Annotated in this window: 58 protein-coding genes and 2 riboswitches (2 of these 60 running past the window's edge); of the genes, 16 read left to right on the forward strand and 42 right to left on the reverse strand. The window is 70.9% G+C overall.

The features are described from left to right. From AB0I12_RS15605 to AB0I12_RS15630, 6 genes are all read right to left on the reverse strand, one after another. Window positions 1–514 carry the 5' portion of an FHA domain-containing protein gene (locus AB0I12_RS15605; protein ID WP_359929589.1) on the reverse strand. It extends 38 nt beyond the left edge of the window, so only the first 514 of its 552 coding nucleotides appear in the window; the start codon lies at window positions 512–514; the stop codon falls past the left edge of the window. A gap of 131 nt (window positions 515–645) precedes the next feature. After that, window positions 646–1029: a glycine cleavage system protein GcvH gene (gene gcvH / locus AB0I12_RS15610; protein WP_355690388.1), complete on the reverse strand. Its 384-nt coding sequence runs from the start codon at window positions 1027–1029 to the stop codon at window positions 646–648. Window positions 1030–1068: 39 nt separating this feature from the next. Further along, entirely contained in the window at window positions 1069–1824 is a 756-nt protein-coding gene (locus tag AB0I12_RS15615; protein WP_359929590.1) for a DUF881 domain-containing protein, read from the reverse strand. 97 nt (window positions 1825–1921) lie between these two features. Beyond that, entirely contained in the window at window positions 1922–2254 is a 333-nt protein-coding gene (locus AB0I12_RS15620) for a small basic family protein (RefSeq protein WP_012920789.1), read from the reverse strand. Continuing rightward, a complete protein-coding gene (locus AB0I12_RS15625; RefSeq protein ID WP_359929592.1) occupies window positions 2251–3093 on the reverse strand; it encodes a DUF881 domain-containing protein in 843 nt (280 codons plus the stop codon). The genes AB0I12_RS15620 and AB0I12_RS15625 overlap by 4 nt, the downstream gene beginning before the upstream one ends. Next, the gene (locus AB0I12_RS15630) at window positions 3090–3686 is read right to left on the reverse strand and encodes a CDP-alcohol phosphatidyltransferase family protein (protein WP_359929594.1); all 597 of its coding nucleotides are present in this window, start codon (window positions 3684–3686) and stop codon (window positions 3090–3092) included. Before AB0I12_RS15630 ends, AB0I12_RS15625 begins: the two co-directional genes overlap by 4 nt. Window positions 3687–3879: 193 nt before the next feature. Here AB0I12_RS15630 and AB0I12_RS15635 point away from each other — a divergent pair, with 193 nt between their 5' ends. Next, window positions 3880–4248 (forward strand): YciI family protein, encoded by a 369-nt coding sequence (locus AB0I12_RS15635; RefSeq protein WP_359929595.1) that lies wholly within the window; start codon window positions 3880–3882, stop codon window positions 4246–4248. Beyond that, on the forward strand, window positions 4248–5441 hold the full coding sequence (locus AB0I12_RS15640) for a sigma-70 family RNA polymerase sigma factor (protein WP_359929597.1): 1194 nt from the start codon (window positions 4248–4250) through the stop codon (window positions 5439–5441). Before AB0I12_RS15635 ends, AB0I12_RS15640 begins: the two co-directional genes overlap by 1 nt. Here the strand turns inward: AB0I12_RS15640 and AB0I12_RS15645 are convergent. After that, a complete protein-coding gene (locus AB0I12_RS15645) occupies window positions 5374–6180 on the reverse strand; it encodes a class I SAM-dependent methyltransferase (protein WP_359929599.1) in 807 nt (268 codons plus the stop codon). The genes AB0I12_RS15640 and AB0I12_RS15645 overlap by 68 nt on opposite strands. A gap of 150 nt (window positions 6181–6330) precedes the next feature. Here AB0I12_RS15645 and AB0I12_RS15650 point away from each other — a divergent pair, with 150 nt between their 5' ends. Next, a complete protein-coding gene (locus AB0I12_RS15650) occupies window positions 6331–8550 on the forward strand; it encodes a glycoside hydrolase domain-containing protein (protein ID WP_359929601.1) in 2220 nt (739 codons plus the stop codon). Further along, window positions 8547–9857: a glycosyltransferase gene (locus tag AB0I12_RS15655; RefSeq protein ID WP_359929603.1), complete on the forward strand. Its 1311-nt coding sequence runs from the start codon at window positions 8547–8549 to the stop codon at window positions 9855–9857. Before AB0I12_RS15650 ends, AB0I12_RS15655 begins: the two co-directional genes overlap by 4 nt. Before the next feature lie 3 nt (window positions 9858–9860). On the opposite strand, the gene AB0I12_RS15660 is transcribed toward AB0I12_RS15655, so the two are convergent. Next, on the reverse strand, window positions 9861–10247 hold the full coding sequence (locus AB0I12_RS15660; RefSeq protein WP_359929604.1) for a VOC family protein: 387 nt from the start codon (window positions 10245–10247) through the stop codon (window positions 9861–9863). 59 nt (window positions 10248–10306) lie between these two features. Between AB0I12_RS15660 and AB0I12_RS15665 the strand changes: the two genes are divergently transcribed. Next, window positions 10307–10918: a GNAT family N-acetyltransferase gene (locus AB0I12_RS15665; protein WP_359929606.1), complete on the forward strand. Its 612-nt coding sequence runs from the start codon at window positions 10307–10309 to the stop codon at window positions 10916–10918. A gap of 1 nt (window position 10919) precedes the next feature. Here the strand turns inward: AB0I12_RS15665 and AB0I12_RS15670 are convergent, their stop codons facing one another. Continuing rightward, on the reverse strand, window positions 10920–12506 hold the full coding sequence (locus AB0I12_RS15670) for a DNA polymerase Y family protein (RefSeq protein WP_359929608.1): 1587 nt from the start codon (window positions 12504–12506) through the stop codon (window positions 10920–10922). 23 nt (window positions 12507–12529) lie between these two features. Next, window positions 12530–13372, reverse strand: coding sequence for a hypothetical protein (locus tag AB0I12_RS15675; RefSeq protein ID WP_359929610.1), 843 nt, complete (start codon window positions 13370–13372; stop codon window positions 12530–12532). A gap of 76 nt (window positions 13373–13448) precedes the next feature. Between AB0I12_RS15675 and AB0I12_RS15680 the strand changes: the two genes are divergently transcribed. From AB0I12_RS15680 to AB0I12_RS15690, 3 genes are read left to right on the forward strand one after another with little or no spacing between them, the layout of a single operon-like run. Beyond that, complete coding sequence (locus AB0I12_RS15680; protein WP_359929611.1) at window positions 13449–13970, forward strand: hypothetical protein; 522 nt, start codon at window positions 13449–13451, stop codon at window positions 13968–13970. 4 nt (window positions 13971–13974) lie between these two features. Next, window positions 13975–14439 carry a PPOX class F420-dependent oxidoreductase gene (locus AB0I12_RS15685; RefSeq protein WP_359929613.1) on the forward strand — a complete coding sequence of 155 codons (465 nt, stop codon included), beginning with the start codon at window positions 13975–13977 and terminating at the stop codon, window positions 14437–14439. Beyond that, window positions 14439–15176 carry a PIG-L family deacetylase gene (locus tag AB0I12_RS15690; protein ID WP_359929615.1) on the forward strand — a complete coding sequence of 246 codons (738 nt, stop codon included), beginning with the start codon at window positions 14439–14441 and terminating at the stop codon, window positions 15174–15176. Before AB0I12_RS15685 ends, AB0I12_RS15690 begins: the two co-directional genes overlap by 1 nt. On the opposite strand, the gene AB0I12_RS15695 is transcribed toward AB0I12_RS15690, so the two are convergent. The 14 genes from AB0I12_RS15695 to tnpB all read right to left on the reverse strand — a co-directional run bounded on the left by AB0I12_RS15695 (window position 15142) and on the right by tnpB (window position 27985). Continuing rightward, entirely contained in the window at window positions 15142–15831 is a 690-nt protein-coding gene (locus AB0I12_RS15695; RefSeq protein ID WP_355690357.1) for a GntR family transcriptional regulator, read from the reverse strand. The two genes, AB0I12_RS15690 and AB0I12_RS15695, sit on opposite strands and share 35 nt — an antisense overlap. Window positions 15832–15954: 123 nt before the next feature. Continuing rightward, on the reverse strand, window positions 15955–16866 hold the full coding sequence (locus tag AB0I12_RS15700; protein ID WP_359929617.1) for a zinc-binding alcohol dehydrogenase family protein: 912 nt from the start codon (window positions 16864–16866) through the stop codon (window positions 15955–15957). Between the two features lie 85 nt (window positions 16867–16951). After that, entirely contained in the window at window positions 16952–17851 is a 900-nt protein-coding gene (locus AB0I12_RS15705; protein WP_359929618.1) for an amidohydrolase family protein, read from the reverse strand. Window position 17852: 1 nt separating this feature from the next. After that, complete coding sequence (locus AB0I12_RS15710) at window positions 17853–18242, reverse strand: cupin domain-containing protein (protein WP_359929620.1); 390 nt, start codon at window positions 18240–18242, stop codon at window positions 17853–17855. Beyond that, window positions 18239–19798, reverse strand: coding sequence for an FAD-dependent monooxygenase (locus tag AB0I12_RS15715; RefSeq protein WP_359929622.1), 1560 nt, complete (start codon window positions 19796–19798; stop codon window positions 18239–18241). Before AB0I12_RS15715 ends, AB0I12_RS15710 begins: the two co-directional genes overlap by 4 nt. Before the next feature lie 16 nt (window positions 19799–19814). Continuing rightward, window positions 19815–20537 (reverse strand): SDR family oxidoreductase, encoded by a 723-nt coding sequence (locus AB0I12_RS15720; protein WP_359929623.1) that lies wholly within the window; start codon window positions 20535–20537, stop codon window positions 19815–19817. Further along, window positions 20534–21244: a GntR family transcriptional regulator gene (locus AB0I12_RS15725; RefSeq protein WP_355690346.1), complete on the reverse strand. Its 711-nt coding sequence runs from the start codon at window positions 21242–21244 to the stop codon at window positions 20534–20536. The genes AB0I12_RS15720 and AB0I12_RS15725 overlap by 4 nt, the downstream gene beginning before the upstream one ends. Beyond that, entirely contained in the window at window positions 21241–22074 is an 834-nt protein-coding gene (locus AB0I12_RS15730) for a fumarylacetoacetate hydrolase family protein (protein WP_359929625.1), read from the reverse strand. The genes AB0I12_RS15725 and AB0I12_RS15730 overlap by 4 nt, the downstream gene beginning before the upstream one ends. Before the next feature lie 40 nt (window positions 22075–22114). Further along, complete coding sequence (locus tag AB0I12_RS15735; RefSeq protein ID WP_359929627.1) at window positions 22115–22510, reverse strand: RidA family protein; 396 nt, start codon at window positions 22508–22510, stop codon at window positions 22115–22117. Beyond that, window positions 22510–23598, reverse strand: a complete 1089-nt coding sequence (locus AB0I12_RS15740) for an Ldh family oxidoreductase (protein ID WP_359929629.1) — start codon at window positions 23596–23598, stop codon at window positions 22510–22512. Before AB0I12_RS15740 ends, AB0I12_RS15735 begins: the two co-directional genes overlap by 1 nt. Then, on the reverse strand, window positions 23595–24389 hold the full coding sequence (locus tag AB0I12_RS15745) for an ABC transporter permease (RefSeq protein ID WP_359929630.1): 795 nt from the start codon (window positions 24387–24389) through the stop codon (window positions 23595–23597). Before AB0I12_RS15745 ends, AB0I12_RS15740 begins: the two co-directional genes overlap by 4 nt. Next, window positions 24386–25171: an ABC transporter ATP-binding protein gene (locus AB0I12_RS15750; RefSeq protein WP_359929631.1), complete on the reverse strand. Its 786-nt coding sequence runs from the start codon at window positions 25169–25171 to the stop codon at window positions 24386–24388. Before AB0I12_RS15750 ends, AB0I12_RS15745 begins: the two co-directional genes overlap by 4 nt. A 21-nt stretch (window positions 25172–25192) precedes the next feature. Then, window positions 25193–26218 carry an ABC transporter substrate-binding protein gene (locus tag AB0I12_RS15755; protein ID WP_359929633.1) on the reverse strand — a complete coding sequence of 342 codons (1026 nt, stop codon included), beginning with the start codon at window positions 26216–26218 and terminating at the stop codon, window positions 25193–25195. Window positions 26219–26530: 312 nt separating this feature from the next. Beyond that, the gene (gene tnpB, locus AB0I12_RS15760) at window positions 26531–27985 is read right to left on the reverse strand and encodes an IS607 family element RNA-guided endonuclease TnpB (protein WP_359929635.1); all 1455 of its coding nucleotides are present in this window, start codon (window positions 27983–27985) and stop codon (window positions 26531–26533) included. Window positions 27986–28092: 107 nt separating this feature from the next. On the opposite strand from tnpB, the gene AB0I12_RS15765 reads away from it, so the two are divergent. Continuing rightward, the gene (locus tag AB0I12_RS15765; protein ID WP_359929636.1) at window positions 28093–29376 is read left to right on the forward strand and encodes a histidine kinase; all 1284 of its coding nucleotides are present in this window, start codon (window positions 28093–28095) and stop codon (window positions 29374–29376) included. Window position 29377: 1 nt separating this feature from the next. After that, the gene (locus tag AB0I12_RS15770; protein ID WP_359929638.1) at window positions 29378–30028 is read left to right on the forward strand and encodes a response regulator transcription factor; all 651 of its coding nucleotides are present in this window, start codon (window positions 29378–29380) and stop codon (window positions 30026–30028) included. Window positions 30029–30032: 4 nt separating this feature from the next. On the opposite strand, the gene AB0I12_RS15775 is transcribed toward AB0I12_RS15770, so the two are convergent. Then, window positions 30033–30581: a MarR family winged helix-turn-helix transcriptional regulator gene (locus AB0I12_RS15775; protein WP_359929640.1), complete on the reverse strand. Its 549-nt coding sequence runs from the start codon at window positions 30579–30581 to the stop codon at window positions 30033–30035. Window positions 30582–30705: 124 nt separating this feature from the next. Here AB0I12_RS15775 and AB0I12_RS15780 point away from each other — a divergent pair, with 124 nt between their 5' ends. After that, entirely contained in the window at window positions 30706–31374 is a 669-nt protein-coding gene (locus AB0I12_RS15780) for an NAD(P)H-dependent oxidoreductase (RefSeq protein WP_359929642.1), read from the forward strand. A gap of 45 nt (window positions 31375–31419) precedes the next feature. Here AB0I12_RS15780 and AB0I12_RS15785 read toward each other — a convergent pair whose 3' ends face one another. From AB0I12_RS15785 to cobN, 11 genes are all read right to left on the reverse strand, one after another. Continuing rightward, window positions 31420–32250 carry a putative RNA methyltransferase gene (locus AB0I12_RS15785; RefSeq protein WP_359929644.1) on the reverse strand — a complete coding sequence of 277 codons (831 nt, stop codon included), beginning with the start codon at window positions 32248–32250 and terminating at the stop codon, window positions 31420–31422. A gap of 5 nt (window positions 32251–32255) precedes the next feature. After that, entirely contained in the window at window positions 32256–33164 is a 909-nt protein-coding gene (locus AB0I12_RS15790) for an ABC transporter permease (protein ID WP_359929646.1), read from the reverse strand. Further along, window positions 33151–34077: an ABC transporter ATP-binding protein gene (locus tag AB0I12_RS15795; RefSeq protein WP_359929648.1), complete on the reverse strand. Its 927-nt coding sequence runs from the start codon at window positions 34075–34077 to the stop codon at window positions 33151–33153. Before AB0I12_RS15795 ends, AB0I12_RS15790 begins: the two co-directional genes overlap by 14 nt. A 17-nt stretch (window positions 34078–34094) precedes the next feature. Further along, on the reverse strand, window positions 34095–35147 hold the full coding sequence (locus AB0I12_RS15800) for a hypothetical protein (protein ID WP_359929650.1): 1053 nt from the start codon (window positions 35145–35147) through the stop codon (window positions 34095–34097). A 168-nt stretch (window positions 35148–35315) separates the two neighbouring features. After that, window positions 35316–35912 carry a hypothetical protein gene (locus AB0I12_RS15805; RefSeq protein WP_359929651.1) on the reverse strand — a complete coding sequence of 199 codons (597 nt, stop codon included), beginning with the start codon at window positions 35910–35912 and terminating at the stop codon, window positions 35316–35318. Further along, window positions 35909–37267 (reverse strand): 5,6-dimethylbenzimidazole synthase, encoded by a 1359-nt coding sequence (gene bluB / locus AB0I12_RS15810; protein WP_359929653.1) that lies wholly within the window; start codon window positions 37265–37267, stop codon window positions 35909–35911. Before bluB ends, AB0I12_RS15805 begins: the two co-directional genes overlap by 4 nt. Beyond that, window positions 37264–38610 carry a cobyrinate a,c-diamide synthase gene (locus tag AB0I12_RS15815; RefSeq protein WP_359929654.1) on the reverse strand — a complete coding sequence of 449 codons (1347 nt, stop codon included), beginning with the start codon at window positions 38608–38610 and terminating at the stop codon, window positions 37264–37266. Before AB0I12_RS15815 ends, bluB begins: the two co-directional genes overlap by 4 nt. Continuing rightward, complete coding sequence (cobO, locus tag AB0I12_RS15820; RefSeq protein WP_359929656.1) at window positions 38604–39218, reverse strand: cob(I)yrinic acid a,c-diamide adenosyltransferase; 615 nt, start codon at window positions 39216–39218, stop codon at window positions 38604–38606. Before cobO ends, AB0I12_RS15815 begins: the two co-directional genes overlap by 7 nt. Window position 39219: 1 nt before the next feature. Next, window positions 39220–41289, reverse strand: a complete 2070-nt coding sequence (locus AB0I12_RS15825; RefSeq protein ID WP_359929658.1) for a magnesium chelatase subunit D family protein — start codon at window positions 41287–41289, stop codon at window positions 39220–39222. Window positions 41290–41371: 82 nt separating this feature from the next. Further along, window positions 41372–41451, reverse strand: a riboswitch (cobalamin riboswitch). Between the two features lie 82 nt (window positions 41452–41533). Beyond that, window positions 41534–42289: a 5'/3'-nucleotidase SurE gene (gene surE / locus AB0I12_RS15830; RefSeq protein WP_359929660.1), complete on the reverse strand. Its 756-nt coding sequence runs from the start codon at window positions 42287–42289 to the stop codon at window positions 41534–41536. Window positions 42290–42301: 12 nt separating this feature from the next. After that, window positions 42302–45997, reverse strand: coding sequence for a cobaltochelatase subunit CobN (cobN, locus tag AB0I12_RS15835; RefSeq protein WP_359929662.1), 3696 nt, complete (start codon window positions 45995–45997; stop codon window positions 42302–42304). A 31-nt stretch (window positions 45998–46028) separates the two neighbouring features. Beyond that, a riboswitch (cobalamin riboswitch) is annotated at window positions 46029–46155 on the reverse strand. Between the two features lie 58 nt (window positions 46156–46213). Between cobN and AB0I12_RS15840 the strand changes: the two genes are divergently transcribed. Continuing rightward, window positions 46214–46639 (forward strand): hypothetical protein, encoded by a 426-nt coding sequence (locus AB0I12_RS15840; RefSeq protein WP_359929664.1) that lies wholly within the window; start codon window positions 46214–46216, stop codon window positions 46637–46639. A 3-nt stretch (window positions 46640–46642) separates the two neighbouring features. Here AB0I12_RS15840 and AB0I12_RS15845 read toward each other — a convergent pair whose 3' ends face one another. The 3 genes from AB0I12_RS15845 to AB0I12_RS15855 are packed head-to-tail and all read right to left on the reverse strand — an operon-like array spanning window position 46643 to window position 49193. After that, entirely contained in the window at window positions 46643–47611 is a 969-nt protein-coding gene (locus AB0I12_RS15845; RefSeq protein WP_359929666.1) for a DUF3500 domain-containing protein, read from the reverse strand. Beyond that, window positions 47602–48282, reverse strand: a complete 681-nt coding sequence (locus AB0I12_RS15850; RefSeq protein ID WP_359929668.1) for a phosphoglycerate mutase family protein — start codon at window positions 48280–48282, stop codon at window positions 47602–47604. Before AB0I12_RS15850 ends, AB0I12_RS15845 begins: the two co-directional genes overlap by 10 nt. Then, on the reverse strand, window positions 48273–49193 hold the full coding sequence (locus AB0I12_RS15855; protein ID WP_359929670.1) for a cobalamin biosynthesis protein: 921 nt from the start codon (window positions 49191–49193) through the stop codon (window positions 48273–48275). The genes AB0I12_RS15850 and AB0I12_RS15855 overlap by 10 nt, the downstream gene beginning before the upstream one ends. A gap of 44 nt (window positions 49194–49237) precedes the next feature. On the opposite strand from AB0I12_RS15855, the gene AB0I12_RS15860 reads away from it, so the two are divergent. The 3 genes from AB0I12_RS15860 to AB0I12_RS15870 are packed head-to-tail and all read left to right on the forward strand — an operon-like array spanning window position 49238 to window position 51989. Then, the gene (locus tag AB0I12_RS15860; RefSeq protein WP_359929672.1) at window positions 49238–50065 is read left to right on the forward strand and encodes a serine hydrolase; all 828 of its coding nucleotides are present in this window, start codon (window positions 49238–49240) and stop codon (window positions 50063–50065) included. Next, window positions 50062–51126, forward strand: a complete 1065-nt coding sequence (locus AB0I12_RS15865) for a dipeptide epimerase (RefSeq protein ID WP_359929674.1) — start codon at window positions 50062–50064, stop codon at window positions 51124–51126. The genes AB0I12_RS15860 and AB0I12_RS15865 overlap by 4 nt, the downstream gene beginning before the upstream one ends. Beyond that, a complete protein-coding gene (locus tag AB0I12_RS15870) occupies window positions 51123–51989 on the forward strand; it encodes an NlpC/P60 family protein (protein WP_359929676.1) in 867 nt (288 codons plus the stop codon). Before AB0I12_RS15865 ends, AB0I12_RS15870 begins: the two co-directional genes overlap by 4 nt. 55 nt (window positions 51990–52044) lie before the next feature. Here AB0I12_RS15870 and AB0I12_RS15875 read toward each other — a convergent pair whose 3' ends face one another. Then, a complete protein-coding gene (locus tag AB0I12_RS15875) occupies window positions 52045–53184 on the reverse strand; it encodes a TerC family protein (RefSeq protein WP_359929677.1) in 1140 nt (379 codons plus the stop codon). A gap of 278 nt (window positions 53185–53462) precedes the next feature. Next, complete coding sequence (locus AB0I12_RS15880; protein ID WP_359929679.1) at window positions 53463–53819, reverse strand: MmcQ/YjbR family DNA-binding protein; 357 nt, start codon at window positions 53817–53819, stop codon at window positions 53463–53465. Window positions 53820–53912: 93 nt separating this feature from the next. On the opposite strand from AB0I12_RS15880, the gene AB0I12_RS15885 reads away from it, so the two are divergent. After that, the gene (locus AB0I12_RS15885; protein WP_359929681.1) at window positions 53913–54821 is read left to right on the forward strand and encodes a carbon-nitrogen hydrolase family protein; all 909 of its coding nucleotides are present in this window, start codon (window positions 53913–53915) and stop codon (window positions 54819–54821) included. Between the two features lie 45 nt (window positions 54822–54866). Here the strand turns inward: AB0I12_RS15885 and uvrB are convergent, their stop codons facing one another. Beyond that, a protein-coding gene (gene uvrB, locus AB0I12_RS15890; protein WP_359929683.1) for an excinuclease ABC subunit UvrB crosses the window boundary here: on the reverse strand, window positions 54867–55170 show its end. It continues 1799 nt past the right edge of the window; 304 of the gene's 2103 nt are visible here — the last part of the coding sequence; its start codon lies beyond the right edge, outside the window — the gene reads right to left on this strand; its stop codon occupies window positions 54867–54869.

A 55170-nucleotide genomic window follows, 5' to 3' on the forward strand; every position in this document is an offset into this window, starting at 1 on the left:
TGCCGATCTGGACCTCGTCGCCGTTGTTCAGCAGGACCTCGTCGATCCGGTCCCGGTTCACGTACGTGCCGTTCAGGCTGCCGACGTCGCGGACCTTCACGCCGTACGGGTCCCGGCGGAACTCGGCGTGCCGGCGCGACACCGTCACGTCGTCGAGGAAGATGTCGCTGTCCGGGTGCCGGCCCGCGGTCACCACGTCGACGTCGAGCAGGAACCGGCTGCCCGCGTTCGGGCCGCGCTGCACGATCAGCAGGGCGGAACCGGCCGGCAGTGCGCCGACCGCGGCCGCGTCGTCGACCGACAGCGGCTCACCGGTCTGCTGCTCCGGCTCCGGCTCGGCGCCGATCGGCGTGAGCATCGCGGTGTCGGTGACACCGGGTGTCGGCTGAGGTGCCGACTGGGGGGTCGCCGGGGCTGCCGCCGGGCGGTCCGCGCCAGGCAGCATCGCTCCGCACTGCGAGCAGAACCGGCTGCCCTCGGAGTTCTCGTGCCCGCACTGGTTGCAGAACGGCATGCTGTGATCCTCCCGATCGCCGGCGGTCCGGCGACGTCTTCGATAGACCCCGTATTGACAGTGTTGACAGTGTGGACAGCGGCCTCAACCCTCGACCAGCGGTTGAGGCCGGTAACGCTACCAGTCAGTTGTCAGCTCTGGTCGAGCTGCCCCTTGTAGGCCTCGGCGTCCATCAGCGCGGCCACCTCGGCGGCGTCCTCGACCTCGATGTCGAGCAGCCAGCCCTCGCCGTACGGGTCGCTGTTCACCAGGTCCGGCTGGTCGGCCAGCGCCTCGTTGACCGCGGTCACGGTGCCGTTCACCGGGGCGAACAGGTCGCTCACGCTCTTGGTCGACTCCAGCTCACCGCACGCGTCGCCGGCCCGCACCGCGCTGCCGACGTCGGGCAGCTGCACGTACACGATGTCACCGAGCTGGTCCTGCGCGAAGTCGGTGATGCCGACCCGCACGGGTCCTTCCTCGCCGGCCTTCAACCACTCGTGCTCGGCCGTGTACTTCAGGTCTTCGGGGTACACCTTCGTTCCTCTTTCACTCAAGTACAGCTACAGGGACAGCTACTTGGTCGGGCTGGGCGCCGGGCGAGCGTAACGATGCTCTTCCGGGACGTGCAAGGCGGTGATCGGGACGTTCCCGAGCTCGGTGACCTCGGCCGTTCCGCCCACCTGCGGGCCGGTCACCTCACTGACCAGACCGCCCGGGAAGTTGGCCGCCTCGGCCAGGTTGTGGGACTCCCCGATCGCCTCGATGACGTACGGCGAGTTCACCTTCTGGCCGTCGATCGAGATCCCCGGCGCGTCATCCACGAAGTCCGTGCTGGCCACCACCCGGACCGACCCGTTGACCTGGATCGCCTCCGCGCCGGCGTCGCGCAGCTCCTCGATCGCGTCCAGCAGGTTGCTCGAGGTCATCTTGCCCTGCGGGTCGTTCAGCGTGATCCGGACCCCGGGGCCCTGCGCGGGCAGCGTGCCGGCGAGGATGCCGAGGGTGCGGACCTGGGCCTCGGCCTGCTCGCGCGCGGTCTGCGCCTTGTCGGCGCTGGAGGACAGCGAGTTCTTCCGCTCCTCGAGGTCGGCGATCTCGCTCTCCAGCCGCCGGGTGTTCTGCCCGAGGCCGTCGAGGATCGCGATCAGGTCCTCGCGGCGGGCGTTCTGGTAGCCGTCGTCGGCCCGGTTCACCCGGACCTGCACGACCGCGACGCAGGCCACCAGGGCGAGCACGACCGCGACGATCGCCTGGCCGCGGGACGGCTTGAACCCGGCCCGCAGCCGGCGCAGGGCCAGGTTCGGCGTCCGCGGCTTCGGCTTCGGCATCGGTGTCGGGGTCTGCGGCGCATCGGCAGGCGAACCTGCAGGTGTGTCGGCAGGTGAGGCCGGTTGCGCGGGTTTGTCCGGTGTCTCGTCGCTCATGTCAGGCCCGGAAAATGTGCCGCCGGATCGCGGCCATGTTGGTGAAGATGCGGATGCCGAGCACGACGACCACACCGGTGGACAGCTGCGACCCGACGCCGAGCTGGTCGCCCAGGTAGACGATCAGGGCCGCGATCAGCACGTTGGACACGAACGAGACGACGAACACCTTGTCGTCGAAGATCCCGTCCAGGAACGCGCGCAGCGCGCCGAACACCGCGTCGAGCGCGGCCACGACCGCGATCGGCAGGTACGGCTGCGCCCAGTCCGGGACGTCGGGCGCGACCAGCAGACCGATGACGACACCGATCACCAGCCCGAGTACGGCGATCATCTCGTTCTCACCTTCGCGTAGCGCAACGCGATGGTCGCATCGGCCGGCACCTGCAAGGAATCCTCCGTCGTGATCGTCATCCGGACATCGAAGTTGCTGACCAGGTACTGCACCCACTGCCCGCCGGAGCTCTGCGCGAACCGGGCGGGCATGGTCGCGGTGTCCCCGATCGCGAGCACCGTGTACGGCGGGGTCAGCGAACTGTAGTCAACGGTGATGGCACTGCCCGCGCCGCGGATCGCGGTCAGCGAGGTGATCCGGTGCCCGTTCACCGAGACCGCCTCCGCGCCGGACGTCCACAGGCCGTTGACGAGCTGCTGCAGGTCGACGTCGAGCAGCCGGCCTTCCTTGGCGTCGGCGTCCTTGGCGTCGTCGATCACCGCCTTGATCCCGGGACCGGTGACCGCGATCGCCCCGGTCTGCAGCTCCAGATCGTCGAGCTTCTGCTGCAGCGCCGCGCCCGTGCTGTCGTTGCTCAGTCCGCTCGCCTGCAACCGGCGGACCTCGTCGGCGAGCTGGGACTGGTGGTTGCGCAGCTCGTTCAGCCGGGTGTCGGCCTGGTTGCTGCGGGTGATCAGTTCCTTGCGCTGCTTCTCCGCCTCGGGCGCGCTGCGGTAGTTCTGCGCGGCGGCCACGGCGAGCAGGAAGCCGAGGACGGCGGCGGCCAGCACCAGCATGGTCCGGTGCCGGGAGCGGGTCTGCTTGCCGTCGGCGTTCGACCGGGTGCGGGCGGCGACGGCGTACCCCTCGTCGATCGGGTGCGCCATCAGGTTGTTCAGCAGTGACATCGACGCGTCGACGCGCCGAGGAGGCGTCTGCTGGGGGGCTTGCTGGGTCACCCGGCCGAGTCCTTGATCGGTTTGACCGTCTGGGTCAGGTGCCGCAACTGGGCGAAGTACAGCGCGCCGGCCCAGTAGTACAGACCGGTGCCCCAGATCGCGAACGCCCAGCCGAACACGCGGGCGAGCAGGTTGAGCGTGCTGTCGCCGTCACCGAGCAGCAGCAGCGGGAACGCGTACAGCAGACAGAAGGTCGCGGACTTGCCGAGGAAGTGCACCGGCAGCGCGTTGAAGCCGCGGCGGTGCAGGGCCGGCAGGGTGAGCGTGAGCAGCACGTCCCGCAGCGGCAGCGCGATCGCCAGCCACCAGGGGATGATGTCGCGCAACGCCAGCCCGATGACGGTGGCGAAGATGTACAGCCGGTCGGCGACCGGGTCGAGCATCTGGCCCAGGCGGGTCGTCTGGTTCATCCGCCGGGCGATCTGGCCGTCGGCCCAGTCGGTGAACCCGGACACGGCCAGCACGAGCAGCGCCCAGCCGTCCTCCTCCGGCCCGAGGACCAGCCACAGGAACAGCGGCACGCCCAGCAACCGCAGGAAGCTGAGTGCGTTCGGGATCGTCCACACCCGGTCGGACACTTCCAAGTCCGGCACGCGACCCCTCCCTCTCTCCACCCTGGATACCCGTCGTAACTCTACTGGGGCGCCCCGACAGGTTTACGGCCGCCTGGCCCGGGGCACGCCCCAGCTTTCCCCTGATACCAGAACGCGCCTGCCCGGCGGCCGCTACGCCCGCTACGAACCAGTGACCCGATCGATACCCCCTGGTGATGCTTACGCTGAGCACATGAGGTTCCTCGTACTGATCTACGGCAACCCGGAGTCCCGGGCGGTATGGGACGCGTTGACGGATGAGCAGAAGAAGGAAGGCATGGCCGGGTACGCCGCCCTGCACGAGGCGCTGGCCGCGCGTGGCGAGCTGGTCGCGTCGGAGTCGCTCGACGCCCCGGAGCTCACCAAGCAGGTGCTGATCCGCGACGGCAGGCCGATGACGACGGACGGTCCGTTCGCCGAGGTGAAAGAGCAGCTCGCCGGCTTCTACCTGCTCGAGTGCGATTCGATGGACCGGGCGGTGGAGATCGTCGCGCAGATCCCGGAGGCGCCGTTCAGCGTCGTCGAGGTGCGGCCGGTCCGTGACCTCGGCGCGTTCATGTGATGCTCGAGGAGCTACTCCGGGAGCAGGCGCCGCAGGTGCTCGGCGCGCTGGTCCGGCGGTACGGCGACTTCGACGCGTGCGAGGACGCCGTCCAGGAGGCGCTGCTGGCGGCGTCGCTGCAGTGGCCGGCCGAGGGTGTGCCGGACAATCCGCGCGGCTGGCTGGTCACGGTCGCGTCGCGGCGGCGGATCGAGGTGCTGCGGAACGAGGCGGCCCGGACGCGCCGCGAGGAGACCGTGGCCTCGTGGACTGCCCCGGAGCCGGCGTCGGCGGAGGACGACTCGTTGACGTTGCTGATGTTGTGCTGCCATCCGGCACTGACGCCGCAGTCGCAGGTGGCGTTGACGCTGCGCGCCGTCGGCGGGCTGACGACCGGTGAGATCGCCCGCGCGTTTCTGATGCCGGAGGCAACGATCGGTCAGCGGATCAGCCGGGCGAAGGCGAAGCTCCAGGGCGCCCGGTTCGCGATGCCGCCGGCGTCCGAGCAGCCCGAGCGCCTGGCCGCCGTACTGCATGTGCTGTATCTCGTCTTCAACGAGGGCTACACCGCCTCGTCCGGTACGTCGCTGCACCGGGTCGAGCTGAGCGCCGAGGCGATCCGGTTGACCCGCCAGCTGCACGGCTCGCTGCCGGCCGAAGGTGAAGTGGCCGGTCTGCTGGCGTTGATGCTGCTGACGGATGCGCGTCGCCCCGCGCGGACGACGGCCGACGGTGCACTGGTGCCGCTGCCGGAGCAGGACCGGTCGCTGTGGGACGCGGCGGCGATCGCCGAGGGCACCGCGTTGATCGAGTCGACGTTGCGGTCCGCGCCGGTCGGGCCGTACCAGCTGCAGGCGGCGATCGCCGCGGTCCACGACGCGGCGGCCACCGCGGACGAGACCGACTGGCGCGAGATCCTGATGCTGTACGAACTGCTCGAGTCGACCGCGCCGGGTCCGATGGTGACGCTGAACCGGATCGTCGCGGTCGCGATGGTGCACGGACCGGCCGCCGGGCTGACGTTGCTCGACGACGTGGATCCGGCGCTCCACGACCACCACCGGCTGGCCGCCGTACGGGCGCATCTACTCGAGTTGTCCGGCGACACCGCTGCCGCCCGGGAGGCCTACGAACTCGCCGCGCGGCTCACGCAGAGCCTTCCCGAGCAGCGCTACCTGCTGTCCCGGGCGGGCTCTGCGGCCGGCCCCAGCTGAGCTCGGCCTCGATCGTCAGCTCCAGCACGCCGTCCTTCGCGTACGGACGGACCGCGGCCTCGATCCCGGCGTCGAACGCGGCGGCCTCGTCGGCCGGCATCAGGTGGCGGGCGAGGCTGGACGTCGAGTGCAGCCGCTCGATGTAGTCGGTGACGGTCTGGTGGTACGTGACGGGCGCCGTCCGCGCCGTGCCGGAGAGGTCGAGCAGGCCGCGGTCCCGGATCGCGTCGACGACGTCGAACTTCGGGTCGTGGTTCTGCTTGCGGGAATGCCGCTCGATGACCTGGACGAGTTCGGGCAGCCAGGGCTCGTCGACGGGACCGTGGTCGACGACGACCAGCTGGGCGTGCGGCGTCAGGTGCGGGACGATCCGCGCGAACGTCTCCTCCCACGGCATCCAGTGGATGCTGGCGCCGGCCGTCACGAGTGCGTACGGGCCGTCGAGGGCGGCGGTCTCGATCGGGCTGACCTGCCAGCTGATGTTCGGACGGTCGCCGCCCGGGCGCAGCTTGCCGGCCTCGATCATCGGCGCCGAGAAGTCGACCGCGTCGACGTGCTCGACGTGCGGCGCGAGCGGCCGGGCGATCGCGCCCTCGCCGGCGCCGATGTCCAGCACCCGGCGCGGCTCGTCGGTGATCAGCTCCAGGAGCCGGTCGAACACCTCGTCCGGGTACGGCGGCCGATGCTGGTAGGCCTCCGCCACTGCCGCCTGCTGGAACGTCGCCGCGAGTTCGGTCATGCGTCGGAGCGTAGACCGCGGCGCGCCACCCGAGTACCGCATTCTGCTGCGGGCCGACGTAACCTGCCCGTCTCGTTCGGTCACGCGGCTGAAACACGCGCTTCTTACTTTTTGAGAGTCCACGTCAGCCCGCACGAGGCGGTGAGGCCGATGTACGAGCACGTCGACCCGTTCATCGGGACCGGCGCCACCGACCTGCCCACGCCCAAGGGCCTGGCCGCGACCTGGTGGTGGCCCAAGCCGCAGGTCGGCAACACCCACCCGGGCGCCATGCACCCCTTCGGGATGGTGTCGGCCTGCCCGTACTCCGGCGCCTACCCGACCGGCTACGGGCTGTACGACTTCAACACCGAGGGCGTGCCCGGACAGTTGTACGACCGCCCGGTCGCCTCCGGCTTCACGCACTTCCAGCAGTCCGGCACCGGCGCGATCCGCAAGTACTACAACTACTTCCGGGTCACGCCGATGCTCGGACCGCTCGACGACCTGGGCACCACGTGGGACCTGCTGGACGAGGTGGCCGAGCCCGGCTACTACGCCGCGACGCTGAGCTCGGGGGTGCGCTGCGAGGTGACGGTCGGCCCCAAGTCGGCTGTGCACCGGTACACCTTCCCGTCGCACGACGCCGCCCGGATCGTCATCGACGCGTCGACCGGCGGCCTCGCGATCCCGCACAGCAAGACCGTCCCGCTGAAGGCACACCTGGCACTGCTGGAGCCGGGTGTGGCGCAGGGCGAGATCCACGTCGAGGGCGTGCCGCTGGCCGTGCACCTGGAGGTCGACGCCCCCGGCTGGCGGCAGCTGCTGTGGTACGACCGGCGCCTGATGCCCGGCGGAACCCGCCTCGACTTCGACTACATCCGGCCGACGACGCTGCGGCCGTTCGGGCTGATCTTCATAGGCCCTTCGCGCGCCGAGCAGACCGTCGAGGTGCGGCTCGGGTTCTCCCTGCGCGGGTGCGAGACGGCCCGCGACAACCTGCACTCGGACGTCGGCCGCACCCGGACCACCTTCGCCGTACGGCGGGACCGCACGGCGGCCACCTGGCGCGACCACCTCGGCAAGGTCGCGATCAACGCCGCGTCCGATGACCAGGCGACCGTGTTCGGCACCGCGCTCTACCACTCGCTGGTCAAGCCGTGCTTCGCCCCGGACGAGAGCCCCTCCTGGACGACCGAGGGGCCGTACGCGTTCGACATCTGCACCATGTGGGACATCTACCGCACCCAGCTGCCGCTGATGACCACGCTGTTCCCGCAGCGTTCGGTCGCGCTGGCCGGCGCGATGCTGTCGATCTGCGAGCAGGAGGGCAACCTGCCGATCGGCTACCGGATGGCCAAGGGCGCCGACCGGTTCTCCCGGCAGGGCAGCGCGCTCGCGCACACCTTCCTGGCCGACCTGTGCCACCTGGACCTGCCGGGGATCGACTGGGACTGGGCCATGGTGCACCTGGAGATGGACCTGCGCCGGACGTACGGCGAGGACTACCTGGTGCACGGTGTGGCGCACCCGATCAGCCACACCCTCGATCTCGCGTACGCCTACCACTGCACCGCGGCGATCGCCCAGAAGGTCCGCGACCGGCCGCTGGCGCAGCAGATGCGTGATCTCGCGCAAGGCTGGCGGGCGGCGTACGACCCGGGCACCGGTCTGCTGCGCGACTCGACGTTCTACGAGGGCGGCCGGTGGAACTACTCCTTCCGGCTGCTCCACGACATGCGCGCCCGGATCGCCCTCGCCGGCGGCGACGCGGCGTTCGTCAGGCTGCTCGACACGTTCTTCGGGTACGACGCCGCACCGATCACCCAGCCGGGCGTGGCGCCGAGCGTGGCCGAGATGGACGCCGGGTACGGCCTGTGCCGGTTCGAGGGCCTGAACAACGAGCCGGACTACGAGGCACCGTGGTCCTACCACTACGCCGGCCGGCCGGACCGAACCGCCGAGGTCGTACACGCCGCGATCGCCAACCAGTTCGGCACCGGCCGCGGCGGCCTGCCGGGCAACGACGACTCCGGCGGGCTGTCCGCGTGGTACGTGTGGGCGACGCTCGGGCTGTTCCCGGTCGCCGGGCAGAACCTGTTCCTGGTGAGCGCGCCGGCCGTGGCGGAGTCCACGACCCGGCTGCCCGAGGGCAACCTGTCCATCACGACGACAGGCTTCGAGCAGGTCGAGGCAGGCGGACCGGTCTCCTACGTCCAATCCATCGCGGTCGATGGCAAGACCCTCGAGCGCCCCTGGATCTCCGGGCGGGAACTGCGGCACATCCGCACCCTGCACATCGAGCTCGGCCCCCGGCCCTCCGGCTGGGGCGCCCGGATCAGGCCACCGTCCACGTCCGACCCACTGCACACCACTGAAGGTGAGGCATGACCATCGACGACCACTCCCCCGAACCGTCCACACCCAACCGCCGCCTGGTCATCGTCGTCCGCGCCGACCCGGTGATCTGCGGGCACTCCGGTGAGGCGCGGTGCCTCGCAGAGGTGGCGCTCACCCGCGGGTTCGACGACGTACGGATCGTGACGTGGCCGCTCGACGCGCTCGAGGCGGCCGGGCTGCCGTTGAAACCGCTCGATCGCGTGCTGCCGTACAGTCCCGGGATCACCGTGGAGCGGCCCGGCCCGGTCGGCGACTACCGGGTTCCGGACGGGCGTTACCTGTCCGGGCTGGTCGGGCGGTTGGTCGAGCTGTTCAGCGACGGGGTGCCGACGGTGGCGATGTCGCTGTACCTGAGCCCGCACGCGATCGCCGTACAAGAGGCCGTCCAAGTGGCGCGCCGGATCGGGCCCGCCCAGGTCATCACGGTGGCCGAGGCGGTGGGCTCGGACATCACCAACGTGGTGCGCGAGTGTGTGGACACCGGCCGGTTCGGGGCGGCCGCGCACATCCTGTCGGTCTACCTGGCCGCCGATCACTGCGTGGCGGTGTCGGAGTACACCAGGGACCTGATCGTGGCCGCGGCGGCGACCCTCGACGGCATGCACGGCACGACGTTCGCGCAGCAGTGCCGGGAGCGGATCGCGATCTCGTACCCGGCGGTCAACTCCTGGTCGTACCTGTCGCTCACCGACGACAAGATCGCCGAAACCCTCGCCCGGCGCGGCCTCGCCCGGGACGGGTACGTGCTGTTCCTGTCCCGGATCGCCTCGGCGAAAGGGGTCGACGACCTGATCGACGCCTACGCCGGGTCGCGGTCGGCCGAGCGGGTGCAGCTGGTCCTGGCCGGGCGCGGGCCGCAGGAGGACGAGGTGGTGGCGCGGGTGGCGGCAGCGGGCCTGGGCGAGCGGGTACGGGTGCTGACCGACGTGGACGACGCGGAGAAGCCGGCGCTGATGGCCGGCAGCGCGGCGTTCGTGCTGCCGACCCGTGAGCAGCCGGAGTTCGTGGAGACGTTCGGGATCGCACTGGTCGAGAAGGCGCTCGCCGGCGGCGGGCCGGTCATCACCTGCGCGACCGGCGGCGTACCGGAGGCGATCGGTGACACGGCCCTGCTGGTGCCGCAGCACGACCCGGTCACGCTACGAGCCGTGCTCGACGAGGTCGTGTGCGACTGGACCCATGAGCAGCGAGCGGAGGCCGAGCGGCGCGCGCGGGCGTACGCGTTGCAGTTCGATCGGGCCGCGGTGTTCGACCGGCTCTTCGCGCTGGCCGAGCCGCCCGCCGTCCACGTCGCCTGAGCTCTACTCGGTGCTCCAGACGGTCGCGTGCTGTTCGAAATACTCCGGGTCGCTGTGCACCGGGATGACGCAGAGCAGGTGACCGCCGGGCGCGCGCAGGGTGTGGCAGCCTTGCCAGCTCGCGACCTCGACCGCGCCGAGCCCGGTCAGCCGCGCCACTTCGGCCGGTACGTCGTCGGTCTCGATGTCGAGGTGGTAGCGCGGCTCGTCGTCGACGGACTGGATTGCCGTCACGTACCCCGGGACCGCGTCGTGCAGCGTGGTGAACTGCGGCTCCCCCTCCGGCGACGAGGTCCGGACGCCCAGCGCCCGCGACCAGAACGCCGCGGCGTCGTCCACCTCATCGCGCCGGACGTCGATCAGGAACGTGGAAACCCGGCTCCGATGCATGCCGGCCAACCTAACGTTCCGGACGGGGGTCGTCCGGAACCGGGGTTAGCCTGCTCGGCATGGAAGCGCTCGAGGAGTCGCAGGTCACCGTCGTCCCGGCGAACGAGGTGCCGTGGGAGGACCTGCAGGCCGTGTTCGGAACGACGGACGCCGGGCAGTGCCAGTGCCAGCGGTTCAAGATCCGCGGCTGGATCTGGCGGGACTCGACGCTCGACGAACGGATGACGAGGCTGCAGGACCAGACCGCCTGCGGTACGCCGGACGCGCCGTCGACGGCCGGCCTGGTCGCCTACGTCGACGGCGAGCCGGCCGGATGGGTCGCCGTCGAGCCGCGGACGGCCTACCCGAAGTTGCGGACGTCGCGCATCCCCTGGGCGGACCGCTCCGAGGACAAGGACGACGAGAGCGTGTGGGCCGTGACGTGCATGACCGTCCGCAAGGGCTTCCGCGGCCGCGGCCTCACCTACCACCTCGCCCGCGCCACGATCCCGTACGCCAGAACGCGCGGCGCCCGGGCCCTCGAGGCCTACCCGATGCTCACCCAGCCCGGCAAGACCATCACCTGGGGCGAACTCCACGTCGGCCCCCACCAAGCCTTCGAAGAAGCCGGCTTCCGCCAACTCACCCACCCCACCCTGCGCCGCACCGTCCTGCGGATCGACTTCGCCTGACTCAGTCATAGGTGGCCTGGGCCTGCCAGGCGGCTCGGTGGAGGGTGAAGAGCCAGGCGCGGGTGTCGGCGGTCTGGAACTGGAAGCGTGCCTGGCGGGTCTCGGCGCTCGGGTCCCACCAGCGCTCCGCGGTCAGCCACGGGCCGGCCCAGCCGGTGATCGGGTGGATCTTGTTGCTGTCGGCAACTTGAACGCCGGGGGCCCGGGCGGTGCCGACGGGGAGCAGGGTGAACGCGGACGGGACACCGGACAGCTCGCCGCGGGCGGTGACCGAGACCTGGGTGCCGTCGGCGGCGAACACCTTCGCGGGGATCGGCTCCGGGAAGATCGTGGTCGGCGCCAGGGCCGGCCAGCGCCCGCTGCCGGTGATCGCGCCGGGCCACGGCTGGTCCGGCGGCCGGGCCGGCACCGCCGGGTCGCCCCACGGGACCAGCGTCTGCCGCTCGGCGAACCCGCGCCCGCCGCCGATCACCACGGACGCGACCGCACCGTGACCGAGCATGCTCTGCACCCGCGACAACGCCCGGTGGATCCGCTCGTCCGGCCCGCCGCCCCACAAGCCGTCGGCATGCGCACCGACCGGATCCGCCTGGTCCGGGATCAGCCGCACCCGGACCACCGGTGACGTCAGCTCGCTGGTCGCCGTCCCGCTCCCCTGCAGTTGCCAGCGCACCCGGTCCACCACGTCCGTCGCGGTGAACCAGCGCGGATGCAACCACTCCCGCTCGTGGATCCGCCCGGACTCGGTGCCGACCTCGACCCGCAGCGTCGTACACACCAGGCCGAGCTCGGTCAGCCGGACGATCAGCTCGTCGGCGACCACCCGGACCGCGAACGCGACCTGGTCGACACGGTCCACCGGCGGCTCGAAATCGAGCGTGCGGGTCAGCTCCGGCGGGATCTCCCGGCCGGTCACCGGGCGGTCATCGCCACCCCGGGCGAGCCGGTGCGCGAAGGCGCCGTCCGGGCCGAACCGGGTCAGCACCTCGGTGCGGGGCAGCCGTGCGAACGCACCGAGCGACCGCAGTCCCAGCCGGCGCAGCAGATCCGTGAGCGCCGGCTGCTCGAGCACGTCGACCGACAGCGGCGCGAGGAACTCCGGCGAACCGCCCGGCGGCACCACGTGCACCCGGGTCCGCGCGGAACTCACCCGGGCCGCCTGCTCCGCGGCGAACGGGCCGTCGGCGACCCCGATCCGGCCGCCGGGCACGTCGAACGTCTCCAGCCGGTCGAGCAGCTTCGCCGCGGCGGTCTCCTCGCCGCCGTAGAACCGGGCCGGCCCGCGCGCCTTCAACGCGCACATCCCCGGACGGATCACCTGCACGCCCGGCGTGATCGCCTCCAGGCACGAGATCACCGGGTCGAACGCCCGCGCGTCGACGACCGCGTCGTACTTCAGCACGACCAGCTCCGGGCAGCGCGACTGCGCGTCCCGGGCCCGTTGCCCGCGACGCACCCCGTCGGCGCGGGCGGCGGCGGAGGTGGCGAGCACCTTCCCCTTCTCCAGCACCGCGATCGGCTCGTCCGGCGACCGCCCGGTCGCCGCCGCGGCCGCCGCCACCGGCCAGTCCGGCACCCAGATCACCATCGTCCGAGTCAGCCCGCCGCCCATCAGCCCACCGCACCGATCCGGTCCGCCCACTCCTCCTGCCAGCCAGGAGCTCCAGCCGGCTCGGCGGAGCGGATCGCGCCGTCGGGGCCTGGCAGCCAGAGGTCGTGACGGGCCCGCGCGGCGGCGCGCCGGCCGGTCACCGCGACGGTCGCCCGGCGGGCGGTGAGCAGACCTTCGCCGTCACCGAGGCCGGTCCAGGTGTTGCTCTCGATCTCGAACCGGGCCTCGCTGCCCGGCCACGACCCGTAGGCGATCAGCATCGCGCCGCGGGTGCGGAGCCGCGCGGCCAGCCGGGACGCCTCCCCCGGCGTCACCTCGCCGGGCGGACGGACGACGACCACGGTGAGCGCGTCGACCAGCGCGGCCACGACGCTCAGCCACTCCCGCCCCGGATCCGGGACGAGCACGAGACGCTCCAGGTCCACCCCGAGCCCACGCGCCGCCTCGGCCCCGAACGACGGCACGCCGACCACACCGCACCAGGCGCCCTCCGCGGACGGCCCGGCCATCAGGGCCATCACCAGCGCGGCACTCCCACGCACCGAATACACCGAACCGCCGCGCAGGCTCGCGCCCGCCAGCAGCTCACTCACCGCCGGATGCGTCGGCAGCTCCCGGTCCACTCCCGCCGTGTCCAGCGCCTGCTGCACCCGGGCCGCCGAAGGCACCTTGCCGACCCCCGCGACCGGAGCGAGCCGCGCCTCCTCGCCGCCGGGCACCTCTTCCCGGGCCTCTTCCTGCGCCTTCTCCTGGGCATTCTTCTGGGCCTTCGCCCTGGCGAGGAGCAGGCGGGCGTGATCAAGGGCCGTGACCCGGCCTTCCGATGCCTCGCTCCCCGTCATGACTCCATGTTCGAACACCTGTTCGAGCAAGTCAATCCGGTCGTCCACAGGCCCGCGGCTGGCTAGAGTCCGGGGCATGCGACGCGTCGATCACCCTCGGTACACCAGCGCCTTGCGGCAGGTCGAGGACAGTATCGACGCCGCCTGGGACAGTTTCCGCGCCTCCGCCGGAGCAACCCCCGAGGAGGCTCGCGACCTGGCCGAGGTCGTCCTCCAGAACACCTCGGAGTTCGACTGGCGAGTCGTGGACGGCGCCCTGAAACAGCTCACCTGTCCGGATTGCGGCGCCCAACTCGGAGCAGGCTCCCTCGGCTGCCCGAGCTGTGACCGGGCGAACGGGTTCCGGTTCGCGGCCCGCGAGACCGACAGGCCCGGCGTACCACCGGGCAACGAGCACGCGATCCGCGTCTCCTCCGCGGTCGCCCGCACCCGCCACCGCTACTCGCCGCGCGCCCGCGCCGGCTACGAAATCGTCCTCCCCGAACTGCTCGCCGGAGCGCTCCCGACGACCCGGCAGGCCCAGCACGCCAAGCACCTCATCAACCAGCTCACCGACGACGAGGTGGAGCACCTGCTCACCCTGGCGGACATAGGGTGAGGGCATGCCAAGGACTATTGCCACCAACACCAAGGTCGAGCTCGACGGTCTGCTGGAGTTCGTGCGGCCGCGGCACCACATGTTGCTGATGACCACCCGGGCCGACGGGACCGTGCAGGCGTCGCCGGTCTCGGGCGGCGTGGACACCGAGGGACGGATCGTCATCTCGTCGTACCCGGAGCGCGCCAAGAGCACGAACGTGAAGCGGTCCGGCAAGGCCGGAGTCGTCGTGCTGTCGGACGAGTGGAACGGCGCCTGGGTTCAGGTGAACGGCAGCGGCGAGGTGATCGAGCTGCCGGAGGCAGTGGACGCGCTGGTCGACTACTACCGCTCCATCTCCGGTGAGCACCCGGACTGGGACGAGTACCGCGAGGCGATGGTGAAGCAGGGCAAGTGCCTGATCCGCATCACCCCGGAGCGCTGGAGCCCGATCGCCACCGGTGGGTTCCCGGCGCGCCTGGCCGACTGATGCGGACGGCACTGGTCGTCCACGCGCATCCGGACGACGAGGTGTTCGCCACAGGTGCCGCCACGTCCGTGCTGAGCGATCAGGGCTGGCATGTCGTCCTGCGGGTCGCCACCGGCGGCATGCACGGAGCCCTCGATCACCTCGGCGTCTCCTGCGCACTGCTCGGCATCAAGGAGTGGGACTGGCTGGGAGAGGTCGACCAGTGGATCGACGACGGCGGGCGCGGTGGACCGCGCTCGCCGGCCGCGGCGTCGCCGGACGCCCTGGCCGAAGCGATCGAGGTCGCGGCCGCCCAGGTCGAGCCGGAGCTCATCCTCACCGTGGGCAGCGACGGGCTGACGGGTCACCCGGACCACATCGCCGTCTCACAAGGCGTCCAGCAAGCCCTGCGGCGCCTTGACTGCCGTGCGCTCGGTGCACGAGTCAGGGCGCAAGACGTGCGTGCCGGCGAGCAACTGATCCAACAGCTCGCACCAGGCGAGCGTGTCGGCTCGGGCAAGGTCAAGGGATGCGAGGCGCCGCTAGCAGTGATCGGTGGAGCATCAGAGCAGCGACGGCGGCAAGCACTGGACGCGTACTACGAGGGTCTGGGCAGCAAGCCGCTCGCAGAACTCCTCGGCGTACACAGGGCAAGCAGCGACGGCCTGCTGCTGCGTGCGGTGTTCGACGCGGCCGGCTGGCAGCACGACCGTTTCGAGGAGCTCACTGCTTCGAACGGCGCTCCATCGTCGCGGTGATGCGTTGCATGGCGCCTTCGAGGTGTTCGCGCAGCGCCGCCTCGGCGCCCTCCTCGTCGTGCGCCACACAGGCGTCAAGGATGGCCTGGTGTTCGCGCCGGGTCTGCTCGATCCGGGCCTTGGTCTGCCGCGAGCCGAACCGGTAGCGCTCGCTGTTCTGCCAGACCGGCTCGATCGCGCGGGGCAGCCACCGCGAACCGCCGGCCCGGTAGATCGCGAAGTGGAACTCGGTGTGGGCCTGCCGGGACGCGATGTTGTCGCCCTGCTTCGACAACCGGACGTGCTCGGCCAACGCGGTCCGGGCCGCCGACGCGTCCGTGTCGGAGAACTGCGTCGCGGCGGCCCGCACGGCCAGCGACTCCAGCGCCAGCCGGGTCTCGTGGGTGTCGCGCAGGTCCTCCATGGACAGCTCACGAACCCAGGCGCCCTTGTGCGGGACGATCTCGACCAGTCCGAGCGCCGCCATCCGCCGCAGCCCTTCCCGGATCGGCATCTGGCTCATGTCCAGCCGCTTGGCGAGCTCCTCGAGCCGCAGCGCCGTACCACTGGGGAGTTCGCCGGACAGGATCAGTTCGTGCAGCTCGGCGGCGGCTTCCTCGGCGAGCGTACGACGCCCGGTCGGTCCACCGGGCGTGAGCTCGAGACGTCGGATCATCAGTAGCTGGCAGCCTCTCTCCTCTTCAGCTCTGGAGGTACCGTAGCCGCCGACCGGGTATCCGGAGCCCTTCGGCGACGGATTGCTCAGTAAATACAAGTGGTCTAGCCCACCCGCGGCTGATCAGAGAGTCGTCAGATCCAGCAGCACACGGCCCGCCGGCCGGTCCAGAATGTCGTTGATCCGGTCCGCCGGTACGACGTCATAATCGGCTCGCCAGGACGTCCCCGCGATGCCGGCCAGCGCGTGGCCGACCGCGTCCGGTGCCAGCACGGTCCGCTGCAGGTTCACCGGCAGCACCCGCAGGTCCCGGCCGATCAGCTGGTGCAGGTCGATGGTGGTGAACTCTCCGGCCTTGTACCCCAGGACGGCGATCCGCCCGCCCGGAGAGATGTGGCCGAGCACTCCACCGGCCACCGGACCGCCCATGGTGTCGATCACCGCGTCGCACCACGGCAACTCCCGGCCCACCTGTCCGAGGCCGTCGACGCGGACGAGCTGATCGACCAGTCCGTTCGCGTCGTCGGCGCGGTCGTCCATCGACACCAGGCCGATCACCCGGGCCGCACCCGCCGCCCGTGCGATCGCAGCGCTCATGCACCCGACCAGACCGGTCACTCCGGTGACGACCACGGTCTCACCCTCCTGCACGTCGGCCACGCGACGTACGGCGGTGTGCGCGGTCAACGCCGGCGTCATCAACGCCAGCGCCGTACCGGCCTCCAGTGACGGCGGCAGCCGATGGACGGCGGCGTTCGGCACGACGGCGTACCGGCCCCAGACGCCGGCCCGCGTCACACCGGCGCCTTCGCCGCGGACCACCACCGGCGTCCCCGGTTCGACGACGTCGGAGCTCACCACCACGCCGGCCCCTTCGGAGCCGGGCACGAACGGCGACGGTTGCCGGCCGGACAGGGCCGACCGGTCCAGCGGCGTGACCGAGGCCAGCCGCATCTCCACCAAGGTCTCACCCGGGCCGGCGGTCAGCTCGACCTCTTCGGCCTTCAGCTGCTCCCCTGGTCCATGACTGCGCAAGACAGTCCCCCGTGTACTCACTTCGCTACCCCGTTCCCCACGATTTGATATCTGATCACAACCACGACCAGACGCAAGACCCGTCTCACCACTCGGCGACCTCCTTCGCCAGCGGCCGGGTCAGCACCTCGGCCGTGGCGGACCGCGCGGCAGACACTCCGTCGCTGCCCATCGGGAACGGCCAGTCGCTGCCGGCCAGCACCCGTCCGGGCCCGAACGTCTTCGTCAGCAGTTCCAGTACGGCGTCGTCGTGGACCAGGTCGTCGACGTAGAACCGGCGCAACGCCTCGGCCACCGGCAGGGACACCGGTGCGATACCCGGCCGGGCCTGGTCGATCCCACGCTGCCACCGTCCGGCGACAGCCGCCGTCACACCACCCCCATGGCACAGGCAGAACCGGATCCCCGGAAACCGCCCCGGCACGTCCGCGAAGACGAGCGAAGCCGCCGCCAGTCCGGTCTCGTACGGATTCCCCAACAGGTTCGACAGGTAGAACGAATCAAGCCGTTCGTCGTCACTGTGGCCGGGGTGAATGAGCGTGAACGCCTCGAGCGCGTCCAGCACGCGCCACACCGGATCCAGCCCGGCGTAGCTCGGCGTACCGAGGGCGAACCCGCCGAAGACACCTTCCTGCGCCAGCGACGCGGCGACCGCAGGTGCGGCCGCGTCGAGCAGCGGCAGGTGCGCCAGCACCCGCAGCTGAGGTGTGGCGAGCTCCCGGAGACCCTGGTTCACCAGCTCGGCCCACTCGATGCCGGCGTCGTACCGGAAGAGCGCCGGCGGCACCGACACGACAGCACCGTCGAGGTCCTGCTCGGAGATCCAGTGCAGCAGCGCGGCCGGGTCAGCGAGCCGGCCGAGCGGGAGCCGCTCTCGGTCGACGACCAGCGCGCCGTTGTCGACGGACAGCCCGAACTCACCCCGCTGCGCCGCCGACAGCACGGTCGGCGGGATCAGGTGGGTGTGGACATCCCAGCCGGCCATGTCAGCGGGCGTCCTCGTCGTTGTCGTAGAAGTCCGGACGCTCCGGGTAGTGCGGACCGTCGTACACCTCGAGGAGCACGGACGTCTCCTCCGCACGCGTCGGACCGTGGACGACGCCCTTGGGGTTCCAGTAGAAGCTGCCCTTGGTCAGCGTCGTCCCGGTCGGCAGGTACACGTACCGCCCGGACAGGCAGAACATGAACTGGTTCGACGCGTGCTTGTGCTCCGACGGGATCCCCGAGCCCTTCTCGAACCGCACCAGCGCGATCGACGCCTCGGTCACCGGGTCGCGCCACAGCATCTTGTGGGACAGGCCGGCCAGCGACTTCTCCACCCACTCCAGGTCGTCCGTCTGCAACAGGATCTCCCGCAGCGGCTCGTCCATACTCATGGGACCTCCCGGCCGGTGACCCGCGTGTACAGCTGCTCGGCCACGCCGGGGCCCATCGGAGCCACTGCGGCGATGTGACCGTCCGGCCGGATCAGTACGACGCTCTCCGCCGGTACGCCGTACCGCTTGGTGGCCACGCTGCCGGGGTCGAACAGTGCCCGGTCCCGCAGGCCGGAGTCGTGCGGCGCGTCCCAGCGAGACACCGCGTAATGCTGCAACGCCGGCGACTCGTTGACCGGGATCTCCGGCCGGCGCCGTACGTCGGTGAAGTAGAGCGCGACGAACGAGTCGCGGCAGAGGTCGTGGATCGACGTCCGGCCGGTCGGGCTCTGCAGCACCAGGTCCGGCGCGCGGTCACCCGCCCGGACCGCCGGCGGCGCGGCGGACGTGGCCACCATCGACCAGTCGCCCACACCTTCGACGTCCAGCCGCACGCTCAGCAGCGTCCGGTTGTACGCCGTGGCCCACGGGCCCGTCGCCTCGGTGACAGCACCCCGCTGGAAGGACATGTACTTGCGGGCCGCCTCGGCCATCTCGCCCGAGCCCTCGATCGCGACCGGACGCTGCTCCTGCTCGTAGCCGTCCAGCAGCGACGGGTCGGCCCAGCCCCGCAGCACCCAGGCCAGCCGCCACGGCAGGTTCGACGCGTCCAGCGCGCCCGTGTTCAGGCCGAGCGCCCACATCGGCGTGATCAGGTGCGCGGCATCGCCCATCAGGAAGACCTTGCGGTCCTTCGTCCACTGCTCGGCAACCCGGTGGTGCACGTTGTAGACGACCGAGCCGAGCAGCTCGATCCGGTCCACCTCGCCGATGAACTGCTTCACCTTCACCAGCAGGTCTTCGTCATCCGGTGTGTCGGCGCCCGGCGCCAGCGGGAACAGGAACCGCCAGTTGTCCGGCTGCCGGATCAGCACCATCCACTCGGACTTGTCCGCGAAGTAGGCGAGGTACGGGTAGTCCCTGGCGTTGTCGACGTCCAGATCCACCACGACGTCGATCAGCATGTACCGCTCGGGCAGGGTCTCCCCCACCACCTTCACACCGAGCGCGTCCCGGATCTTGCTGCGTCCACCGTCACACGCCAGCAAGTGCGACGCTTCCAGCTCCTGCGGGCCGTCCGGGGTCTCCAGTTGCAGTACCACCCGGTCGTCGAGCACCTCGAACGACGTGAGCCGGTGCTGCGTCCGCACGGGCTCCGGAAGCGCCGCGGCCAGCAGCGGCTCCATCTTCTGCTGCGGCAGGTTGATGACGAACGGGAACTGCGTGTCGTTCACGAGCTCGGCGAGCTGCACCGAGGCGCGCGGGGTGTTGGTGGCCCGGTCGATGTCGCCGATCTCGTCGATCCGCAGCGCGGCGCCGAGGATGCGGTCGACCGCGCCGTACCGGTTCCAGATCTCCAGCGTCCGGCTCAGCGTCGTACCGGCCTTGGTGTCGGACGACAGGACGGCGTCCTCCTCCAGCAGCACGTACGGGATGCCGTAATGCGCCAGACCCAGTGCGGTGGTCAGACCGATCGGTCCGGCACCCACCACGGCGACAGGCAGCTGTTCAGTCAACTCTCACTCCGTGCAGCTAGTTGAAGCTCGTGAGCTTGGCAAAGGCACGTTCCCGCGTCAGCACCGATCCGGTCATCGCGGCCGCGTCCGACAGCAGGAACAGCAATGGGCCGACCACGTCCTCGGGGTCGCCGATACCTATGGTGTTCTGCCAGTGCTCGCGGTCCGCACCGGCGTTCGCACCGCGGAACTGCTCGGTGTCGATCACGCCCGGCGCGACCACGTTCACCCGGACCCGGTCGCCGGCCACCTCGACCGCCAGCGTCTTCGCGAACGCCACCAGCGCCGCCTTACTGGCCGCGTACGCCGCGGCGCCCGCGTACCCGTTCGACGCCATACCCGACGTGAACACGACCACTGAACCGGACCGCCGCGCCACCATGTGCGGTACGACGGCCTGGCACGCCCACACCACACCGTCCAGGTTCACCTGCAACGTCCGGCTCCACGACGCCGCGTGCATGTCCAGCACCGGCGACCGCGGCTGCACCGCCGCGCCGGCGACCAGGCCGTCGATGCGCCCGTACCGCTCCAGCACACCCGCTACCGCGTCCTTGATCGCAGACTGGTCCGCTACGTCCACCTTGACGTACTCCACACCGCTGGGCGGCACAGTGACGTCGAAGACGACCGCCGTACCGCCGGCGGCGTTCACCGCGGCGGCCAGCGCCGCGCCGATGCCCTGCGCGCCGCCCGTGATCACGACGACCTCACCGGTCGCGTCGAAGCGCGCCTTCACGGCGTCTCCTGTTCCTTCGACGCCTGCTTCGATGTCATCGTCTCGGTGATCCGCTGGAACGCACCGGCCAGATGGCTGCGCAACGCCCGCTCGGCCGCGTCCGGGTCCTGGGCCACACACGCGTCCAGGATCGCCTGGTGCTCCTGCCGGCTGCGCTCGATCAGGAATGCGGTCGGCCGGCTGCCGAACCGGTAGCGCTCGCTGTTCTGCCAGACCGGCTCGATTGCTCGCGGCAACCACTGCGACCCACTGGCCCGGTAGATGGCGAAGTGGAAATCCGCATGGGCCTGACGGGCGCCGGCGGAGTCCTCCGCGCGCGACAACCGGAGGTGCTCGGCCAAGGCAGCCGCGGCCTTGGTCAGGTCCTCCTCGGTGAAGCGGGCGGCCGCAGCACGGACGGCGAGACTCTCCAGCGCCAGCCGGGTCTCGTGGGTGTCCCGCAGATCCGACAACGACAGGTCCCGCACCCACGCGCCGCGATGCGGGATGATCTCGACCAGCCCCAGCGCCTCGAGCCGCCGCAGGCCTTCACGGACCGGCATCTGGCTCATCTCCAGCCGGCTGGCCAGCTCCACCAGCCGCAGCGGCGTACCGCTGGGTAGTTCGCCGGACAGGATCAACTGGTGCAACTCGGCCGCCGCGTGCTCGGCGAGAGTACGGCGACCTCCCTTGCCGCCGCCCGGCAGCAACTCCAACGGGCCGCTCATCCGCGCACCACCCGGTTGCGCAACTCACCGAGCTTGTCCGCGCGGGTCACGACCACATCGCCGTCCTGCAGGAACACCTGCGGCTCGCGGGCGTTGCCGATACCAGCCGGCGTACCGGTGAGCAGCAGGTCGCCCGGGCGCAGCGTCATACCGAAGGACAGCTCACTGATCAGGGTGGCGACGTCGAACGCCATCTGCCGCGTCGACGCGTCCTGGCGCACCTCGTCGTTCACCAGGCACTGCAGCTGGATGTCCTGCGGATCCCCGACCTCGTCGGCGGTGACGATCCAAGGCCCCAGCGGCATCGTGTCGTCGATGCTCTTGCCCTTCAGCCATTGCCCGCCGTGCGCACGCTGCAGGTCTCGCTGCGACACGTCGTTCGCCAGCGTGTAGCCCCAGACGTGGTCGAGCGCGTCATCGACGGCGATGTTCTTACCGGTCTTGCCGATCACCAGCGCGACCTCGGCCTCGTAGTCCCACTTGGCGGAGATCGCCGGGTCCCAGGCGATGTCGTCGTACGGACCGATCACCACGTCCGGGCCCTTGGTGAAGAACGTCGGGTGCTCGGGACGGTCCACGTCCTGCCCCTCGCGCTTGCCCTTGCTCTCCTCGAAGTGGGCCCAGTAGTTCCACCCGGTGCAGAGGATGTCCCGCCGGAACCGCCGCAACGGCGCCCGCAGCAGCTCCGCCCGGAACGGGATCGTATCCACCACCGAGGCGCCGTCCGTGATCACCCCGGTGAGATCCGTTGCCGACAGCAACTGGACCGTGTCGCCGTCGAGGACGCCGGGTCGTTCCCGCCCGTCGTGCTCCACCGTCACGTACTTCATCTCAGGTCCACTCGACGCCACGCACAGAGTTCACCCCCGGTCAGGCGATCACGGCGATCGCGTTGATCTCGATCAGGTAGTCGGGATGCGCGAGCTTGCTGACCTCGACCATCGTCGAGGCCGGCAGCGGCTCGGTGAAGTACTGCGCGCGGATCTCGTGGATCTTCGCGAAGTCCTCCATGTTGCGCACGTACACATCCACCCGGCAGACGTCCGCCAGCGTGCCGCCGGCCGCCTCGACCGCCGACTTCACGTTCTCGCACACCTGCCGGGTCTGTTCCCGGACGTCACCGGGGCCGGCGATGCCGCCGTCCGGCCGGCGCGCGGTCATCCCGGAGACGAACACCAGCCGTCCGGTCGCCTCGACCGTGGTCGCCTGCGAGAACACCCCGTTCGGGCTCCGCAACGCGCCGGTGGTCACCTGTGTCTTCGGCATCAGCCCACTACTCCTCCCGCCGGGACGACGGCGCCGACCGCGCGTGCGGCCGCCAGCAGCCCGTCCAGTCCCGACCTCTCGATCAGTACGCCGCTCCGCCGCTGCTGCGCTGCGCGCTCGGCCTCGATCTCACCCGGCAGGTACAGCCGGTTGACGCCCGGCGCCGTCGCGCTCCCCCGGACCCGCGCGGCCAGCCCGGACGAGCGCCGCTTGAAGTCCTCGACACCGCCCATCAACTCCGGGTCGATCGCCAGGAACAGGTGCGCGCAGTCGTTCGGCCGGTCCGGCTCCCGGTACAGCGGGCGGACCTGGTCGCCCCACCCGCCACCGCTCAGCACGCCGGTGAGCACGTCGATCATCAGCGCCAGCCCGAAACCCTTGTGGCCGGCGGCCGGCAGCAGCATGCCGAGCACCGCCTCGTCCGGGTCCGTGGTCGGCGTGCCGGACGGGTCGGTGGCCCAGGTGTCCGGGATCGGCCGCCCGGCCGACGCCGCCAGCCGGATCTTGCCGAGGGCAACGGCCGACAGCGCCATGTCCAGCACGATCTCGACACCGGCCGTGGTCGGCACCGCGATCGCCAGCGGGTTGTTGCCGACCAGCCGCTCGGCGCCGCCGGGGGCGGGCATCAGCGGCGTCGTGTTCGACACCGCGATACCGATACACCCCGCCTCGCCGGCCTGCATCGCCCAGCGGCTGGCCGCCCCGAAGTGGTGGGCGTTGCGCACCGAGACGATGCCGATCCCGTACCGGCCGGCGCGCTCGATCGCGTGCCCCATCGCCTGCGGACTGGACAGCTGCCCCATCCCGCCGCGGGCGTCGACCACCATCGCGGCGCCGGCGTCGAACAGGATGTCGAGCTCGCGCTCCCGAGTCACGCCGCCGGCGTTCAGCCGCTCGACGTACATCGGGACCAGCATCACGCCATGCGAGCTGACACCGCGCAGATCGGCCTCGACGAGCGCGGCGGCGATCTCGTCCGCGTCCTCGGACTCGAAGCCGAGCGCAGTGAACACGCCGGCCACCGTGGCCTCCAGCCACTCGGGCCGGACCAGCACCCGCCGGTCCGCGTCGGACGCCTGAGCGGTCATCGAGTTTCCCGGGCCCAGGGCAGCAAGACGTGCTCGAGCAGGACGAGGGCGTAGAACAAGACGATGCTCATGATGCTGAGCAGCGTGATCGCGGCGAACGCCAGCGTGGTGTCGGCGCTGGCGCCGGACTGCTGGATGACGTACCCGAGTCCCTTGGTGGCGCCGACGAACTCGGCGATCACCGAGCCGATCACCGCCAGCGAGATCGCGACCTTGAACCCGGTGAAGATCTGCGGCATCGCGTAGCGCAGCCGGAGCTTGAAGAACTCCTGCGCCCGGCCGGCGTTCAGCGACCGCATCAGCTCGACCAGCTCGGCCGGGGTCGACTTCATCCCCTGCGCGGTCGAGATGACGATCGGGAAGAAGCACATCAGCAGCACCATGACGACCTTCGGCCACTGCCCGAAGCCCATCCAGATCACCAGCAGCGGCGCGATCGCCACCTTCGGGATCGAGTTCACCATCAGCAGCAGCGGGTACACCAGCCGCTCCAGGACCACCGACCGGACGATCACGAGCGCGATCGGTACGCCGATCACGATCGCGAGCCCGAAACCCTCGACCGTCTCGAGCAGCGACGTCCCGGTCTCGCGCAGCAGACTGCCGGGCTGGTCGAAGAACTTGACCACCACGTCCCACGGGCTCGGCAGCAGGTACGGCTCGATCGAGAACACGACCGTCGCGCCCCACCACAACCCGATCGCGGCGGCCAGGCCGACGATCGGAAGGATCACGGCGGCCACCGGCGAATCGGTCAGCCAGGTGCGCTTCGGCATCGTCCGCCCGGTCATCGCGGCCGCACCTCGTCGGCGATCTCCTTCTCGGCCAGCAGCTCGTGCAGCCGGCCGCTGATCGCGGCGACCTCGGTGAGGTGCGCGTTCTGGCCGAGGCTGCGCGGCCGCGGGATGTCGATGTCGACGACCTCCCGCATCCGGCCCGGACGCGGCGTCAGCACGACCACCCGGTCGGCCAGCACGACGGCCTCCTCGATCGAGTGCGTGACGAACACGATCGTGGTGGACAGCTCCATCTTGATCCGCTGCAGCTCTTCGGACAGCTCCGTCCGGGTCAGTGCGTCGAGCGCCGAGAACGGCTCGTCCATCAGCATCACCTGCGGGTCGCGGATCAGCGACCGGCACAGTGACACCCGCTGCTGCATACCGCCGGACAGCTCGTGCGGCAGCCGGCGCTCGAACCCTTGCAGGCCGACCAGCTCGAGCAGCTGGTGGGCACGGTCCCGGTACGCCGCCTTGTTGCGGGTGCCCTTGTCGATCTCGACCGGCAGCATCACGTTCGACAACACCGAACGCCACGGCAGCAGGGCCGGCCGCTGGAACATGAACGAGACGTCCCGGCGCGGTCCGGTGACGGGCTTCCCCGCCACCTGGACCACACCGGACGTCGGAGGAAGCAGTCCCGCGATCAGCCGGAGCAGCGTGGACTTGCCACAGCCGGACCGGCCGATCAGCGTGACGAACTCACCGCCGCGAACGTGCAGGTCGATCTTCTCGAGAGCGGTCACCCGGCCCTCGCGTCCGTCGAAGACCTGCCCCACGCCGTCCAGGCGAATCATCCGGTTCCAGAACTCCTAACGTCAGCTCTTGGGAGCCAGGCTGAGCGTGACGACGTCCTCGGGCTTGACCGCGCCCTTGCCGATCGCGTCCGACTCCTCGAGCAGCGAGATGACCTTCTGCACCCGCTCCTGCGTGACGTCGCCGAGCGGACCCTTGAAGTCGTCCGGCTTGATGTACTCCTTCATGATCTCGAGTTCCTTGGTGGCGACCGCGAGATCGGTGTTAGGCACGTACTTCTTCAGCGTCGCGGCCGCCGCGGCCGGGTCGTCGTACGTGTCCTGCAGGCCCTTGAGCAGCGCGCCGGTGAACTTCTTCACCTGGTCCGGGTGGTCCTTGGCCATGTCCGTCCGGGTGATGATCGCGTTGCCGTACAGGTCCGGCAGCGCCTTGCCGTACGGAAGCACGACCGCCTTGCGGTGCTTCTCCTTGTCGGCGTTCTCGATCAGCGGCTGGCCGACCACGAACTGGCCGATGCCCTGCACCTTGCCGGACGCCAGCAGCGCCGGCAGGCCGGGCGGCGGCGACGGGAGGAACGTGACCGACTTCGCGTCGATGCCGACCGCCTTGGCGTAGACCGGGAACATCACGGTGTTCGTGGACCCCGGCTGGTCGCCGATGGTCTTGCCGGGCAGGTCTTTCGGGCTGTTGATGCCCAGACCCTCCAGCGACATGATCGCGGCCATCGACCGCTGGTGGACCATGCCGACGGTGGTCACCGGGAGCTTCTGCTTGGCGAGGGTGATGACGGTGGCGGTGAAGTCGCCGATGCCGTAGTCGGCCTGACCGCCGGCGACCAGCTTCATCACGTCGACGGTGCCGCTGCCGGGCGTGATCTTGACGTCGAATCCCGCGTCCTTGAAGTACCCCTTCTCGAGCGCGACGTACGCGTACGCCTCGCGTCCGAAGGTGTTGAACGACGTCAGGTAGCTGACCTTCTGCAGCCCGTTGTCGGCTGCCTTGCCGCTGTCGTCACCGCTGTTGCACGCACTCACCAGGGCGAGCCCCAGGACCGCCATCAGGGCGATGACGGAACGCCTCAACCTCATATCGACCTCTCTCGTCCCGATATTTGATCAAACATCAAATACTGAAAGGTGGTCAAACGGCCCGCGGGGTCTTCACGGGGACTTAACGTCCGCCGTGCCGGTCCTCGCAGTCCTGCCGGCCACCGTCCTGGAGCCGTTCCCCAAACCTGTCCGGAAACACATGCTGTAACCGGACGGGCACCCGCCCCGACCACAGACCGTACCTGCCGCAGCAGCAGATCGCGACGCCCACGAGGGCCGAACCCGCCCACTCTCCGTCAAATTTGCGTAAACCGTTGCCTACTGATGAGCAAAGTATGAATCTGCTCACCATCAGACAGCCTCGCCTTGCGTCGAGGCGGTCCCCGTCTGATCCAGCAGGTACTGGGGCGGGGTTGACGCTTCACAGCCTGCTGCGTCGCCCGCGGTCGCGGGTTCGGTCTCCTGCATGGCTCCACGTCCTTCCACCGGGCCACTCTCGGCGGGACTCTGTTCACCCTGGGCATGGATCTCGCCGAGTCGGGCGAGGTTGATCGCGGCATTCAGGTCCCGGTCGAGGACCATGCCGCAGTACTCGCACCCGTAGCTGCGCTCGGCCAGCAGAAGCCTTGGTTTTCGGCTGCCGCATCCCGAGCAGATCTTGCTGGACGGATACCAGCGGTCAGCGGCGACCAACCTCGATCCGTACCATGCCGTCTTGTAGGCGAGCATGCGTCGCACTTGCGCGAGCGCCGCATCCGCCAACGCGCGGTTGAGGCCGCGCTTACGCGCGCCACCACCGGTCCGCATGCCCGAGACGTTGAGCGTCTCCACGGTGATGGTCTGGTGTCGCTGGGCGAGCCGAGTGGTGGCCTTGTGCAGCGCGTCCCGCCGCTGGTTCGCCGTCCGGGCGTAGGTCTTGCTGATGCGGGCCCGAGTACGCAGCCAACGCTTCGACGGCTGTTGACGCCGCTTCGCCTCTGTGTTGAAGGGGCCGACCTGTCGCGCGGCCTTGCGCTGCAACGCACGCAACCGGACCCGCGCGCTCGCGAGGCTCTTGGGTGCATGGAACCGCTCGAACTCGCTGCCATCGGGGGTGGCGGCCACCAGCAGACTCTTCACACCGACGTCCACGCCCACCAGCGGCCCCCGCACACCCACATGCGCCGGGCGGACCGCTGCGCGTTGCACGAGAGCCTGGAAGGCGACATACCACCGCCCGGCACTGTCCCGAGTGAGCGTCGCGGAGAGCACCCGCGCGGTCCCTGCCTCGATGCGGCTTCCGAGCTTGCGGGTGGACTCGTGGGTGCGGATGCTGCCGAGCCTGGGCAGCGTGACGTGGTGCCGGTCAGCCTCGACCCGTACGACACCGGTGGTGAAGCGCACACTTGCGCGCTCCCGCTTTCCGTGGAAACGGGGAAACCCGACCGACCGTCCTGCACGCTCGCCTCGGCGGGACTTTGCCCACGCTTCCAGTGACCTCGCGAGGGAGTCCAGACCGGTGTTGTACGCCTCTTTGGAGTTCTGCCCCCACCACGGCGCCACCGCGTTCTTGCGCTTGTTCCACACCCGCCGCAGCGCTGGCAGCGACCAGCCCAGGCGCGGAGTCAGTTCGGACTCGGCGACGCCGTACGACTGCTCAGCGGCCCGCTGATCCAGCACCGCCTTCACGAGCCCGAGCATGTGGTTGCGGGCGAAACGCGCCGCTCCGGCGTGCGAACAAAACGCACGCTCCTGCGTTGGTGTGGGATCCAGCGCGTACCGGTACGCCTGTGCAACCCAACCATGCGGGATCTCCAACCGCGCCATGCCCTCCAGCCTTCCATCGGCCACCGACACTTGCCGGTTTGCCGGCGTTCACTCCGGGGAGGGAGGTGGCCCGGCCCGGCCTTTGGCAGGATGTGATGGTGCGACGGGTGACGCGGCGGGTATGGCGGGCGATCGGGTGCCTGTGGCGTCCGTCGACGTACCTGCGCTGGGTGTACCTGCTGCTCGGCGCGGCGCTGGTGCTGGCGTTCATCCTGGTCGACAGCGCGCTCGGCGCCGTGGTCTCCGACCTGGACCTGCCGAAAGTTGCCACCGGCATCATCTGGGTCCTGCTCGCACTGCTGCCCCCGGTCGCACTCGGCCTGCTGCCGGCCGTCCGCGAGGTCCAGGGGATCGCGGTCGAGTCGCTGCTCGCGGTGCGGTTCGACGAGCGGCCGCTCGGCCCGGCGCGGACCTGGGCACAGCGGCGGCGGACCAGCGTCTGGTTCTGCCTGCACCTGGTGGCCGGCGGCGTCGTCGGCATCCTCAGCACGATCGTGTTCGCCGTCGGCGCGATCTGGCTGGCGGCTCCGTTCCGCTCCCCCGGATCGCGCGACATCGTCCCGGGCTGGTCGTACGACATCCGCGGCGGCTGGAGCGACCTGTGGATGCCGGCTGCGGCCATCGGCGGTCTCGCCGGGCTGTTCCTGCTGTCGGCGGCGACCGGGGCACTCCTCGCCTACCTGGCGCCGCGGGTGCTCGGCCCGACCGCCGCGGAGCGCATCGAGCTGCTCGAGAAGCAGACCGCGACACTTGCCGAGCGCAACCGTCTGGCCCGCGAGCTGCACGACAGCGTCGGGCACGCACTGAGCCTGGTCACGCTGCAGGCGGCGGCCGCCCGGCGGGTGCTGGCCACCGATCCGGAGTTCGCCGAGACCGCGCTGGCCGCGATGGAGACCTCCGCCCGGGCGGCGCTGGCCGATCTCGACCACGTGCTCGGCCTGCTCCGCGACGACCGGCGGCCGGGGGCCCGGACGTCGCCGCAGGCCACGCTGGGCGGGCTCGACCGGCTGGTCGAGGCCACCCGGGCCGGCGGGATCACGGTCGAGGTCGAGCGGTCCGGCGATCTGGACCAACTGCCGGCCGCGGTGTCCCGGGAGGCGTACCGGATCGTGCAGGAGGGCCTGACCAACGCGATCCGGCACGCCGGCCGCCCGGCCGGCGAGCTGACCGTGCACCTGTCGATCTGCCTCGACGGGTCCGGGCTGCGGCTCGCGGTGACGAACCCGGTCAGCGGCAGGTCCGATCACTCCGGCGGCGGCCGCGGCCTGGCCGGTATCCGTGAAAGAGTCGCCGTACTGCGGGGAACCGTGGACGCCGGCCCGGTCACCCGGCCGGACGAACCGGGATGGCAGCTCGCGGTGCGGCTGCCGGTCAGCGTGACGAAGGGATGAGATGAACCTCTCGGTGGTCGTGGTCGACGACGAGCCGCTGATCCGGAGCGGGTTGCGCGCCATCATCAACGCCGAGGCGGACCTCACGGTCGTCGGCGAAGCCGGTGACGGCGCGGAGGTGCTGCCGCTGGTCCGCCGTACCGGCGCGGACGTCGTGCTGATGGACGTCCGGATGCCCGCGGTGGACGGCATCCAGGCGACCCGGCTGCTGCTCGAGAGCCTCGACCCGGCGCCTCGGGTCCTGGTCGTCACGACGTTCGAGAACGACGACTACGTGTATGACGCGCTGCGCGCGGGCGCGTCGGGGTTCCTGCTCAAGCGGACCCCGCCGGACGACATCATCGCGGCGATCCGGACGGTCGCGAAGAGCGAGTCGCTGCTGTTCCCCGAGGCGATCCGGACCCTGGCGCTCACCCACGCCGGTGCGCCGGCGGCCGACGGGCTCGACCGGTACCAGTTGACCGAGCGCGAGCAGGAGGTGCTCCGGCTGATGGCGCGCGGGTTGTCGAACGCGGAGATCGCCGCGGAACTGTTCCTCGGCCTGCAGACCGTGAAGACCCACGTCGCCAACGTGCTCGCCAAGCTCAACGCGCGGGACCGCACGCAGGCCGTGATCCGCGCCTACGAGTCAGGTTTCGTGCCGCTGCACTGAGCGGTCAGGTGTTGGCCGGGTCGTCGGACTCGGCCAGCGTGCAGGCGTTGTGGAGCGGGTCGACGGTGTTCGCCGTCATCGCCAGGCGCTGCAGGAGCAGCCGGAAGCTGGAGCGCTCCGACTCGTCGAGGATGCCGAGCACCTCGTCCTCGCCGGCGCGGAGCCGCCGCTCCAGGTCACAGAGCGTCGCGACCCCGTCCTCGGTCGGCGCGATCAGCCGCGCCCGCCGGTCGGCCGGGTCGGGCCGGCGCTGCACCAGCCCCGCCTTCTCGAGGTCGTCCAGCAGGTAGGTCATCACGGTCCGGTCGACGCCGAGCTGGGCGGCCAGGTCGAGCTGCCGCTTCGGGCCCTCGGCGTTCGTCGTGGCGAGCACCTGGTAGCCCCGCGGGCCGCCGGGCAGCCCCTCCAGCGCCGCCGCGGCCGCCTTCGCGTACCGCCGGAAGACCACGCCGAGCGCCCAGCCGAGGTCGGCCTCCACCGGCGCGCCGTCGGCCACCGACGGCGCGACCCCGCGCGCGGACCGGGCGGCGATCTCGGGCGACGTGCTGGACATGTCCCCATCGTACGGGGTGTACGCCAGCCGGAATACGATCTGACTTGAATATGTTCTGCTCAGCAGATTATCTTCAGTACAGCTCAATACGAGCACGCCCCTCAACGCGATGGAGACAGAACGAATGAGCACCCTGTTACGCATCGACGCCAGCATCCGGCTGGAAGGATCGGTGTCCCGGGCCCTGGCGGACAGCGCGGAGGCCGCCTGGAAGGCCGAGCACCCCGACGGTGTCGTCGTCCGGCGTGACCTCGGACAGCACCCGCTGCCCGCGACCGTGTGGCCGACGCTGGCCGCCGCCCAGGTGGGCCAGGAGCCGGTCGCCGACTCCGACCGGATGCCACTCGCCGAGGCCCAGGCGATCGCCGACGAGCTGAAGGCCGAGATCGTGAACGCCGACGCGGTCCTGCTCGCCGTACCGATGTACAACTACGGCATCGCCCAGAACGTGAAGACCTGGATCGATCTGCTCGTGATCGACAAGGACCTGGCCTTCGGTTCCCGCCCGCTGGCCGGCAGGCCGGCGATCTTCGCCATCGCCCGTGGTGGCGGCTACGGACCGGGCTCGCCGAAGCACGGCTGGGACCACGCCACGCCGTACCTCGAGCGCATCTTCGGCGACGTCTTCGGGATGAACCTGCGGACTGCCGCCGCCGAGCTCACCCTGGCCCCGGTCACCCCGGGCATGGAGGAGCTGATCGACGCCTCCAAGGTCTCGGAGTCCGAGGCCCACGTGGAGGCCGGCACCCACGGCAGCGTCGTCGCCCGTGAACTGATCGGCAAGGCCGCCTGACCCTGAACTGAACGGGGTTCTAGTGGTGCCGAGCTCGAGCCGGCATCACCGGGGCCTCCAGACCGACAGCGTCACCGACAGCGTCACGATCGCCGGCTCCGGCAGGACGGCGATCCGCTGCAGCAGCTCGCGGTAGTCGAGGTGCCGGGCGCTCGGCGTCATCAGCACCAACTGCTCCACGGCCGACCGGTCGAGCCGCATCGTCTCCTGGACCAGTTCGTTGCCGACGCGCTCGAACTCCCCCGCGAGCGACTCCTCCAGCCGGCGTTCCTTCTGGTCGTCGACACTGACCATTCCCAGCACGTCGACGAGCTCGGCGAGATGCGGCTGGTTCGGGGTGACCACGAGCAGCCGGCCGCCGGGCGCCAGGATGCGCGCCATCTCGGTGGCGTTGCGCGGGGCGAACACGTTCAGCAGCAGATGCACCGAGTCGTCCAGCAGCGGCAGCTCACGCCACGCGTCGCACACCACGGACGCGATCCGCGGGTCCACCCGGGCCGCGCGGCGAGCGGCGTACTTCGAGACGTCCAGGGCGATCCCGCGGCGATCCGGGGACAGGCCCAGGACGCCGGACAGGTAGTAGGCGGTGCCGGCGCCGACCTCGACGACCAGGTCGTCCTCCCCGAGGTCCGCCCGCAGGATGAGCGCGTCGCGGATCGGCGCGTAGTGGCCGGTGCCGAGGAAGACCGTGCGGGCGCCGACCATCGCGGCCGAGTCGCCCTCGATCCCGGTCGACGCCGAAGGCAACAAGTTCAGGTAGCCCTGCTTGGCCAGGTCGTACGCGTGCCCGTGCGCGCAGCGCGCCGTCCGGCCGTCCAGCGCCAGCGGATCCGCACAGACCGGGCAGCGCAGGACTTTGACGAGGTCGCCTTCCACCTGGCCTAGGTTATGTCGCGGCTTGTGATGCGGGCCCAGGCGGCTGCGTAGAAGACCGCGAGGTAGCCGCCCTGGAGGAGCAGGTTGCGGCCGATCTCGTGCCAGTACGGCGGATCGCGGAGCAGGTCGGCGAACGACTGCCAGCGGTACATCAGCAGCCACGGGTGGATCGCGTGCAGCTGCGGGATCGCGGTCAGGATCCCGAGCACGATGAACGTGCCGAACGTCGCCGCCATCGCGGCCAGCGGGGTCGAGGTCAGCGACGAGATGAACAGGCCGATGCCGGCCAGGCCGAGCAGCGACAGCGAGATCACGACGGCGATGCCGAGCGCCCGGAGCAGGCCTTCGCCGAGCGAGACGGTCGAGCCGGACAACAGCAGGACGTCGCCGACCGGGAACAGGACGAAGCCGACGATCAGGCCGGAGATCCAGATCGTCATCGTCGCGGTCAGGCAGAACACGGCCAGGGCGACCATCTTCGCGGCGAGCAGCCGGGACCGGCCGGCCGGTGCGGTCAGCAGGTTGCGCAGCGTCCCGAGGCTGGCCTCGCCGGCCAGCGACTCCCCGGAGATCACGGTCACCGCGGTCGGCAGGAAGAACGGCAGCGACAGGCCAAGACTCGCGACGATCAGGAACAAGCCGTTGCCGGCGACCTGACCGATGAAGCCTTCGGCTCCGGGGTCCGTGCCGGCGATCTTGATCGCGATCCCGATCAGCAACGGCACGGCCGCCAGGACCCCGAGGCCTACCTGCGTCCGGGCCCGCGCGAACACCAGCCGCAACTCCGAGACGAACAACGCGAGCGTATGCCGCCCAGCCCTCGGCTCCTGCCCGGCCACAGCCCCCGTCTCCGGCGCGGGCGGCACGCCGGCGCCCGGGCCGGCCGGCACGTCGGCGGTCTCACTCGGCGACATCGAATCCCTCCCCCGTGAGTGCCACGAACGCGTCCTCCAGGCTCGGGCGTTCCAGGCCGAAGCCGTGGATACGCACGTCCGCCGCCACCAGCGCGGCGGCGAACTTCTCGATCGGGAGCTCGCCGGGATCGCCCTCGACGGTCTCGCCGGTGGTCTTCAGCTCGGTGACGCCCAGACCTTGAAGCGTCTCGGCCGCCTGGGTGAGGTCCGGCGTACGGACCACGAGCCGGGGACGGAGCTCGGCGCGCAGGTCGGCCACCGTGGACTGCCGGAGCAGCTTGCCGCGGCTCATCACCGCGGCGTGCGTGCAGACCTGCTCCACCTCGGCGAGCAGGTGGGTCGAGGTGAACACCGTCGTACCGTCGTGGGCCAGCTCCTGGATCAGGTGCCGGACCTCGCGGGTGCCCTGCGGGTCGAGACCGTTCGTCGGCTCGTCCAGGACGAGCAGCTCCCGGCGCTGCATCAGCGCGACCGCGATCGCGAGCCGCTGCCGCATCCCCAGCGAGTACGCGCGGACCTTCTTGCCGGCCGCGTTCGACAACCCGACCCGCTCCAGTGCCTCACCGGCGCGCGCCTTGCGGGTCTTCGGGTCGGCGGTGCGGTCGGCGGCGTCGAACCGGAGCAGATTCGCCTGCCCGGTCCAGAACGGGTAGAACGCCGGCCCCTCGACCAGCGCGCCGACCCGGGGCAGCACCCGCAGGTGCGCCTTCGGCATCGGCTCGCCGAGCAGCTCGACCTCGCCGGCCGTCGGCGCGATCAGGCCGAGCAGCATCCGGATCGTCGTCGTCTTGCCCGACCCGTTCGGCCCGAGGAAACCGAACACGCTGCCGGCCGGCACCTCCAGGTCGACCGCGTCCACCGCGACCTGCCCACCGCGGAACCGCTTGGTCAGCCCACGGGTGACGACCGGCATGCCGGTCATCTGGCTGTTCAGCGGGGGGCCTTCGCAGCGGCGGCCTGCAGGGTGTCCGGGGTGACCAGGCCGACGAACACCCGGCCGTCGTCGGTGATCAGCGCGCTCACCATCTTGCTGGTCAGCACCTTGCCCTTGCCCCACGTGCCCTGCACCGTCGGCGCCTTGGCGAGCAACTGCGCGAGCATGCCGTTCCCGGTCAGGCCGGAGGTCTCCGCACCGCGGATCATCGCGACGCTCTCCCAGCCCTCACCGATGACAGTCGGCTTGTCCTGCGTCGCCGTACCGGGCTTCTTCGGCTCGGTCTGCTTCGGCTCGGTCTGCTTCGGGGCGACCCGCTTCGGCCCGGCCGTCGACGGCACCTTCTGGTCCGTGACCTTCACACCCTTCGGCGGAGTGAAGGCGAACGTGGACGCGGCCGGTACGTCGAACGACACCGAGCTGAAGCCCAGCTCGAGCGCCGGGTCGTTGCCCTTGCGCGGCATCACCGTCACGTCCAGCGGGACCCAGGTCTTGGAGTCGATCGCCAGCGTCACGGACCCGACGGTCGTCTTGTCGGTCTTCGGCACCAGGCGCAGCTTGTACGCATCCCGGCCGGCGACCTTCTCGGTGCCGCTGACCTCGACCTTGGTGGTCGGGTCGATCGCGTCCAGGAACTGCTTGGCGACCGCCTGCGGGTCGTACGACTCCGGCTTCGACTCCGGCCGGGCGGTCCGGTGGGTCGGCAGGGTCAGCTTGGTCGCCTCGCGCTTGGACGAGTCGTACGCCCAGGCGGACTTCCCGTCGGTCGTCCAGACGCGCTCGGCCTGGTTGTAGATGATCGAGACGCGCGCCTTGTCCGGGCCGGCGTACGCGACCCGGGCGGTGTGCTCGCCGCTGAGCAGGTCGGTGACCTGCTGGGTGCCGGGCGCCATCCCGGGGATCGCCGGCAGACCGAGGTCCGCGTCCGAGCGGACGGTGCCGCTCAGGCCGTCGACCTTCGCCGTCTGCACCTTCGCCAGGAGGTCCTGCGCGGTGATCCCGGGCAGCTTCGGCGAGGCATCGGCGACCATCGGCCCGAGTGCCCCCACGCCCGCCACCACGGCAACCGCCGTGACCGGAACCAACCACCGTCGACTGCGCTGTGCTACGCCCATGGATACAGCCTCGCACCGGGCCGGGGCGGATCCAAGTGCCCTCAGGGTAGGTTCACCCGAAAGAGTGAGCCCGGCGTACGACCGTGGTCGTACGCCGGAGCCTCAGCGGGACTGCAGGGCGTCCAGGGCCACGGTCATCGCGGCCGCGACGCGGAAGTCCAGGCGCTCGTCCTGGACGGTGATCCGGTAGCGGTCCCGGACCGACAGCTTCCGCTCCACCGAGAGCACCGGCTGCCCGGTCGACCGGTCGGTGAAGTCGAAGTGGAAGATGAACGGCAGCGGGATCTCGCCGATGAACGGCACGAAGTCCCAGACCCGCCGGACGATCGCGACGGTCTGGTTGCGCTCGGTGCCGTCCGCCTCGACGCCCGGCGCGCTGAGCTGCCAGCTCGACCGCAGCAGGCTCTTGCCGAACTCCTTCTTGAACCACCCGATCACCTGCCCGTCGGCGTCGTACACGTCGTATCCCGACCCCAGGTCGATGGTCTTGCGGGCCTTGAACGAGAACACCGGCCGAGTCTTGGTGTCGTCGCTGTAGAACGTCACCTGCTCCTTGAACGCCATCCGCTTCTGCTGCGCGAAGGCGAGCAACGGGCCGTCGCTGCCGTCCGGGTTAGTGGCGATCAGCTCGTACTTGTTCGCCATCATCGTCACGCGCTGCTTCATCGAGAAGGCGGGGGCATACATCACAGCATTCATGCGGAGGAGTGTGTCAGACCACAGGCCGACGCACCGACCTGCAGACCGCGAGCGAGCGCCACGGCCCGCTCGGAATCCTCGACGACCTGTACGACGAGCTGCCCGACGCCCTGCAGGGCCAGGTCCCTGGCGATCTCGACGCCGAACTCCACGGCCTCCGCGGGCGTCCGGGCCGCCCTCCACAACACCCCGAAATCAGCGGCCGGCCGGTCCGTCCCCAGGTCGACCACCAGCGCCTCCGCGTCCTGGAGCTGTGCCGCGTCACCGCCGACGACCACTCGCACACACTGACCGGCTGCCGGTACGACGTCCTGCGCGGCCTGCTCGGCGTCGCCGACGATCGAGGCGGTCCGGCGGCCCCACTCCTCGTGATGGACCGCCCAGGACAACGGGCGGCGCTTGGCCCACCCGGATCGGACCAGCTCGGGCGCCGGCGCGAACCGGTCGACGTACCCGACGCAGAGGTATCCGATCAGCTCGATGTGCCGGGGCAGGTCGAGGACCGCCGCGACCTCGGCCGGTTCGAAGAACGAGACCCAGCCGACGCCGAGACCTTCGGCGCGGGCGGCGAGCCAGAGGTTCTGGATCGCGATCGCGGCGGAGAACATGGTGGTCCGCGGATCCGCGTGCCGGCCGAGCACGTGCCGGCCGCCGCGGCCGGGGTCGCAGGTCACCGCGATGTTCAGCGGCGCGTCGAGGATCGCCTCGATCTTCAGCCCGTCGAACGCCGAGCGCCGGTCCTGCGGGAGCGACGCCGCGAACGCGTCCCGCTGCGCGACCGCGAGCTCATGCACCTTGCGCCGGGTCGCGACGTGGCGGATCACCAGGAAGTCCCACGGCTGGCTCAACCCCACACTGGGCGCCCGGTGCGCCGCCCCGAGCACCCGCCCGAGCGTCGCATCGTCGACCGGGAGATCCAGAAACCCGCGCCGTACGTCGCGCCGCTCGGCGATCACCCGGTACACGGCCTCCCGGTCCACCGGCCCGTACCCGGCCGCAGCCGATGTCCGGCCGAGCGCCACGGTCGCGTTCGAGCTTCGCTGCTTCGGCAGGACGAGCTGGGCACCTGTGGCGAGGACCGCGGCCTCGGCCACGCTCGGGGTTCCCTTGAGCTGCTCGACCTGCTCGCTCGGCGTCGGCACCCGCTGCTCGGCGAGCTCGTCGGCCGAGAACGTTCGCAGCTCGGCGCCCAAGTCGTCGACCAGTTGCCGTACTGCGGGCTCGCGGTCCTTGCCTTCGACCGTGACGACCAGGCTGATCGTGTCGGGTTGCTCGCGCAGGATCGTGGTGACGAGTTCTTGCAGTTCGGCGTACGGCGTACCGGAGCGAAGGCCGACGCCGAGGACGAGGCTCACCGGGCACGCTCGCGCGCGGCCGTCACGAGGCGGGCGGCGACGTCCGGGGTGGCGGTCCAGTGCAGGTGCAGGTACGACGCGTGGACGTGTGGCAGCGTGATGCCCTCCACGCCGCCCGGGAGATGCCAGGCAGGCCGTACGTCGGTGTCCGTGTCGAGCGTGGTGCGGTGGAACTCGTGACCGCGCACCCGGCGTCCTTCGTCGAAGAACCGGGTGGTGCTGGCGGCGACCGCCGTACGGTAGCCGAGCGTGAGGCGTCCGGTCATGCGGCCGGTCGCCGGGAGTACGCCGGTCATCGGGTGACCGTCGAGCTCGCGGCACAGGTACAACAGGCCTGCGCATTCGGCGACCACGGGCAGACCGGCCGCGACCTCCCTGGCGACCTGCTGGCGGAGCTCGGTGTTGGCGGCGAGCGCCTCGGCGTGCAGCTCCGGGAATCCGCCGCCGAGATACAGCGCAGCGGTTGCCTCGGGCAACGTATCGGTCAGCGGGTCGAAGGTGACGACATCGGCCCCGGCCGCGGTGAGTAGCTCGGCGGTCTCGGTGTAGCGGAACGAGAAGACCGGCCCGCCCGCGACGGCGACCACCGGCCGGGCGCCGTCCGGCAACGTGACCTCGGCCGACGGGTCCCACGGTGTGGCGTCGTGTGCGGGCGCGGCCTTAGCCGCGGCGACGAACGCCTCGAGGTCCACGCCGTCGCGCACCAGCTCGGCCGCGGCGTCGACGGCCCGCTCGGCCTGTTCGCGTTGCTCGTCGGCGGGGACGAGGCCGAGATGACGACTCGGAACCGTCAGCCGCGTGTCCCGCCGCAGCACGCCGAGCACCGGTACGCCGGTCGGTGCGACGCCCGCCCGGACCTCGGCCTCGTGCCGGTCCGTGCCGACCTTGTTCAGGATCACCCCGACGATCCGCACCTCGGTGTCGAAGGCGACGAATCCTTGGACGACGGCCCCGACGCTGCGACCGGCCGCCGACGCGTCCACCACCAGCACGACCGGCGCCTTCAGCAACTTCGCGACGTGCGCGGTGGACGAGAAGCCCTCGGTTCCGAGCGCGCCGTCGTACAGGCCCATCACGCCTTCGACGACAGCGATGCCGGCGCCGGTCGCGCCGTGCGCGAAGAGCGGCCCGACCCGCTCCTCCCCCGACAGCATCGGGTCGAGGTTGCGCCCCGGCCGTCCGGTCGCGACGGCGTGGAAGCCGGGATCGATGTAGTCGGGGCCGACCTTGAAGCCCGCGACGACGTGGCCGGCCCGGCGCAGCGCCGCCATCAGCCCGACGGCCACGGTCGTCTTCCCGGCGCCGGACGACGGTGCCGCCACGACCACGCGCGGGATCACCACTCGATGCCCTTCTGGCCCTTCTGCCCGGCGTCCATCGGGTGCTTGAGCTTGGTCATCTGGGTGGCCAGGTCGGCGGCCTCGAGCAGCTTCGGGGCGGCGTCGCGGCCGGTGATCACGACGTACTGGTGGCCGGGCCGGTTGACCAGCGTGTCGACGACCTCGTCGACGTCGACCCAGCCCCACTTCATCGGATACGTGAACTCGTCGAGGACGTACAGGTCGTGGGCCTCGGCGGCCAGCCGGCGCTGGATCTCGCGCCAGCCCTCGAGCGCGTCGGCGGCGTGGTCCTCCTCGGTGCCAGCCTTGCGGGACCAGCTCCAGCCCTCGCCCATCTTGTGCCACTCGACCGGCCCGCCCTCACCGGTCGCGGCGTGCAGCCGGCCGAGCGCCTTGAACGCGCTCTCCTCGCCGACCTTCCACTTCGCGCTCTTCACGAACTGGAAGACCCCGATGTTCCAGCCCTGGTTCCAGGCCCGCAGCGCCATCCCGAACGCCGCCGTCGACTTCCCCTTCATCTCACCGGTGTGCACCATCAGCAGCGGCCGGTTGCGGCGCTGGCGGGTGGTCAGGCCGTCGTCCGGTACAGCGACCGGTTGTCCCTTCGGCATGTCAGGCCGCCTTCCGTACTGCTACTCGTTCGGCGACCGCGCGGACGAGGTTGCCGGCAGCAACGTCGCCAAGGTCGAGGTACTCCGCCCGGAGGTCCGCGGCGAGCTCCGCCGCGAGACCGAGCCGGACGCCGCGGTGCGGCTCACAGTCGACCACGACAGTGGCGACACCGCGGTCCGCGAGCCAGCCGGCGGCCTGGCGGGCGCGGGCGAACGCGTTGTCGCCGTGGGTGGCGCGGCCGTCGGTGACGAGCACCAGGAGCGGCCGCCGGCGCGGGTCCCGGATCGCGGCGATCCGCAGCACCTCGGCCGCCTGCACCAGCCCTTCGGCCAGCGGTGTGCGGCCGCCGGTCGGGAGCGACTCGAGCCGTCGTACGGCGGTCTCGACGCTGCCCGTCGGCGGCAGCGCGACCGTCGCCGTGGCGCCGGCGAACGTGACCAGGCCGACGGTGTCGCGGCGCTGGTAGGCGTCGAGGAGCAGCGAGACGATCGCGGTCTTCACCTCGGTCATCCGCTTCTTCGTCCCCATCGAGCCGGAGGCGTCGACGCAGAACAGCACGAGGTTCCCCTCACGCCCTTCGCGCACCGCCAGCCGTACGTCGGTCGCGCGGACCACCAGCCCGGGACCGCTGCGCCCGCGAACGTTCTGGTGCGGCGCCGCGGCGCGCACGGTCCCCAGCATGTGCGGCCGTCCGGCTTCGCGACCCACCCGGGCGCGGTCTCCCACCACGCGACCGACCTCGGTGATCGCCCGTCCTCGCCGCCCGGCGACCCCGGCACCGGCGCTCTGCACGCTCAGCAGACGGGCCTTGTAGGGCGCAGAGGCGCCCACAACCTCGCCGCTCGGTGCCGAACCGGCGACCGCCTCCTCACCATCCGAAGATGCGCCCGAGGGCGTGCCGTCACGGAGGTGATCCGAGTCCACCTCGGCCGACCGGTTCGCCGGATCAGCCTGGCCGGAAGGACTCACGCCGTCCTGGCCACCGTCCGAACCCTGTCCGCCCGGACCGGGGTCGTCCGGGTGGGGTGGGTCGTCGTCGGGGTCGGTGGGTGGGGTGCTGTTGTTGATGGCCTCTTCCAGCTGCTGGTCGTCCAGGCCGGGGGCGTCGAAGGGGTTCCGGCGGCGGCGGTGCGGCAGGGAGAGTTTGGCGGCGGCGCGGACGTCGTCGACCTCGACAACGGTGCGACCGGACCACGCGGCGTGGGCGACGGCGGTGCGGGCGGTGACAAGGTCGGCGCGCATCCCGTCGACGTCGAACGACGCGCAGATCTCGGCGATCTGGCGGAGCGCGGAGTCGGTCAGGATCACCTCGGGCAGCAGGTCGCGCGCCTTCACGATCCGCTCGGCCAGTTCCCGCTGCGGGCCGTCGTGCCGGGCCGTGAAGGTCTCCGGGTCCGCCTCGTAGGTGAGCCGCGCGCGCATCACCTCCACGCGGACGGCGGGATCCCGGCTGGCGACCACGTCGACGGTCAGCCCGAACCGGTCGAGGAGCTGCGGCCGCAGCTCGCCCTCCTCCGGGTTCATCGTGCCGACGAGCACGAACCGCGCCGGGTGCGTGACCGAGACGCCGTCGCGCTCGACCGTCGCCCGCCCCATCGCGGCGGCGTCCAGGAGTACGTCGACCAGGTGATCGTGGAGCAGGTTGACCTCGTCGACGTACAGCAGTCCGCGATGCGCCGCGGCGAGCAGCCCGGGCTCGTACGCCGTGACGCCCTCGGCGAGCGCCTTCTCCAGGTGCAGCGAGCCCAGCACCCGGTCCTCGGTCGCGCCGACCGGCAGCTCGACCAGCCGCGCTGCCCGCACGGACCGCTCCCCGGTGTGCGGACCGTCCGGGCAGGCGGGATCCGGGTGGTCGGGATCGCACGAGAACCGGCAGCCGGCGACGACGTCCACGGGCGGCAGGACCTCGGTGAGGGCGCGGACGGCGGTCGACTTCGCCGTCCCCTTCTCGCCGCGGATCAGCACCCCGCCGATGGCCGGCGAGATCGCCGCCAGGATCAGCGCGAGCTGGAGATCGTCCATCCCGACGATCGCGGTGAACGGGAAGCTGGTCGAACGCACGGACCGCATCGGCGGTGGATCCCTTTCGTCGAGCGGGTGTCCACGCCCGCTACGGCACTGGTACGCCGGCAGCCCGGCGGACGACCGCGGATGTCCTGGCTTCCAGGGATCAGACCCTGGTCACAGTGGCGGGACCGCCCCGGACTCCCAGCACGCTGGTCACCGGTGTTCCTCCACACTCGTCGGCCCGATCATGGCACACCCACGCGCCCCACGACGCACCCCGGTCACGTGGTCCTCACCACGTACGGCTTCAGTGCGTCAGGCGTTTGGCGAGCGCTGTCGCGGCTGCGTCGTCCCTGACCTCGCGGATGCCGACGATCGGTGTGACGGTGACGAAACCCTCGGCGAGGAACGCCTCGTCGGTGCCCGGGACCGGGGTGGCCTGGGTGCGCTCGACGACGATCATCGGCTCGCCCGTCGGAGCGGTCGCACCGACCAGCCGGGTACGCCGGGGCACGGCCAGCGACGCGTGCCGGACGCCGGCCAACTGTTCCAGCGGGCGGTCCGGGACGTTGATCGTCAGCACCGTCCCGCCCGGCTCGTCCGCGATCCACCCGAGCGCCTCGCCGGCGATCGTCGCCGCGGTCGGCCAGTGCGCCGGGTTCTCGGAGTCGATGCTGACGGCGACCGCCGACGTACCGGTCTCGGCCGCGGTCAGCGCCGCCGCGACGGTGCCCGAGTGGAAGATCGACACGCCGATGTTCAGCCCGCGGTTGATGCCCGACAGCACCAGGTCCGGCGCCGGCCCGAACGAACCGGCCTGCGCCATCGTCACCGCCTGCGCCGGGGTGCCCTCGATGCCGATGAACGTGACGCCGTTCTCCACGTCGGACGCGGTCCGGACCGGCCGCCCGACCATCCCAGCGCGGGCCGATCCGACGCCGCTCTCGTCGAGCATCGGGGCCACCACGAGTACGTCGTACCCGAGCTCGGCGATCGCCGGCGCGAGCGCCCGGATGCCTGGAGCGCGGTAACCGTCGTCGTTCGTGATCAGGACTCGCGGCATGTCTCTACCCAATCAGGCGCGGTCCTCGATGTCACCTTCCGTCTCAAGGACTGCGTTGCGTAGCGTCTCGAGCGCATCCGCCGACGGCTCCGCCCACAGGCCGCGCTGGGCGGCCTCGAGGAGGCGCTCCGCGATACCGTGCCGCGCCCACGGGTTCGACGTCCGGAAGAACTCGGCCATCTCCGGATCGGCGACGTACTGCGTGGTCAGCGACTCGTACATCCAGTCGTCGACCACACCCGCGGTCGCGTCGTACCCGAACAGGTAGTCGACCGTCGCGGCCATCTCGAACGCGCCCTTGTACCCGTGCCGCCGCATCGCGGCCATCCACCGCGGGTTCACCACGCGGGCGCGGAAGACCCGCTTGGCCTCCTCCTCGAGCGTCCGGGTCTTCACCTGCGCGGGGACCGCGGAGTCGCCGACGTACGCCTTCGGGTTGGCGCCGGTGAGGTGCCGGACCATCGCGATCATGCCGCCGTGGTACTGGAAGTAGTCGTCGGAGTCCATGATGTCGTGCTCGCGGGTGTCCGCGTTCTTCGCCGCCACCTGGATCCGGGCGTACGCGCGCTCCATCGAGCCGCGGGCCTCGGCGCCGTCCAGGTCCTTGCCGTACGCGTACCCGCCCCACACCGCGTACACCTCGGCCAGCTCGGCGTCGGTGCGCCAGTTCCGGGCGTCGACGAGCGGCAGCAGGCCGGCGCCGTACGACCCGGGCTTGGAGCCGAACACGCGGGCCGTCGCCTGCCGTACGTCGTTGCCCGCCGCAACATCGCTGTCCACGTGCGCCTTGAGGAAGTTGTCCGCCGGCGACTCGTCGAGGGCGGCGACCGTACGGACCGCCTCGTCGAGCAGCGCGACGACATGCGGGAAGGCGTCCCGGAAGAAGCCGGAGATCCGGATCGTCACGTCGATCCGCGGCCGGCCGAGCTCCTCCAGGCCGACCACCTCGAAGCTCGTGACGCGGCGGGACGCGTCGTCCCAGACCGGCCGGCAGCCGAGCAGCCAGAGCACCTCGGCGAGGTCGTCGCCCTGCGTGCGCATCGCCGACGTACCCCAGACGGTGAGGCCCACGGACCGCGGCCATTCCCCGGTCTCGGCCTGGTGCCGCGCCAGCAGCGAGTCGGCCAGCGCGACTCCGACGTCCCAGGCGTTACGGCTCGGGATCGCCTTCGGGTCCACGGCGTAGAAGTTGCGACCTGTCGGCAGCACGTTGACCAGTCCGCGCGTGGGCGACCCCGAAGGCCCGGCCTCCACGAACCGCCCGTCCAGCGCCCGCAGCACGTTCCCCAGCTCATCCGGCGTCCGCGCGAGCCGCGGCACAACCTCGGTCGCCGCAAAGGTCAGCGACGCCTCGACCTCGGGGCAGTCCCGGGCCAGCACCTCGGCGACCACCACCGGAACCTTCGTCGCGTCCCAGCTCAGCGTTTCCATCCCGAGCACCAGCTTCCGCGCGACAGCCTCCAGGATGTCCACGCCGTCGGCCCCGGTCACCGCCGGCAGGTCCGCGAGGGTGGCCAGATCGGTCAGGTTGGCCGCCGGCCCCGGGTTGGCCAGCAACTCGGCCTCGTCCACTCCGAAGGCCGACCCGAGAGCAGCCCGCAGCCCAGGAATCGAGTACGACCCGCCCCACAGCTGCCGAGCCCGCAGTACGGCGAGCACCAGGTTGACCCGCGCCGCACCCACCGGCGCACCACCCAGCACATGCAGCCCGTCGCGAATCTGCACGTCCTTGATCTCGCACAGATACCCGTCCAGATGCAGCACGAACTCGTCGAAGTCGTCGTCCTCCGGCTTCTCCGCGGTGTGCAGGTCGTGGTGCAGCTGCGCCGCCTGGATCAGCGTCCAGATCTGCGCCCGCAGCGTCGGCACCTTCTCCGGGTCGAGCGCCTGCACCGTCGCGTACTCGTCGAGCAGGTACTCCAGCTTCGCCATGTCGCCGTACGTCTCGGCCCGCGCCATCGGCGGCACCAGATGGTCGACGACCGTCGCGTGCGCCCGCCGCTTCGCCTGCGTCCCCTCGCCGGGGTCGTTGACGATGAACGGGTAGATCATCGGCAGGTTCCCGAGCACCGCGTCCGGCGCGCAGCCGGCCGCCATCCCGATCCCCTTGCCCGGCAGCCATTCCAGCGTGCCGTGCTTCCCGAGGTGTACGACGGCCTGCGCGCCGAACCCGCCCTCGTCGGCCGGCGCCTCCAGCCAGCGGTACGCGGCGAGGTAGTGGTGCGACGGCGCCATGTCCGGATCGTGGTAGATCGCCACCGGGTTCTCGCCGAAGCCGCGCGGCGGCTGGATCATCAGCACGACATTCCCGAACCGCAACGCGGCCAGCGCGATCGCGGGCTCCGCGCCGGACGTGTCGACGTACAGCTCCCCCGGCGCCTCCCCCCACGCCTCGGTCATTGCCGTCCGCAACGACTCGGGTACGCCGCCGAACCAGCGGGCGTACGTGGACAGCGGAACCTTGGCGACCGCGTTGGCGAGCTGCTCGTCGGTCAGCCAGTCGACGTCGTGGCCGCCCGCCGCGATCAGCTGGTGGATCAGCCCATCGCCTTCAAGCTCGCTGACGTCGATGCCGCCCAGGTCGTACCCGGCCTCTTGCAGCTGGCCGAGCAGCACGACCGCCGACGCCGGCGTGTCCAGCCCGACCGCGTTCCCGATCCGGGCGTGCTTGGTCGGGTAGGACGACAGCACCAGCGCGATCCGCTTCTCGGCCGGCGGAATGTGCCGCAGCCGCGCGTGCGCGACCGCGATACCGGCCAGCCGCGCGCACCGCTCCGCATCCGGCGCGTAGCGGGCCAGGCCGTCGGCGTCGTACGACTTGAACGAGAACGGGATCGTGATCAGCCGCCCGTCGAACTCCGGGATCGCCACCTGGGTCGCCGCGTCCAGCGGGCTGACGGCCGCATCGCTGTCCACCCACTGCTCGCGCGTCGACGTCAGCGCCAGGCCCTGGATCAACGGAATGTCGAGCGAGGCCAGCGCACCGGCGTCCCACGCGTCGTCCGAGCCACCCGCGCTCGCGTCGGCCGCGACCGATCCGCCGGCCGCGAGCAGCGTCGTGACGAGTACGTCGCACTTGCGCAGCAACTCGAACAGCCCGGCGTTGTCGGGCGACGTCGGGTCGAGCCCGCGGAGCGTCCCGCAGTACACGGGCAGCGGCTGAGCGCCGGCCGCGTCGACCGCGGCCGCGAGCGCGTCCACGAAGGCGGTGTTCCCGGAGATCTCGTGTGCGCGGTAGTACACGATGCCGACCACGGGACGCCCGTCCTCGGCGTACGTCCCGCGCACGCCGTACGCCGGGAGCGCGCGCGGCGGCTCGAACTCGTCGCCGGTCAGCAGCAGCGTGTCCCGCAGGAAGCCGGCCAGGTTGCGGAGGTTGTCCGCGCCACCCTCGCGAAGATAGGCCAGCGCCTCGGTGACCGCCCCGGCCGGGACGGTCGACAACGACATCAGCTCGGCGTCCGGCGCGGCCTCACCGCTCACAACCACCGTCGGCTTGCCCGCAGCGAGGACCGTGTCCAGCCCGTCCTCCCACGCCCGGCGCCCGCCGAGCAGCCGAACGACGACGACCGCAGCGTCGTCGAGCAGCGGCCCCAGCGCCACCGGATCCAGCCGAGCCGGGTTGGCCACCGCCCACCCCGCGCCCGCCTCCGCAGCAGCCAACAGGTCGGTATCAGCAGTAGACAGCAGCAGAAGATTCGCAGGCACGCGCAGAGTCCTTCCCGGGGTATCCACGCCCCGACTCCAGGTACGACGGCGGCAGTTCCTGACTCCCCCTGACGGGGTCACAGTGGCGGGACCGCCCCGGACTCACACCGGGTTCCTGCTGATGCCGTCGAATGACGTCGCGACTCTATCCGACCCGACTCGGTCCATGGGCCTGGCAGGGTGCGGTTCAGATCACCTCACGAAAGCGCGAAACCTGTGAACTCCTGGCGTGACACCGCCTCGGACGAGGCCCAGCAGACGCTCGACGACCTGTTCGACACTGCCCTCCAGCTCGCGGTGCAGCACGTGGCGAAGCGAGGGGGCTTCCTGCCGTTCGCGGTCAGCGCGGCGGACGGTGACCCGATCTCGATCGAGATGCTCGGTGAGAAGGCCGATGCGCTCCGGATGATCGACCTGCTGTGGGGCAGTCTGCGGGAGCGGCGGGACGACATAGCAGCGGCCGCGGTGGTTGCTGACGTGCGGCTCGGCGGCGACGGGTGGCCCGATGGGATCCAGGTGGAGGCGGAGCACCGGGACGGGATCGTGCTGAGCATCGTCGCGCCGTACCGCCGCCGGCGCCTTCGGCGGGACGTCGAACTCGGAGAGTTCGGCCTCGCCGAAGGTCAGCGCCGGCTCTGGTGAGTTCTAGCGGTGCATGGCGTAGTGGGCAGCCAGGAGGTCGGTGCCCCAGTCGTTGCGTAGGTCGCGCCAGACCGAGTGGATGTGGTTGGCGTTGTCCTGGGTGTTGTCGTACTCGGCGAGGAACGTGGGACCCGCGATCGAGTAGTAGTGGCGGTGGCCGATGCCGGGCTGGGTTTCGCCGGCCCAGGCGAACGTCAGGCGCTCGATGCCGTGCTCGGTGATGTCCTGCCAGGTCTGCAGGCCGATCGGCCCGGCGGCGCGGCCGACGTACTGGCCGATGAGGAGGCTGAGGAGCTGGCGCTGGTCCTCGGTCATGTCGCCGTACGCGAGGCCGCGGTGCAGGAGTGACGCGTCGGCCACTGGGTCGTGCCGGGTCAGGATGTCGTCGGGCGCGTCCGGCGAGACCAATGCGACCTCCAGCTGTCCAGGCTCCAGTGCGTGCAGCAGCTGGAAGCCCAGGTCCTGCTCCGTGGCCAGGAACCGCCGCCCGGCCTGCGGCCCGGTCAGCACCTCGGCCGGGTTCGACCCGAGGAACTGTGGTGTGAACGCGATCGCTCCGTCCACGACCGTCACGTGCAGTGCCAGGTGGTGACCGTTCAGCCGCCAGGCCCACGGCTCCGTGCCGTTCGGGTCCCCGAGCACGCGCAGGAAGTACCGGTCGGCGACGGTCGCGCCTTCCCACTCCCCCGACGGCGGCAGGTCCGGCAGCCCGCGGACCACGATCTCGGCGTCGAGAACCGCCCAGACGTCGGCCGTCCCGCGCTCGCTGCACCCGGTCGCGACCAGCCGCTCCACGAGCTGCTGCTGCGCCGACGTCAGCTCGGTCAGGGCAAGGCCCGGCACAGGTCCCGGCAGGTACGTCCACTGCTTGTGGTCCGGGGTGTCGAAGGGTGCGCGGATCTTGCCGGCCTGCTCCGGTGTCAGGCTCGCCAGCAACTCGAGAACCGTGTCCCGCGTCTGCGCTACAACCATGCCGATCGCTCCCGTTCCGTCGGTTCGTAGGTGGTCCACTGTTCGAACGGCCGGTCCAGCTTGTACCGGAAATCCGGCTGCCGCAGCAGGACGCGTGTTTCGGCGTTCCCCGGGTTCCGCAGCGACTCGAAGAACCGCACCGACCAATGGAACCACCGCATACAGAACAGCCGCATGGTCAGGCCGTGCGAGACCAGCAGCACGTTGCGCGGGGCGTCCACGCTCTCGAAGTCGCGGTGCATCGTCTCCAGGAACGTCGACACCCGGTCGTACACGTCCGAGCCCGACTCACCGTGGGTGAACCGGTAGAAGAAGTGCCCGAACGAGTCGCGGAGCTTCTCCTGCCGTTCGATGTCCTCGGTGTCCTGCAGGTTCGCCCAGTCCTGCTCCCGCAGCCGCGGCTCCTCCCGCGGCAGCTCGATCAGGTCGTCCAACCCGAGCGAGTCCAGCGTCTGCCGGGCGCGCAGGTACGGCGAGACGTACACGCGGACTGGCTCGTTCTCGAACAGCTCCCGCAACTCCCGCCCCGCCTTGGCGGCCTGCTCATGGCCCACCGGGGTCAACGGGACCGCATGGTCAGGGGTCCGCTCGTAGACCGTCTTGTCCAGGTTCGCCTCGGACTCGCCGTGCCGGATCAACGCGATCCGCACCGGCCGGCGGCTCAGATCCATCGCCTCCCCTTCCCGAGTACGGCCGCAAGGCACACGGCGGCGATCCCGACCCGCCGCGCGAGTTCCGCCGTACGGCGCACGTCGGCGACCGTCGGCGCCGGGCCGTCACCCAGCGTGCCGCGGTCCTCCGCGTAGCTGCCGTAGCTGTTGGTGCCGCCGAGCGTCAGACCGAGCGCTCCCGCGAACGCCGCCTCGACCGGCCCGGCGTTCGGGCTCGGATGCTTCGGGGCATCCCGCCGCCAGACCCGGACGGTGTCCTGGACCCGTCCGGCCGCGAGTCCGGTCAGCGCCGCACACGCCCGCGCCGGGAGCAGGTTGAGTACGTCGTCCAGCCGCGCCGACGCCCACCCGAAGTTGAGGTACTTCGGTGACTTGTAGCCGACCATCGCGTCGAGCGTGTTGGCCGCGCGGTACCCGAGCAGGCCGGGGACGCCGAGCGCACCGCCCCACAGCAGCGGGGCCACGCACGCGTCCGAGGTGTTTTCGGCGATCGACTCGACGGTGGCGCGGGCCAGCTCGTCGGCTTCCAGGTCGGTGGCGTCCCGGGCGCAGAGATGGCTGAGGCGATCGCGGGCGCCCGGGATGTCCTTCTCCTCCAGCAACCCGGCCATCGTCTCGGCCTCGCGCTCCAGGCTGCGGGCGCCGAGGACGGTCCAGGTGGCGGCCGCCGTGGCCGCGGTGTGCAGGATCGGATGCTTCCGGGTAGCCCGCTCGACCGCGAGCCCCAGGATTGCGGTGCCACCTACGAGAACAGCCGTGTACCCGGTGCCGCGGCGACGCGAGTCGGCGTACAACTGCTTCTCCATCCGAGCGGCAGCACGACCGAATCCGGCAACCGGGTGGTACCGGCGCGGATCGCCGAGAAGACGGTCGGCCGCGAAGCCAAGCAGAAGTCCAAGAGCCCGTGACACCCTCGGCAGTCTGCCAGGTCCCTGGCTGTGATTGGGTGAGCGGCATGGGAATCGCGGAGCTGCTCCGGCGGGTCGACGGGAGCGGGGAGTTCGGGGTCTGGCTGGGCCGGCTGGACGGTACGCCGGTGTTCGTGCACGAGGCGGAGCGAGCGCACTACTCCGCGAGCACGATGAAGCTGCCGGTGGCGATGGCGATGCTGCGCAAGGTCGACGCCGGTGAGCTGTCGATCTCCCAGCCGGTGGCGGTGCACAACGACTTCGCGTCCGCGGGCGGCGGCCGGTTCGGGGTGAACCCGGAGGAGGACGAGGCGCCGAAGACCTGGGAGCAGCTCGGCAAGAAGGTGCCGCTGGACTGGCTGGCGACCGAGATGATCACCCGGTCCAGCAACCTCGCGACCGACCTCGTGCTCGAACAGGTCGGTATCGCCGCCGCCCACGCCGAGCTGGCCGCGGCGACACTGCCCAGCTCGCCCGCGCCCGAGTCCAGGATCCAGCGCGGTATCGACGACGTCCCCGCCGCGCGGGCCGGGATCAGCAACCTGATGAGCCCGGCCGGGATGGCCGGCGTGCTCGTTGCGGTGGGCAACCAGCAGGGCGAGTCCGCCGACTATCTGCGCGAGCTGCTGGCCGGCAACCAGTGGAACGGCGAGATCCCCGCGCTGCTGCCGAAAGGCACCCGCGTCGAGCACAAGAACGGCTGGGACACCCGGATCCGGCACGACGGCGGCATCGTCCGCCCCGAGGACGCCGACCCGTTCGTGCTGGTCGTCTGTACGACGTCGGAGCTGCCCGACAGCGACGCGCAGAAGCTGATCGCCTCGATCGCGCTCGAGGCCTGGGACCACCGGCACGACCTGGAGGCAGCGCGGTGAAGATCACCACCCACCTGGTCTCGGCGCCGCTGCACACGCCGTTCGTCACGGCCCTGCGGACGGCCACCCACGTCGAGTCGCTGCTGGTCGAGATCAGCGACGGCGAACTCAGCGGCTGGGGCGAGGCGCCCCAGGTCTGGAAGGTGACCGGCGACTCGCTCGCCGGCTCCCAGGCCTGTATCGAGGGCCCGATCAGCACCGCGCTCGACGGCCTCGGCCCCGACGACCTCACCGAGGCGCTGCGTCGCGTACAGCGTGCCGCGGTCGGCAACTTCGGAGCGAAGGACGCCGTCGACGTCGCGCTGCACGACCTCGCGGCCCGGCGGCGCGGGCAGCCGCTGCACGGGTTCCTCGGGTCGACCACCGACGTCGTCCGGACCGACGTGACGCTGTCGGTCGGCGACGCGGACGCGCTGGCCGACGCTGGGAAGGCACGCGTCGCGGACGGCTTTGACGTTCTGAAGATCAAGGTCGGCACCGACGCCGCCGGCGACATCGAGCGCGTCCGCCGGGTCCGCTCGGCGATCGGTCCCGAACCGCGGCTGCGGCTCGACGCGAACCAGGGCTGGACGCGGCGCGACGCGGTCACCGTGATCCGGGCGCTGGAGGACGCCGGCTGTGCGATCGAGCTCGTCGAGCAGCCGGTCGCCGCGGCCGACCTCGACGGCATGGCCTGGGTGACCGACCGGGTCAGTACGCCGATCCTCGCCGACGAGTCCGTGTACGGCGTCCGCGACCTGGTCGCCGTGATCCGCCAGGGCGCGGCCGACCTGGTGAATGTCAAGCTCGCGAAATGCGGCGGGCTGGCGCCGGCGCGGACCCTGCTTGAGCTCGCCCGCGAACACGGGCTCGGCGCGATCGTCGGCTGCATGATGGAGAGCCACGTCGGCGTCGGCGCGGCGGCCGCGCTGGTGTCGGCGTACCCGACGACGGCGGTCAACGACCTGGACGCGGCCTGGTGGCTGCGTGAACCGCCGGTGACCGGCGGGATCCGGTATGACGGCTCGCTGATCCACCTGCCGTCGGCTCCCGGACTCGGCGTGACAGGCTTGACCGCATGAAGTTAGCCGCCACCAAGGTCCCGGTCAGCACGGTCTGGACCTCGCCGGACGCGCCGCGCGACATCGACGCCCCGGCAACCGCCGCACAACCCGACGCCGCCGCCTGGGCGGGGTCGATGGACACCGAGACCCGGCTCGGCCTGCACGGCCGGACCCTGACCCAGCTGCTGTTCGCCGAGCCCGTCCTGGTGCGCTCGGAGCGCAACGGCTGGTCCGAGATCCTCGCGCCCTGGCAGCCGTCGTCCGAGGACGAGCTCGGGTACCCGGGCTGGGTTCCGTCGAGCCACCTCGGCGAGCTGCCGCAGAGCGCCAACGACCCGGTCGCGATCGCCGTACCGACGGCGTCGCTGCTCGCCGAGCCCGGCGGCCGCCCGGTCGCCGAGCTGTCGTTCGGCACGGTGCTCGCCTCCGACGAGCACGCCGACGGGCACACGCGGGTGGCGACGCCCGACGGCGGGTCCGGCTGGCTGGCGGACGCTGCCCTGCGGTCCGTGTCCGAGCCGTCCACCGCCGACGACCGGCTGCGGCTCGGCGAGCAGTTCCTCGGACTGGAGTACCTCTGGGGCGGTACGTCGGCGTACGGGCTGGACTGCTCCGGGCTGATCCACACGGTCAGCCGGGTGCTCGGTCTGCGGACGCCGCGCGACGCCCACGACCAGGCGGACACGCTGCCGAACATCCCGATCGACGAGGCGCGGCCGGGTGACCTCTACTTCTTCGCGCGGGACGGGAAGCGGGTGCACCACGTCGGGTTCGTGTCCGCGACCGGGATGCTGCACGCGTCCGAGACCGGCAAGCGCCTGGAGAACGAGGCACTCTCCGACGACCGCCGCGCCACGCTGGTCACTGCCGCCCGCTTCTGAGCACACAGCAGATCGCCCCGGACCGCCGACGCGGTCCGGGGCGATTCGCTTGGTGTCAGGAGTTCTTGTGGTGCAGCTCGGGTGCCGACTCGTCGGCCTGCTCGTCCCGGGCGGCGTCCTGGGGCCGCTCGCCCTGGTCGACCGACCGGGTCTGGCCGTTCGCCTCGGCAGCCCCCGCCTCGGTCGTCCCGGTGGCCGTCTCCGCGGCGGTCGACTCTTCCGCCGACTGCAGCGTGCGGGACTTGTGCAGGCTGGCGATCGTCGTGATGCCGAGCGTGATGATGATGAAGCCGAGCGAGACCCAGATCGGGATCTCCGGTGCCCACTCGATGTGGTGACCGCCGTTGATGAACGGCAGCTCGTTGACGTGCATCGCGTGCAGCACCAGCTTCACGCCGATGAACGCGAGCACCACCGAGAGGCCGAGCGACAGGTACACCAGGCGGCGGAGCAGGTCACCGAGCAGGAAGTACAGCTGCCGCAGACCCATCAGCGCGAAGACGTTCGCGGTGAAGACCAGGAACGGCTCCTGGGTCAGGCCGTAGATCGCCGGGATCGAGTCGAGCGCGAACAGCAGGTCGGTGGTGCCGAGCGCGATGATCACGATCGCCATCGGGGTGACGAGCCGCTTGCCGTTCTTCTTCACGGTCAGCTTGACGCCGTTGTACTCGTCGGTCGCGTTCAGCCGGCGCTTGGCGAACCGGATGACCGCGTTCTCCTTGTAGTCGTCGTCATCGTTCTCGCCCTGCTTGGCGAGGTGGATCGCCGTGTAGACCAGGAACGCGCCGAACAGGTAGAAGATCCACGAGAACTGGTTGATCGCCGCGGCGCCGACCGCGATGAAGACACCGCGGAACACCAGCGCCAGGATGATGCCGACCAGCAACGCGGTCTGCTGGAACTTCCTCGGGACGCCGAACCTGGCCATGATGATCAAGAAGATGAACAGGTTGTCGACGCTCAGGCTGTACTCGGTGAGCCAGCCGGCGAAGAACTCCCCGGCGTACCGCCCGCCGGAGAAGTACCACACCCCGAGGCCGAAGATCACCGCGAGGCCGATGTAGAACGCGATCGCCGTGGCCGATTCGCGGGTGCTCGGCTCGTGCGGCCGGCGGCCGATCACGAAGACGTCGAACGCCAGTAACGCCAGCAGCAGGCCGACGGTGATGTACCAGACATAGTCAGCAACGTGCACAGAATCCTCCGGAGCTCAGACGACAAACCGACTCCGAAGGTCTCTTCCGCGTCACGCCGAGTGATCGTCCACGAGCCGGCGTAGCGCCGGAGGCACCGGGTCGGGGACGAACCCTGACCGTGATGACGATGCCGCCGCGAAAGGAATACTCCCCTTCTCCGGAACCATTCTGACGGCTGGAAGTCCAAGACTCCAAATCCAGGACGCCGTGTCCGCCTGTCGAAATGATCACAGGCGGGTCAGGGAATAGTTGCAGCCCGTGATCTATTGGCCGCCGATCAATTCCCCGCCGGCGGGCGTTGCCGCTTGGGCAGCTTCGCCACCACGGTCTCGTACGACGCGTCGACCAGCTCCAGGATCTCGTCGTCCGGCACCGCCCCGCCGAGCCGCACGGTGTTCCACCCGGAGCGGCCGATGTAGGCCATCGTGCCGACGTCGTCCGGGTAGGCGTTCACCAGCTCGTCGGCCTCCTCCCGGTTCGCCCCGCACTTCAGCCCGACGCTTCCGGCCCCGAGGAACGCGAAGATTTTCGGCCCCACCTTCGCCACCACGTCCCCGTCCCACGGCTCGTCCTGCCACGCCCCGGGCTTCTTCAGGCAGTACCCGAGCAACTCCCCATCGGCCAGCCGCTTCATAGCAGGAGACTAGGTCCTGTCTGGATTACCAGACAGGACCTCGACCCGCGGAGGAGGCTGGACGACGGGCCGGACGGAACTACGCTGCTCGGCATGGGTTCTGTTGTGGTGGCCGCGGTGCAGGCTGGGTCCGTGCTGTTCGACACGGCCGCGACGCTCGTGAAGGCGGAGCGGTGGATCCGCGAGGCGGCGGCGGACGGAGCGCGGTTGGTGGTGTTGCCGGAGGCGTTTCTCGGCGGCTACCCGAAGGGGTTCGACTTCGGCATCACGGTCGGGTCGCGGTCGCCGGAGGGCCGGGAGCTGTTCCGGCGGTACCGGGAGGCCGCGGTCGAGCTGGACGGGCCGGAGGTCGCGCGGCTGGCCGAGATCGCGGCCGAGGTCGGCGTTCAGCTCGTCGCCGGGGTGATCGAGCGCGACGGCGGGACGCTGTACTGCACGGCGGTGTTCATCGATCCGGGCGCCGGGCTGGTCGCCCACCATCGCAAGCTGATGCCGACCGCGGCCGAGCGGTACCTGTGGGGTCAGGGCGACGGGTCGACGATGCCCGCGGTCCGGACGGACTTCGGGGTGCTGGGCGCCGCGATCTGCTGGGAGAACTACATGCCGCTGTTCCGGCAGACCATGTACGCGAAGGGCGTGCAGCTGTGGTGCGCGCCGACCGTCGACGACCGCGAACAGTGGCAGGCGACGATGCGGCACATCGCGCTCGAGGGCCGCTGCTTCGTGATCAGCGCGAATCAGTACTTCACCCGCAACGACGCCGGCCACACCGGCGACGAGACCGTGCTGATCAACGGCGGCAGCACGATCATCTCGCCGCTGGGCGAGATCCTCGCCGGCCCGTTGCGCACCGGCGAGGGTGTCCTGCTCGCGGAGCTCGACCTCGCCGAGCTCGACCGCGGGTACTTCGACTTCGACTCGGTCGGGCACTACTCCCGGCCGGACGTCTTCACGCTGACCGTCGACGAATCGCCACACCGGACCGTCGTACGCCGGAGCTGAGGCCGGCCCCGGCGCACCACACCGCACCGCACCGCACCGCCGGCGCTACTTCGCGCCGGCGTTCGTCATCTGGCGGAGCTCCTTCTTCAGCTCGGAGATCTCGTCGCGGAACCGGGCGGCCACCTCGAACTGCAGCTCGGCCGCGGCGTTGTGCATCTGGTCGGTGAGCTGCTGGATCAGGTCGGCCAGGTCCGACGACGGCAGGCCGCCGGCCAGCTCCTTCGCCTTCTCCCCCGCCTTCTTCCCGCCGCCCGGGACCGGCGCCTTGCCACGCGACTGGGTGCGGCCGGAGCCGAGCAGCTCGGCGGTGTCCGCGTCCTCGCGGGCGAGCATGTCGGTGATGTCGGCG

This window comes from Kribbella sp. NPDC050459, assembly GCF_040655315.1.
GTDB lineage: Bacteria > Actinomycetota > Actinomycetes > Propionibacteriales > Kribbellaceae > Kribbella.

What these genes read in the sequence shown, in the direction of transcription:
- AB0I12_RS15695 (WP_355690357.1), bottom strand. Translation starts at nt 15,831, where the DNA reads ATGATCCGACGTCTCGAGCTCACGCCCGGTGGACCGACCGGGCGTCGT.
- AB0I12_RS15670 (WP_359929608.1), bottom strand. Translation starts at nt 12,506, where the DNA reads ATGGTGATCTGGGTGCCGGACTGGCCGGTGGCGGCGGCCGCGGCGGCG.
- AB0I12_RS15730 (WP_359929625.1), bottom strand. Translation starts at nt 22,074, where the DNA reads ATGAAGTACGTGACGGTGGAGCACGACGGGCGGGAACGACCCGGCGTC.
- AB0I12_RS15735 (WP_359929627.1), bottom strand. Translation starts at nt 22,510, where the DNA reads ATGCCGAAGACACAGGTGACCACCGGCGCGTTGCGGAGCCCGAACGGG.
- AB0I12_RS15615 (WP_359929590.1), bottom strand. Translation starts at nt 1,824, where the DNA reads ATGCCGAAGCCGAAGCCGCGGACGCCGAACCTGGCCCTGCGCCGGCTG.
- AB0I12_RS15870 (WP_359929676.1), top strand. Translation starts at nt 51,123, where the DNA reads ATGAAGTTAGCCGCCACCAAGGTCCCGGTCAGCACGGTCTGGACCTCG.
- AB0I12_RS15750 (WP_359929631.1), bottom strand. Translation starts at nt 25,171, where the DNA reads ATGATTCGCCTGGACGGCGTGGGGCAGGTCTTCGACGGACGCGAGGGC.
- AB0I12_RS15650 (WP_359929601.1), top strand. Translation starts at nt 6,331, where the DNA reads ATGTACGAGCACGTCGACCCGTTCATCGGGACCGGCGCCACCGACCTG.
- AB0I12_RS15645 (WP_359929599.1), bottom strand. Translation starts at nt 6,180, where the DNA reads ATGACCGAACTCGCGGCGACGTTCCAGCAGGCGGCAGTGGCGGAGGCC.
- AB0I12_RS15665 (WP_359929606.1), top strand. Translation starts at nt 10,307, where the DNA reads ATGGAAGCGCTCGAGGAGTCGCAGGTCACCGTCGTCCCGGCGAACGAG.
- tnpB (WP_359929635.1), bottom strand. Translation starts at nt 27,985, where the DNA reads ATGGCGCGGTTGGAGATCCCGCATGGTTGGGTTGCACAGGCGTACCGG.
- AB0I12_RS15675 (WP_359929610.1), bottom strand. Translation starts at nt 13,372, where the DNA reads ATGACGGGGAGCGAGGCATCGGAAGGCCGGGTCACGGCCCTTGATCAC.
- AB0I12_RS15620 (WP_012920789.1), bottom strand. Translation starts at nt 2,254, where the DNA reads ATGATCGCCGTACTCGGGCTGGTGATCGGTGTCGTCATCGGTCTGCTG.
- AB0I12_RS15790 (WP_359929646.1), bottom strand. Translation starts at nt 33,164, where the DNA reads ATGTCGCCGAGTGAGACCGCCGACGTGCCGGCCGGCCCGGGCGCCGGC.
- AB0I12_RS15740 (WP_359929629.1), bottom strand. Translation starts at nt 23,598, where the DNA reads ATGACCGCTCAGGCGTCCGACGCGGACCGGCGGGTGCTGGTCCGGCCC.
- AB0I12_RS15860 (WP_359929672.1), top strand. Translation starts at nt 49,238, where the DNA reads ATGGGAATCGCGGAGCTGCTCCGGCGGGTCGACGGGAGCGGGGAGTTC.
- AB0I12_RS15655 (WP_359929603.1), top strand. Translation starts at nt 8,547, where the DNA reads ATGACCATCGACGACCACTCCCCCGAACCGTCCACACCCAACCGCCGC.
- AB0I12_RS15805 (WP_359929651.1), bottom strand. Translation starts at nt 35,912, where the DNA reads ATGAATGCTGTGATGTATGCCCCCGCCTTCTCGATGAAGCAGCGCGTG.
- AB0I12_RS15685 (WP_359929613.1), top strand. Translation starts at nt 13,975, where the DNA reads ATGCCAAGGACTATTGCCACCAACACCAAGGTCGAGCTCGACGGTCTG.
- AB0I12_RS15795 (WP_359929648.1), bottom strand. Translation starts at nt 34,077, where the DNA reads ATGCCGGTCGTCACCCGTGGGCTGACCAAGCGGTTCCGCGGTGGGCAG.
- AB0I12_RS15755 (WP_359929633.1), bottom strand. Translation starts at nt 26,218, where the DNA reads ATGAGGTTGAGGCGTTCCGTCATCGCCCTGATGGCGGTCCTGGGGCTC.
- AB0I12_RS15710 (WP_359929620.1), bottom strand. Translation starts at nt 18,242, where the DNA reads ATGAGTATGGACGAGCCGCTGCGGGAGATCCTGTTGCAGACGGACGAC.
- AB0I12_RS15690 (WP_359929615.1), top strand. Translation starts at nt 14,439, where the DNA reads ATGCGGACGGCACTGGTCGTCCACGCGCATCCGGACGACGAGGTGTTC.
- AB0I12_RS15880 (WP_359929679.1), bottom strand. Translation starts at nt 53,819, where the DNA reads ATGAAGCGGCTGGCCGATGGGGAGTTGCTCGGGTACTGCCTGAAGAAG.
- AB0I12_RS15775 (WP_359929640.1), bottom strand. Translation starts at nt 30,581, where the DNA reads ATGTCCAGCACGTCGCCCGAGATCGCCGCCCGGTCCGCGCGCGGGGTC.
- AB0I12_RS15725 (WP_355690346.1), bottom strand. Translation starts at nt 21,244, where the DNA reads ATGAGCGGCCCGTTGGAGTTGCTGCCGGGCGGCGGCAAGGGAGGTCGC.
- AB0I12_RS15745 (WP_359929630.1), bottom strand. Translation starts at nt 24,389, where the DNA reads ATGACCGGGCGGACGATGCCGAAGCGCACCTGGCTGACCGATTCGCCG.
- AB0I12_RS15680 (WP_359929611.1), top strand. Translation starts at nt 13,449, where the DNA reads ATGCGACGCGTCGATCACCCTCGGTACACCAGCGCCTTGCGGCAGGTC.
- surE (WP_359929660.1), bottom strand. Translation starts at nt 42,289, where the DNA reads ATGCCGCGAGTCCTGATCACGAACGACGACGGTTACCGCGCTCCAGGC.
- AB0I12_RS15885 (WP_359929681.1), top strand. Translation starts at nt 53,913, where the DNA reads ATGGGTTCTGTTGTGGTGGCCGCGGTGCAGGCTGGGTCCGTGCTGTTC.
- AB0I12_RS15845 (WP_359929666.1), bottom strand. Translation starts at nt 47,611, where the DNA reads ATGGTTGTAGCGCAGACGCGGGACACGGTTCTCGAGTTGCTGGCGAGC.
- cobO (WP_359929656.1), bottom strand. Translation starts at nt 39,218, where the DNA reads ATGCCGAAGGGACAACCGGTCGCTGTACCGGACGACGGCCTGACCACC.
- AB0I12_RS15850 (WP_359929668.1), bottom strand. Translation starts at nt 48,282, where the DNA reads ATGGATCTGAGCCGCCGGCCGGTGCGGATCGCGTTGATCCGGCACGGC.
- AB0I12_RS15705 (WP_359929618.1), bottom strand. Translation starts at nt 17,851, where the DNA reads ATGGCCGGCTGGGATGTCCACACCCACCTGATCCCGCCGACCGTGCTG.
- AB0I12_RS15640 (WP_359929597.1), top strand. Translation starts at nt 4,248, where the DNA reads ATGCTCGAGGAGCTACTCCGGGAGCAGGCGCCGCAGGTGCTCGGCGCG.
- AB0I12_RS15780 (WP_359929642.1), top strand. Translation starts at nt 30,706, where the DNA reads ATGAGCACCCTGTTACGCATCGACGCCAGCATCCGGCTGGAAGGATCG.
- AB0I12_RS15825 (WP_359929658.1), bottom strand. Translation starts at nt 41,289, where the DNA reads ATGCGGTCCGTGCGTTCGACCAGCTTCCCGTTCACCGCGATCGTCGGG.
- AB0I12_RS15660 (WP_359929604.1), bottom strand. Translation starts at nt 10,247, where the DNA reads ATGCATCGGAGCCGGGTTTCCACGTTCCTGATCGACGTCCGGCGCGAT.
- AB0I12_RS15635 (WP_359929595.1), top strand. Translation starts at nt 3,880, where the DNA reads ATGAGGTTCCTCGTACTGATCTACGGCAACCCGGAGTCCCGGGCGGTA.
- AB0I12_RS15770 (WP_359929638.1), top strand. Translation starts at nt 29,378, where the DNA reads ATGAACCTCTCGGTGGTCGTGGTCGACGACGAGCCGCTGATCCGGAGC.